This is a genomic window from uncultured Lentibacter sp. (assembly GCF_937123735.1).
In the GTDB taxonomy this organism is placed as follows: Bacteria; Pseudomonadota; Alphaproteobacteria; order Rhodobacterales; family Rhodobacteraceae; genus Lentibacter.
Genome location: NZ_CAKZKL010000026.1, coordinates 1 through 54,551 on the forward strand (window position 1 = coordinate 1; position 54,551 = coordinate 54,551).

Annotated in this window: 55 protein-coding genes and 1 pseudogene (1 of these 56 running past the window's edge); 22 read left to right on the forward strand and 34 right to left on the reverse strand. The window is 60.1% G+C overall.

All coding sequences use genetic code 11. The features are described from left to right. From Q0478_RS06470 to hemJ, 3 genes and pseudogenes are all read right to left on the reverse strand, one after another. Positions 1–224, reverse strand: a pseudogene (locus Q0478_RS06470) (tRNA uridine-5-carboxymethylaminomethyl(34) synthesis GTPase MnmE); the annotation flags it as partial. A gap of 28 nt (positions 225–252) precedes the next feature. After that, positions 253–1,533: a transcription termination factor Rho gene (rho, locus tag Q0478_RS06475; protein ID WP_298677338.1), complete on the reverse strand. Its 1,281-nt coding sequence runs from the start codon at positions 1,531–1,533 to the stop codon at positions 253–255. A 119-nt stretch (positions 1,534–1,652) separates the two neighbouring features. Continuing rightward, on the reverse strand, positions 1,653–2,102 hold the full coding sequence (hemJ, locus tag Q0478_RS06480; protein ID WP_298677339.1) for a protoporphyrinogen oxidase HemJ: 450 nt from the start codon (positions 2,100–2,102) through the stop codon (positions 1,653–1,655). Positions 2,103–2,503: 401 nt separating this feature from the next. Between hemJ and Q0478_RS06485 the strand changes: the two genes are divergently transcribed. The 4 genes from Q0478_RS06485 to dnaQ are packed head-to-tail and all read left to right on the forward strand — an operon-like array spanning position 2,504 to position 5,208. Then, the gene (locus tag Q0478_RS06485) at positions 2,504–3,103 is read left to right on the forward strand and encodes a Maf family nucleotide pyrophosphatase (RefSeq protein ID WP_298677341.1); all 600 of its coding nucleotides are present in this window, start codon (positions 2,504–2,506) and stop codon (positions 3,101–3,103) included. Then, a complete protein-coding gene (locus Q0478_RS06490) occupies positions 3,100–3,933 on the forward strand; it encodes a shikimate dehydrogenase (protein ID WP_298677342.1) in 834 nt (277 codons plus the stop codon). Before Q0478_RS06485 ends, Q0478_RS06490 begins: the two co-directional genes overlap by 4 nt. Continuing rightward, entirely contained in the window at positions 3,933–4,526 is a 594-nt protein-coding gene (coaE, locus tag Q0478_RS06495; RefSeq protein WP_298677344.1) for a dephospho-CoA kinase, read from the forward strand. The genes Q0478_RS06490 and coaE overlap by 1 nt, the downstream gene beginning before the upstream one ends. Next, a complete protein-coding gene (gene dnaQ / locus Q0478_RS06500) occupies positions 4,519–5,208 on the forward strand; it encodes a DNA polymerase III subunit epsilon (protein WP_298677346.1) in 690 nt (229 codons plus the stop codon). Before coaE ends, dnaQ begins: the two co-directional genes overlap by 8 nt. Before the next feature lie 3 nt (positions 5,209–5,211). On the opposite strand, the gene secB is transcribed toward dnaQ, so the two are convergent. Continuing rightward, a complete protein-coding gene (secB, locus tag Q0478_RS06505) occupies positions 5,212–5,709 on the reverse strand; it encodes a protein-export chaperone SecB (protein ID WP_298677348.1) in 498 nt (165 codons plus the stop codon). A 127-nt stretch (positions 5,710–5,836) separates the two neighbouring features. Then, positions 5,837–6,307, reverse strand: a complete 471-nt coding sequence (locus Q0478_RS06510; RefSeq protein ID WP_298677350.1) for an FxsA family protein — start codon at positions 6,305–6,307, stop codon at positions 5,837–5,839. Between the two features lie 105 nt (positions 6,308–6,412). Between Q0478_RS06510 and Q0478_RS06515 the strand changes: the two genes are divergently transcribed. Genes Q0478_RS06515 through Q0478_RS06525 form a run of 3 tightly spaced genes read left to right on the forward strand, consistent with a single transcriptional unit; the run spans position 6,413 to position 8,684 of the window. After that, the gene (locus Q0478_RS06515; protein ID WP_298677351.1) at positions 6,413–7,069 is read left to right on the forward strand and encodes a Tim44/TimA family putative adaptor protein; all 657 of its coding nucleotides are present in this window, start codon (positions 6,413–6,415) and stop codon (positions 7,067–7,069) included. Positions 7,070–7,107: 38 nt separating this feature from the next. Next, the gene (locus Q0478_RS06520) at positions 7,108–8,103 is read left to right on the forward strand and encodes a murein transglycosylase A (RefSeq protein WP_298677353.1); all 996 of its coding nucleotides are present in this window, start codon (positions 7,108–7,110) and stop codon (positions 8,101–8,103) included. Beyond that, the gene (locus Q0478_RS06525) at positions 8,100–8,684 is read left to right on the forward strand and encodes a Smr/MutS family protein (RefSeq protein WP_298677355.1); all 585 of its coding nucleotides are present in this window, start codon (positions 8,100–8,102) and stop codon (positions 8,682–8,684) included. Before Q0478_RS06520 ends, Q0478_RS06525 begins: the two co-directional genes overlap by 4 nt. 1 nt (position 8,685) lies before the next feature. Here the strand turns inward: Q0478_RS06525 and rfbA are convergent, their stop codons facing one another. The 8 genes from rfbA to Q0478_RS06565 all read right to left on the reverse strand — a co-directional run bounded on the left by rfbA (position 8,686) and on the right by Q0478_RS06565 (position 15,866). After that, a complete protein-coding gene (gene rfbA / locus Q0478_RS06530) occupies positions 8,686–9,558 on the reverse strand; it encodes a glucose-1-phosphate thymidylyltransferase RfbA (RefSeq protein ID WP_298677356.1) in 873 nt (290 codons plus the stop codon). Further along, the gene (gene rfbD / locus Q0478_RS06535; protein WP_298677359.1) at positions 9,555–10,388 is read right to left on the reverse strand and encodes a dTDP-4-dehydrorhamnose reductase; all 834 of its coding nucleotides are present in this window, start codon (positions 10,386–10,388) and stop codon (positions 9,555–9,557) included. The genes rfbA and rfbD overlap by 4 nt, the downstream gene beginning before the upstream one ends. Further along, on the reverse strand, positions 10,385–11,422 hold the full coding sequence (rfbB, locus tag Q0478_RS06540; protein WP_298677361.1) for a dTDP-glucose 4,6-dehydratase: 1,038 nt from the start codon (positions 11,420–11,422) through the stop codon (positions 10,385–10,387). Before rfbB ends, rfbD begins: the two co-directional genes overlap by 4 nt. Then, the gene (gene rfbC / locus Q0478_RS06545; protein WP_298677364.1) at positions 11,419–11,979 is read right to left on the reverse strand and encodes a dTDP-4-dehydrorhamnose 3,5-epimerase; all 561 of its coding nucleotides are present in this window, start codon (positions 11,977–11,979) and stop codon (positions 11,419–11,421) included. Before rfbC ends, rfbB begins: the two co-directional genes overlap by 4 nt. Before the next feature lie 3 nt (positions 11,980–11,982). Then, positions 11,983–12,807: a 3-deoxy-8-phosphooctulonate synthase gene (kdsA, locus tag Q0478_RS06550; RefSeq protein WP_298677366.1), complete on the reverse strand. Its 825-nt coding sequence runs from the start codon at positions 12,805–12,807 to the stop codon at positions 11,983–11,985. Continuing rightward, a complete protein-coding gene (locus Q0478_RS06555; RefSeq protein WP_298677369.1) occupies positions 12,804–13,595 on the reverse strand; it encodes a 3-deoxy-manno-octulosonate cytidylyltransferase in 792 nt (263 codons plus the stop codon). Before Q0478_RS06555 ends, kdsA begins: the two co-directional genes overlap by 4 nt. Further along, complete coding sequence (locus Q0478_RS06560; RefSeq protein WP_298677373.1) at positions 13,592–14,557, reverse strand: KpsF/GutQ family sugar-phosphate isomerase; 966 nt, start codon at positions 14,555–14,557, stop codon at positions 13,592–13,594. Before Q0478_RS06560 ends, Q0478_RS06555 begins: the two co-directional genes overlap by 4 nt. Before the next feature lie 85 nt (positions 14,558–14,642). Then, positions 14,643–15,866, reverse strand: coding sequence for an MFS transporter (locus tag Q0478_RS06565; RefSeq protein WP_298677375.1), 1,224 nt, complete (start codon positions 15,864–15,866; stop codon positions 14,643–14,645). Positions 15,867–16,334: 468 nt separating this feature from the next. On the opposite strand from Q0478_RS06565, the gene Q0478_RS06570 reads away from it, so the two are divergent. Then, entirely contained in the window at positions 16,335–17,378 is a 1,044-nt protein-coding gene (locus tag Q0478_RS06570) for a succinylglutamate desuccinylase/aspartoacylase family protein (protein ID WP_298677377.1), read from the forward strand. Positions 17,379–17,423: 45 nt separating this feature from the next. Here Q0478_RS06570 and Q0478_RS06575 read toward each other — a convergent pair whose 3' ends face one another. The 3 genes from Q0478_RS06575 to hslV all read right to left on the reverse strand — a co-directional run bounded on the left by Q0478_RS06575 (position 17,424) and on the right by hslV (position 21,169). Next, a complete protein-coding gene (locus Q0478_RS06575) occupies positions 17,424–19,046 on the reverse strand; it encodes a thiamine pyrophosphate-binding protein (RefSeq protein WP_298677379.1) in 1,623 nt (540 codons plus the stop codon). Positions 19,047–19,184: 138 nt separating this feature from the next. After that, on the reverse strand, positions 19,185–20,495 hold the full coding sequence (gene hslU, locus Q0478_RS06580) for an ATP-dependent protease ATPase subunit HslU (protein ID WP_298677381.1): 1,311 nt from the start codon (positions 20,493–20,495) through the stop codon (positions 19,185–19,187). A 116-nt stretch (positions 20,496–20,611) separates the two neighbouring features. Continuing rightward, entirely contained in the window at positions 20,612–21,169 is a 558-nt protein-coding gene (gene hslV / locus Q0478_RS06585; protein ID WP_298677384.1) for an ATP-dependent protease subunit HslV, read from the reverse strand. A gap of 98 nt (positions 21,170–21,267) precedes the next feature. Here hslV and Q0478_RS06590 point away from each other — a divergent pair, with 98 nt between their 5' ends. Then, the gene (locus tag Q0478_RS06590; protein WP_298677387.1) at positions 21,268–22,161 is read left to right on the forward strand and encodes a hypothetical protein; all 894 of its coding nucleotides are present in this window, start codon (positions 21,268–21,270) and stop codon (positions 22,159–22,161) included. Positions 22,162–22,208: 47 nt separating this feature from the next. On the opposite strand, the gene trxA is transcribed toward Q0478_RS06590, so the two are convergent. The 8 genes from trxA to regB form a co-directional block, all read right to left on the reverse strand. Then, the gene (gene trxA, locus Q0478_RS06595) at positions 22,209–22,529 is read right to left on the reverse strand and encodes a thioredoxin (protein ID WP_298677389.1); all 321 of its coding nucleotides are present in this window, start codon (positions 22,527–22,529) and stop codon (positions 22,209–22,211) included. 39 nt (positions 22,530–22,568) lie between these two features. Beyond that, a complete protein-coding gene (addA, locus tag Q0478_RS06600; protein WP_298677392.1) occupies positions 22,569–25,964 on the reverse strand; it encodes a double-strand break repair helicase AddA in 3,396 nt (1,131 codons plus the stop codon). Continuing rightward, the gene (gene addB / locus Q0478_RS06605) at positions 25,961–28,927 is read right to left on the reverse strand and encodes a double-strand break repair protein AddB (RefSeq protein WP_298677395.1); all 2,967 of its coding nucleotides are present in this window, start codon (positions 28,925–28,927) and stop codon (positions 25,961–25,963) included. The genes addA and addB overlap by 4 nt, the downstream gene beginning before the upstream one ends. Then, positions 28,911–29,600 (reverse strand): nucleotidyltransferase family protein, encoded by a 690-nt coding sequence (locus Q0478_RS06610; RefSeq protein WP_298677399.1) that lies wholly within the window; start codon positions 29,598–29,600, stop codon positions 28,911–28,913. The genes addB and Q0478_RS06610 overlap by 17 nt, the downstream gene beginning before the upstream one ends. Then, positions 29,576–30,598 carry a phosphotransferase gene (locus Q0478_RS06615; protein ID WP_298677402.1) on the reverse strand — a complete coding sequence of 341 codons (1,023 nt, stop codon included), beginning with the start codon at positions 30,596–30,598 and terminating at the stop codon, positions 29,576–29,578. The genes Q0478_RS06610 and Q0478_RS06615 overlap by 25 nt, the downstream gene beginning before the upstream one ends. Continuing rightward, positions 30,595–31,065, reverse strand: a complete 471-nt coding sequence (tsaE, locus tag Q0478_RS06620) for a tRNA (adenosine(37)-N6)-threonylcarbamoyltransferase complex ATPase subunit type 1 TsaE (protein WP_298677574.1) — start codon at positions 31,063–31,065, stop codon at positions 30,595–30,597. Before tsaE ends, Q0478_RS06615 begins: the two co-directional genes overlap by 4 nt. Positions 31,066–31,105: 40 nt before the next feature. After that, complete coding sequence (locus tag Q0478_RS06625; protein WP_298677404.1) at positions 31,106–32,653, reverse strand: PAS-domain containing protein; 1,548 nt, start codon at positions 32,651–32,653, stop codon at positions 31,106–31,108. 90 nt (positions 32,654–32,743) lie between these two features. Continuing rightward, the gene (regB, locus tag Q0478_RS06630; RefSeq protein ID WP_298677407.1) at positions 32,744–34,147 is read right to left on the reverse strand and encodes a sensor histidine kinase RegB; all 1,404 of its coding nucleotides are present in this window, start codon (positions 34,145–34,147) and stop codon (positions 32,744–32,746) included. Positions 34,148–34,218: 71 nt separating this feature from the next. On the opposite strand from regB, the gene Q0478_RS06635 reads away from it, so the two are divergent. From Q0478_RS06635 to Q0478_RS06645, 3 genes are all read left to right on the forward strand, one after another. Further along, positions 34,219–34,851 (forward strand): SCO family protein, encoded by a 633-nt coding sequence (locus Q0478_RS06635; RefSeq protein WP_298677410.1) that lies wholly within the window; start codon positions 34,219–34,221, stop codon positions 34,849–34,851. Between the two features lie 82 nt (positions 34,852–34,933). After that, complete coding sequence (locus tag Q0478_RS06640; RefSeq protein ID WP_298677413.1) at positions 34,934–35,485, forward strand: ActR/PrrA/RegA family redox response regulator transcription factor; 552 nt, start codon at positions 34,934–34,936, stop codon at positions 35,483–35,485. 54 nt (positions 35,486–35,539) lie between these two features. Beyond that, positions 35,540–36,547, forward strand: coding sequence for a glycosyltransferase 61 family protein (locus Q0478_RS06645; protein ID WP_298677416.1), 1,008 nt, complete (start codon positions 35,540–35,542; stop codon positions 36,545–36,547). Here Q0478_RS06645 and Q0478_RS06650 read toward each other — a convergent pair. Continuing rightward, a complete protein-coding gene (locus tag Q0478_RS06650) occupies positions 36,525–36,980 on the reverse strand; it encodes a GNAT family N-acetyltransferase (protein WP_298677419.1) in 456 nt (151 codons plus the stop codon). The genes Q0478_RS06645 and Q0478_RS06650 overlap by 23 nt on opposite strands. Further along, a complete protein-coding gene (locus tag Q0478_RS06655; RefSeq protein ID WP_298677422.1) occupies positions 36,980–37,588 on the reverse strand; it encodes an HD family hydrolase in 609 nt (202 codons plus the stop codon). The genes Q0478_RS06650 and Q0478_RS06655 overlap by 1 nt, the downstream gene beginning before the upstream one ends. Positions 37,589–37,743: 155 nt before the next feature. On the opposite strand from Q0478_RS06655, the gene Q0478_RS06660 reads away from it, so the two are divergent. The 3 genes from Q0478_RS06660 to Q0478_RS06670 all read left to right on the forward strand — a co-directional run bounded on the left by Q0478_RS06660 (position 37,744) and on the right by Q0478_RS06670 (position 40,100). After that, entirely contained in the window at positions 37,744–38,064 is a 321-nt protein-coding gene (locus tag Q0478_RS06660; protein WP_298677425.1) for a hypothetical protein, read from the forward strand. Between the two features lie 100 nt (positions 38,065–38,164). After that, a complete protein-coding gene (gene ahcY / locus Q0478_RS06665) occupies positions 38,165–39,553 on the forward strand; it encodes an adenosylhomocysteinase (RefSeq protein ID WP_298677427.1) in 1,389 nt (462 codons plus the stop codon). A 205-nt stretch (positions 39,554–39,758) separates the two neighbouring features. Then, the gene (locus tag Q0478_RS06670) at positions 39,759–40,100 is read left to right on the forward strand and encodes a DUF2853 family protein (protein WP_298677430.1); all 342 of its coding nucleotides are present in this window, start codon (positions 39,759–39,761) and stop codon (positions 40,098–40,100) included. A 252-nt stretch (positions 40,101–40,352) separates the two neighbouring features. Here Q0478_RS06670 and Q0478_RS06675 read toward each other — a convergent pair whose 3' ends face one another. Genes Q0478_RS06675 through tsaD form a run of 4 tightly spaced genes read right to left on the reverse strand, consistent with a single transcriptional unit; the run spans position 40,353 to position 43,092 of the window. Beyond that, a complete protein-coding gene (locus Q0478_RS06675; RefSeq protein ID WP_298677432.1) occupies positions 40,353–40,772 on the reverse strand; it encodes an EVE domain-containing protein in 420 nt (139 codons plus the stop codon). After that, positions 40,772–41,044 (reverse strand): YciI family protein, encoded by a 273-nt coding sequence (locus Q0478_RS06680; protein WP_298677436.1) that lies wholly within the window; start codon positions 41,042–41,044, stop codon positions 40,772–40,774. The genes Q0478_RS06675 and Q0478_RS06680 overlap by 1 nt, the downstream gene beginning before the upstream one ends. Further along, positions 41,045–42,001, reverse strand: a complete 957-nt coding sequence (locus Q0478_RS06685) for an NAD(P)H-dependent glycerol-3-phosphate dehydrogenase (RefSeq protein WP_298677438.1) — start codon at positions 41,999–42,001, stop codon at positions 41,045–41,047. Further along, on the reverse strand, positions 41,998–43,092 hold the full coding sequence (gene tsaD, locus Q0478_RS06690) for a tRNA (adenosine(37)-N6)-threonylcarbamoyltransferase complex transferase subunit TsaD (protein WP_298677441.1): 1,095 nt from the start codon (positions 43,090–43,092) through the stop codon (positions 41,998–42,000). Before tsaD ends, Q0478_RS06685 begins: the two co-directional genes overlap by 4 nt. A 119-nt stretch (positions 43,093–43,211) precedes the next feature. Here tsaD and Q0478_RS06695 point away from each other — a divergent pair, with 119 nt between their 5' ends. The 6 genes from Q0478_RS06695 to Q0478_RS06720 all read left to right on the forward strand — a co-directional run bounded on the left by Q0478_RS06695 (position 43,212) and on the right by Q0478_RS06720 (position 49,342). Further along, entirely contained in the window at positions 43,212–43,823 is a 612-nt protein-coding gene (locus tag Q0478_RS06695; RefSeq protein ID WP_298677442.1) for a uroporphyrinogen-III synthase, read from the forward strand. 76 nt (positions 43,824–43,899) lie between these two features. Beyond that, positions 43,900–45,054, forward strand: a complete 1,155-nt coding sequence (locus Q0478_RS06700) for a hypothetical protein (RefSeq protein ID WP_298677444.1) — start codon at positions 43,900–43,902, stop codon at positions 45,052–45,054. 10 nt (positions 45,055–45,064) lie between these two features. Continuing rightward, entirely contained in the window at positions 45,065–46,528 is a 1,464-nt protein-coding gene (locus Q0478_RS06705; protein ID WP_298677447.1) for a heme biosynthesis HemY N-terminal domain-containing protein, read from the forward strand. Between the two features lie 221 nt (positions 46,529–46,749). Then, positions 46,750–47,232 (forward strand): SsrA-binding protein SmpB, encoded by a 483-nt coding sequence (smpB, locus tag Q0478_RS06710; RefSeq protein ID WP_298677450.1) that lies wholly within the window; start codon positions 46,750–46,752, stop codon positions 47,230–47,232. Positions 47,233–47,285: 53 nt separating this feature from the next. Then, a complete protein-coding gene (gene sseA, locus Q0478_RS06715; protein ID WP_298677453.1) occupies positions 47,286–48,158 on the forward strand; it encodes a 3-mercaptopyruvate sulfurtransferase in 873 nt (290 codons plus the stop codon). Next, positions 48,158–49,342 carry an amino acid aminotransferase gene (locus Q0478_RS06720; RefSeq protein ID WP_298677455.1) on the forward strand — a complete coding sequence of 395 codons (1,185 nt, stop codon included), beginning with the start codon at positions 48,158–48,160 and terminating at the stop codon, positions 49,340–49,342. Before sseA ends, Q0478_RS06720 begins: the two co-directional genes overlap by 1 nt. Positions 49,343–49,472: 130 nt before the next feature. Here Q0478_RS06720 and Q0478_RS06725 read toward each other — a convergent pair whose 3' ends face one another. The 4 genes from Q0478_RS06725 to Q0478_RS06740 all read right to left on the reverse strand — a co-directional run bounded on the left by Q0478_RS06725 (position 49,473) and on the right by Q0478_RS06740 (position 53,926). Further along, on the reverse strand, positions 49,473–50,246 hold the full coding sequence (locus Q0478_RS06725) for a 3'(2'),5'-bisphosphate nucleotidase CysQ (protein ID WP_298677458.1): 774 nt from the start codon (positions 50,244–50,246) through the stop codon (positions 49,473–49,475). Beyond that, positions 50,233–51,579, reverse strand: coding sequence for a TldD/PmbA family protein (locus Q0478_RS06730; protein ID WP_298677461.1), 1,347 nt, complete (start codon positions 51,577–51,579; stop codon positions 50,233–50,235). Before Q0478_RS06730 ends, Q0478_RS06725 begins: the two co-directional genes overlap by 14 nt. A gap of 31 nt (positions 51,580–51,610) precedes the next feature. After that, positions 51,611–52,324, reverse strand: coding sequence for a hypothetical protein (locus Q0478_RS06735; protein WP_298677463.1), 714 nt, complete (start codon positions 52,322–52,324; stop codon positions 51,611–51,613). Positions 52,325–52,399: 75 nt separating this feature from the next. Next, positions 52,400–53,926: a DUF2125 domain-containing protein gene (locus tag Q0478_RS06740; RefSeq protein ID WP_298677464.1), complete on the reverse strand. Its 1,527-nt coding sequence runs from the start codon at positions 53,924–53,926 to the stop codon at positions 52,400–52,402. A 123-nt stretch (positions 53,927–54,049) separates the two neighbouring features. On the opposite strand from Q0478_RS06740, the gene Q0478_RS06745 reads away from it, so the two are divergent. Continuing rightward, on the forward strand, positions 54,050–54,551 hold the 5' portion of the coding sequence (locus tag Q0478_RS06745) for an SDR family oxidoreductase (RefSeq protein ID WP_298677466.1). Its footprint extends 251 nt past the window's final position; the window shows 502 of its 753 coding nt (coding positions 1–502); the start codon lies at positions 54,050–54,052; its stop codon lies off the right edge, out of view.

The window sequence follows — 54,551 nt, forward strand, 5'->3', positions numbered from 1 at the left end:
GTTTCTTCTCCGGTGAAGCTCGCTTTCTCGGGGAAACAGAGCACAAGCGCTTCGTCCAGTTTCTCACCAGCAGCGCTGTGCAACGCCCTGAGCCCGGCTTGCCTTGGCGCCGGCAAGGCTCCGCAAAGCGCCGATGCCGCCGAAAACGCTTGTGGCCCGGAAATCCGGACCACAGCCACGCCTGCCTTACCCGCTGCGGTGGCTTGGGCAAAAATCGTGCTCATTTTCATAACCCATTGTTTTAGAACATTTTTATGTGTTCATGGAGTCGAAGAATTCGCCATTTGTTTTGGTTTGCTTGAGCTTTCCAAGCAAGAATTCGATCGCATCTGTTGTGCCCATAGGGTTGAGAATCCGACGCAGAACGAAGGTTTTTTGCAGGTCTTTTGCCTCAACCAGCAGATCCTCTTTGCGGGTGCCAGATTTCAAAATATCCATAGCCGGGAAGACCCGCTTGTCTGCGACCTTGCGGTCAAGCACGATCTCAGAGTTGCCGGTGCCTTTGAATTCTTCAAAGATGACTTCATCCATGCGCGAGCCCGTATCAATCAGAGCGGTTGCGATGATTGTCAGAGAGCCGCCTTCTTCAATGTTGCGCGCGGCGCCAAAGAAGCGCTTGGGGCGCTGGAGCGCGTTGGCATCGACACCCCCTGTGAGAACCTTACCAGAAGATGGCACCGTGGTGTTGAAAGCGCGGCCAAGGCGGGTGATTGAATCCAGCAGAATGACCACATCACGCTTGTGCTCAACAAGGCGCTTGGCCTTCTCGATAACCATCTCGGAGACGGCGACGTGGCGTGTCGCTGGTTCGTCAAATGTGGAAGACACAACCTCGCCCTTCACAGAGCGCTGCATGTCTGTGACCTCCTCTGGGCGCTCATCTATCAGCAAGACGATGAGATAGCACTCAGGGTGGTTCTTTTCGATGCTGTGAGCGATATTCTGGAGCAAGACTGTTTTACCCGTGCGCGGCGGCGCAACGATAAGCGAGCGCTGGCCTTTGCCGATGGGGGCGACAAGATCAATGATCCGTGCAGATTTGTCTTTGATGGTGGGATCTTCGATCTCCATCTTCAACCGCTCGTCAGGGTAGAGTGGTGTCAGGTTATCAAAGGCAATTTTGTGACGCGCTTTTTCGGGCTCTTCAAAATTGATCTTGGTAACGTTTGTTAATGCAAAATAGCGCTCGTTGTCTTCGGGCTGTTTCAGGTGCCCTTCAATCGTATCGCCCGTGCGCAGCGAAAACTTGCGCAGAATTTCAGGAGAGACATAAATATCGTCAGGGCCGGGAAGATAATTGGCCTCGGGCGCGCGCAAGAAGCCAAATCCGTCTTGAAGCACTTCAAGCACCCCTTCACCGCCGATCATCCAACCTTCTTCGGCTCGCTCTTTGAGGATCGAGAACATGATCTCGCCCTTGCGCATGGTGGTCGCGTTTTCGATTTCCAGCTCTTCGGCCATTGTCACCAGTTCTTTTGGGTGCATGGCTTTCAGCTCGGCGAGGTGAAGCTGTTCTTGTGCGTCTTGTGTCATAGCATGGCCTTTACCCCCGATAACGGGAGATGTGTAAATTTTGAAATGGAAATACCTGTGGTCCCAGGACGGGCAGGCTTGCTGCTGGCATAGGCTGCGGGCTGCTCTGAGTCAATATTTTAGAATTTAACGACCACAGAAAGCACGATCACGATCATCAACACGGTGGGGAGCTCGTTCATCATCCGGTAGTGACGGCCAGAGGTTGTGTTGGTGCCATTGATGAAATCTTTACGTCTGTTTGCTAACCAATGGTGAAACCATGTCATAAGCAGCACGCTAGCGGCTTTTGTCCAGGGCCAGATCGAGGACCAATCAACAATACCTGGCGTGAACACAAGGAGAAGGCCAAATACCCATGTTGAAATCATTGCTGGGTTCATGATCAGCCGGAGCAGCTTGGCTTCCATCATTTGAAGAAGCACATCTTTCTCATCGCCGGGTGTGCTTTGCTCGGTGTGATGAACAAACAAACGTGGAAGATAAAACAGACCGGCCATCCAAGCCACGACAGACATGATATGGAAAGATTTGGTCCAAAGGTAAACTTCAGCGAGCAGGTCTGACATATCCACCATCCTTTCTCTCTCCCCTTATAAATAAATATAAAAGAAAGAAAGGTTGATGATGAAGTAGGCAAGGCCTTGCCTGTGGATTATCGAGTTATCCAAAGGGTTACTCAAGTGTTAACAAATAGCCGAAACACTGACTGAATCGGGCCCATAAGTTTAACAAGATATTGAAATTATGTATTTATTTACAAAATCATAGCCCGAGTCGCCTGTGGAGAATCTGTGTATGGATGAGCGACCTTTGTGTTTTGGCTGCTTTGAAGGTTACTCTTATCCCCTTGAGGTTTGTTTGATTGAAACCGCCTGAGAACCGGCAGTTTTCCTGAAATGGGGTGGCAGCGTTGATTGTGAGGGGATTTGTGCAGTAACTACTCCGAAAGATTAGCGGAGTTATCCACATGTCACGAGAAATCATTCTGGCTTCAGGCTCACATATCCGGGCCCAAATGCTCAAAAACGCTGGGATTGCCTTTGAGGTGGTCAAGCCACGCGTCGATGAAGACATGCTGAAAACCGCGCTGCAAGCAGAGGCCGCGAGCCCGCGCGACATCGCCGATGCACTGGCAGAGGCCAAAGCCCGGAAAATCGGTGGCAAGCATCTGGAAAAGCTTGTGATTGGATGTGACCAGGTTGTTGATTTTAATGGAAATATCTTATCAAAGCCTGAAAGCTTGGAAGAAGTTATTGCCCAGCTCCAAGCGCTGAAAGGCAAGCGCCATAGCCTGTTGTCTGCGGCGGTTATTTACCATGATGGTGCGCCGATCTGGCGGCATGTGGGGCAGGTTCGGCTTTATATGCGCGACATTTCGGACTCATTTCTGAAAGAATATGCGCAGCGCAACTGGCCGGACCTTCAAAGCTCTGTGGGTGGCTATAAATTGGAGAAAGAGGGCGTGCGCCTCTTCAGCAGGATCGAGGGAGATTATTTCACCGTTCTTGGCTTGCCGCTGTTGGAGATGATCAATTATTTAACCCTGTCAGGAGATCTGGACGGATGACGTTGGCAAAAATTCCTTTGGCGGGGGTTATCGGCTCTCCCATTGCGCATTCGAAATCACCGGCGTTGCACACCCATTGGTTGAAGTCTCTGGGGATCGCTGGACACTATGTGCCGCTGGATGTGGCGCAGGATGACCTTGAAAATGTGGTGAGAACACTCCCCAAAATGGGATTTGTAGGGGCCAATGTGACCGTGCCTTACAAAGAACAGGTCATGTCGATGGCGGATCTTGTGACAGATCGGGCGGCTTTGATTGGGTCGGCCAATACATTGATCTTCCGTAAAGACGGGAAGATCCATGCCGACAACACGGATGGCTATGGCTTTATTCAGAATTTGCGCCAGAAAGCGCCCGACTGGAACCCGAAAGCCGGGCCAGCGGCTGTTTTGGGGGCGGGCGGTGCGGCCCGCGCCGTTATTGCGGCGTTGTTGGATGCGGGCGTGCCAGAGATCTTGCTTTCAAACAGAACCAAGCCCCGGGCCGAGCAGCTGCGGGCTGATTTCGGGCAGCGCTTGACGGTGGTGGATTGGGTGCAGGCAGGCAACATGCTTGAAGAAGCCACAACCGTTGTGAACACAACATCGCTTGGGATGGTGGGTAAGCCAGCTTTGCGCGTGCCGTTGGACGGATTGCAAAAGGGCGCCTTGGTGACGGACCTTGTCTATGCGCCGCTCGTCACAGATTTCCTCAACACGGCCAATCAGGCGGGATGCATCACAGTGGACGGGCTTGGCATGTTGCTGCATCAGGCTGTGCCCGCTTTTGAGCGCTGGTTTGGTGTGCGCCCCGAGGTGACGAACGAAACACGCACTGCGGTGTTGCGGTAATGGCTGTTTGGTTGGGGCTGACCGGCTCGATTGGTATGGGAAAGTCGAGCACGGCCAAGCTGTTTGCGGCGGAGGGATGCGCTGTCTGGGACGCGGACGCGGCGGTGCATAGGCTTTATGCCAAAGGCGGTGCAGCTGTTGAGCCAATGGCGCAGGCTTTTCCTGCGGCGGTGGTGAACGGCGAAGTATCACGTCAGAAGCTTAAAGACATTCTGTCACAGAGGCCCGAGAGCCTGAAAAAGATAGAAGCGATCGTCCATCCGCTTGTGGCAAAAGACCGGTCCAGCTTTGCAGAACAGGCGCGCGCCGATATTATCGTGTTCGATATTCCCTTGCTGTTTGAGGGGGGCAATGCAGCGCAGATGGATGTTGTGGTTGTTGTGAGCGTTGATGCAGCCACGCAACGCGCCCGTGTGCTTGAGCGCGGCACCATGACAGAAGCGCAGTTTGACATGATCTTGGCAAAGCAGATGCCAGATGTGGAAAAACGCGCGCGCGCAGACTATGTTGTGCAAACAGATACGCCAGAAAGCGCTGCGGCACAGGTGAAGGCGATCCTACAGAAAATCAGGGCAGGTATGAGCAATGCGTGAGATCGTTCTCGATACGGAAACAACAGGCTTTGAGCCCATGCAGGGCGACCGGATTGTTGAGATCGGAGCGGTGGAGCTGATCAACCATATGCCCACGGGGCGCACCTATCATCAATATATCAACCCGGAACGCGGGATGCCTCAAGAAGCATTTGAGGTGCATGGGCTGGGAGACGAATTTCTGGCGGACAAGCCGAAATTTGCCCAAATCGGGCAGGCGTTTCTTGATTTTATTCAAGACTCTACGTTGGTTATCCATAATGCTGCCTTTGACATGAAATTTCTCAATGCAGAGCTCAAATGGATGAATGCCCCGCAGATTCCGATGAGTCAGGCGTTGGATACGCTCGATATTGCGCGCAAGAAATTTCCCGGTTCACCCGCCTCTCTGGACGCGCTTTGCCGACGGTTCAATATTGATAACTCGTCACGCACGCTTCATGGGGCTTTGCTGGATTCTGAAATTCTTGCGGAAGTTTATCTTGAGTTGATTGGCGGCAAACAACCAGATTTTGCGCTCTCCAGCCATGTTCAAAACGCGGTTGAAACCGGTGCCGTGAGCTGGCGTGCGCAGCCGCGCAAGGCGCCTCTGCCATCCAGGATTACCGAGCAGGAAGCCGCCGCCCATGACGCATTTGTCGAAAGTTTGGGCGACGGCGCTCTCTGGAAGAAACTGGGCTAGTTTTCAGGATACCAGATCGGGTTTTTCGGCGGCCTGACGGCGCAGAAGCTCTTGCCGATAAAGCGCCATGAAGTCGATTGTTTCGAGATTGAGAGGCGGGAAGCCGCCATCTCGCGTGACATCTGAAACAATGCGCCGCAGGAACGGGAAGAGCAGGCGTGGGCACTCGATCAGAAGGAAAGGGTGCAGCTGATCTTCTGGAACGCCCTCGATGTTGAAAATCCCGACATAGTCGATTTCCAAGAGAAACAGTTTCTCAGAGGTGTTTTCCTTGTTTACGGAGGTTACGATCAGCTTGATCGCCACCTCATACTGATGCTCGGGCGAGCGCTTTTTTGCGTCGAGGTTTACTTGCACGTTTACATCGGGTGTGACTTCGCCCTGAACGCCCTTCTGGGCCAGAATATTCTCAAAGGACAGGTCGCGGATAAACTGGTTGAGGACATTCATTTTAACTTGGGGTGCTTCAGAAGCTGTTTCAGCAGCGCCATTCTCGGCCATTTTTTTCTCCTAAAAATAATCTTGAAAGAGCCTTAGCAAGAAGGCGCGGTGGCCTCAATGCCCACTGGTGAAAAGCAAGGTGGGCTTGAGGCGGTTTGACGGGGGATGAACCTCACTCTGCTGGGCTTTAGTGTTTTGTCCAGCCAGAGGGCGCATGTGTTGGGCGTTTGACTTCGCGATATTCGGCGTCGATGATATCATCGTTTGTTGTGGGCCCCGTTTGGCTTTGGTGCGGGTTTTGAAATGTCTGAACCGTGACGCGCGCGCGCAGGTAGGCAAACACAGCCTGACGCACGGCGGGGATGAGCAGCGCAAAGCCCAGCGCATCGGTGAAGAACCCCGGTGTGAGCAACAGCGCACCGGAAAAGAGGATCATGGCGCCATGGGCCAGTGGCTCTGTCGGGTCTCGCAAATCACTGAAAGAGCTGCGCAGATTGTTGAGCGCCAGGGCGCCTTGGGTGCGCAGCAGGCGGGTTCCCAAAAAGGCGGTCAAGACAACAATCAGCAGGGTCGGCCAAAGCCCTATCGCTCCACCAACCTCAATAAAGAGCGCAATTTCGATGAGCGGCACGGCAATAAACGCGATTAACAGCCACATATTGTTGATCTCCTGCAATTCGGTGGGCGTAGTAGACTTGATCGCGCCCATAACCTACATAGGTGCAGATAGCGCCTTTTGCCACGCTCACTTAATGAGGTTTCCATGAATTCGCCTATTCTCCAGCTTGTTGTCCTTGCGGGGATCGCCATTTTTCTTATTTTGCGGCTGCGCAGCGTCTTGGGAACCCGCGAGGGTTATGAAACGCCACAAGTGCCGCCTGCCGGGCTTGAGAGGGGCCAGCGCAAATTCGAGGTGATCGAAGGGGGCCCGGATGAAGATATTCTCGACCACGCTGAAGAGGGCAGTGACATTGCCAAAGCGCTTTCGCGGATGAAACAGCGAGAGCCCTCTTTTGGGGTGGGCACCTTCTTGTCGGGGGCGCGTGGCGCTTATGAGATGATCCTGATGGGCTTTGAGCGGGGCGCTATGGATGAGATCAAACCCTTCCTGTCGGAGGAGGTTTTCGAGGCATTTTCAGAGGGCGTCGCGGCGCGCGCGGCGCAGGGTCTGACCGTCGAGGCAGAGTTTGTGGGCATTCGCGAACTTGCCATTCATGCAGCAGATTTTCATGAAGCCAGCGGGATAGCCGAGATTTCTGTGAAATTTGTTGGCGAGTTGACCTCGGTTGTGCGAGATACTGACGGCGAGATAGTTGAAGGTGAGGAAGGCAAGGTCAAAACCCAGAAAGATATCTGGACGTTCGAGCGCGAAATGGGCGTGAATGATCCGAACTGGATTTTGGTTGCCACGGGTGAATGAAGCGATTTCTTTTAGCGGCGATATTGGCTGGGCTTACCATGACCAGAGCAGCAGATGCCGCAGAAGAGATACGGCACCGTATAGTAGATTTTTCTGATCTGGATGGCTGGCATGAGGATGATCATGCTGCGGCGCTGAGCGTTTTTCTGAACACTTGCGCAGATATGAAAACCCTCGAATGGCGCAGCCTGTGTCGTGCCGCTGCCGAGCAGAAAAACGCCAAGGCGTTTTTTGAGCTCTTTTTCCGCCCGGTCGAGATCAGCGATGGGAAGCCCATGCTTTTTACCGGTTATTTCGAACCCGAGCTGAGCGGGGATATAAAACCGTCTGCACGCTACCGTTTCCCTGTTTATCGCCAACCCCCCGAAGCCCGCGACGGCCGGTTTCTCAGCCGGCGCGAGATTGAGGAAACAAATGTGCTGGCCGGCCGTGGCCTTGAGATTGCCTGGGTGGACGATGCTGTGGAGCTGTTCTTTTTGCAGGTGCAGGGCTCGGGCCGGATCAAGCTGCCGGACGGGCGCTTTATCCGTGTTGGTTATGGTGGCAAAAATGGCCATGAATACCGCTCTGTCGGGCGAGAGCTTGTGCGGCGCGGGGTTTACAACGTCCACCAAGTTTCGGCGCAGGTGATCAAGAATTGGGTGCGGCGCAACCCTGTTGAAGGGCTGGAGCTGTTGCGGCACAACCCGTCTTATGTCTTTTTTCGGGAGGTCAATGAGGTTCCAGCCGAGTTGGGGCCGCTGGGCGCCATGAACCGCTCAATCACCACATTGCGCTCTATTGCTGTTGATCCACGCTATACGCCCTTGGGCGCGCCGGTTTGGGTTGAAAAAGACGGGGAGAGCAAGATCCGCAGTCTGATGATTGCTCAGGACACAGGTTCGGCGATCAAGGGGGCGCAACGGGCTGATATTTTCTTTGGCACAGGGGATGCGGCGGGCCGTGAAGCAGGCCGCCTGAAAGACCCTGGCCGGATGGTTGTTTTGATGCCGATCCAGACGGCTTATGCGCATTTGCCCGTGGATGCGCAATGAGCCGCCGCAAGCTGCATAAGGACGAGCTGGAGCTTTGGGGGAAGGTTGCCGAAACGGCGGTGCCCATGCACCCCAAGCGCCGTAAGCCCCAAGAAGCGCTGCGCAACGCCATGCCTGTGGTTAAGCGGGCGCGAGAGCCAATTGCTCCGTTTGAAATGAGCACCAGTGCCAAAGAGTATCGGCCTGCAATTGATGTGCTGCCCGATATACGCGAGCGTGTGGCCAAAGCGCCTGTGCAGATGGACAAGAAAGCTCATGGCAGGCTCAAACAAGGCAAGCTGAAGCCCGAGGCAAAGATTGACTTGCACGGGATGACGCTGGATCAGGCGCATCCGCGGCTGACGGCGTTTATCATGAAAGCTTACCAGACCCAAAAACGGCTTGTGTTGGTTGTGACCGGGAAGGGAAAGCTGCGCGATGATGGGGGGCCCATTCCTGTGCGGTTCGGGGTGCTGCGCCATCAGGTTCCACAATGGTTGAGCACACCACCTTTGGCGCAACTTGTTTTGCAAGTAACAGAGGCCCATTTGCGCCATGGCGGTGGCGGGGCCTATTACGTTTACTTGCGCCGCCAGCGCTGAGCTATTTCAGCAGGTTGAGCAGATATTGTCCGTAGGAGTTTTTGGCGAAGCCCTCGGCGCGGCTGCGCAGCTCTTCGGCTGTGATCCAGCCTTTCGAGTAGGCGATTTCTTCGGGGCTACCCACTTGCAGGCCCTGCCGCTCGGAGAGCGTGCGCACAAAATTCCCTGCATCAAGCAGCGAACCATGTGTGCCCGTATCGAGCCAGGCATAGCCACGGCCCATTTGCTGCACGTTGAGCAAGCCTTCGGCCAGATAGCTTTCAAGCAGCGAGGTGATTTCCAGCTCGCCGCGCGCGGAGGGCTGCACGTTGGCGGCGCGCTCGGGGGCTGAGCCATCGAGAAAGTAGAGGCCTGTGACAGCATGGTTTGAGGGCGGGACCTCGGGCTTCTCGATGATTGATTTGACTGTGCCGTCTTGCGCAAAATCAACAACGCCATAGCGCTCAGGATCGGCAACGCGGTAACCAAAAACTGTGCCACCTGTTTCTATCGTGTCGGCGGCGGCGAGCACCTCTGGCAAGCCGTGGCCGAAAAAGATGTTATCGCCCAAAATCATTGCGCTGGGCGCCCCAGCGAGGAAGTCTTTTGCCAGCAGGTAGGCTTGGGCCAGCCCGTCTGGCGAAGGCTGGGTGATATAGGTGAGCGAGAGGCCCCATTGCGATCCGTTGCCAAGCGTACGCTGGAACTGATCCTGATCTTGTGGGGTTGTGATGATCGCGATCTCGCGGATTCCGCCGAACATGAGAACAGACAGCGGATAGTAGATCATCGGCTTATCGTAGATCGGTAAGAGCTGTTTTGAAACGCCCATTGTGATCGGATAGAGCCGTGTGCCCGATCCGCCTGCGAGGATAATCCCTTTGCGTGTGTTCATGTCAGCTTTCTAATTACCATGTTTAACTCGTTACGCCATTTGGGTTGACTAATCGTGAAATCTGACAGGAGTGAGGCACAATCCAGCCGAGAATTGAGCGGGCGTTTTGCTGGCGTGGGGAAGTCTGCTGTTGTAATCTCTTGGACTGTTACCGCGCGGCCCGCTTGGGCAAAGATCTCTCGGGCGAAACCGGCCCAGCTTGTCTCGGGTGCGCCAGAAAAATGGTAGGTTCCGCTTGTTGAGATATTTCTGGAGAGGTGAGCGCAGGCCTCTGCAATGGCGGAGGCGGGTGTTGGGCCGCCGATTTGGTCGGCCACGATGCTGAGCGTATCGCGCGTTTCTGAAAGGCGCAGCATGGTTTTGACGAAGTTGTTGCCATGCGCTGAAAACACCCATGAGGTGCGCAGGATTGCATGGAGCGCGCCGCTTGCGCGGATGGCTTCTTCGCCCGCAAGCTTGCTGCGGCCATAGGCATTGAGAGGTGCGGTGTCGGCATCTGGCGTGCGGGGCGTGTCACCGCTGCCGTCAAAGACATAATCTGTCGAGATGTGAATGAGTGCGATACCAAGGCTGGCGCAGGCGCGGGCCATGGCGGCGGGGGCCTGCGCGTTGATTGTGTGCGCCAGCGCCTCCTCCTCTTCGGCGCGGTCAACGGCTGTGTAGGCGGCAGCATTGATCACGGCGCGGGGCTTTGCGGCAAGGATGGCTGCGGCGCAGGTTTCGGGCTTGCTCAGATCGGCTTCGGCGCGGCTGAGGTAGGTATAGTTGGGGTGGATGCGTTGAAGCTCCATCGCGACTTGCCCGCTTTTGCCGAAGACGAGAACGCTCATCCTGTTCCGAGCCTTTCGCCCACGCCCTGCCGCGCCAGAAGAGGCTGCCACCACGCCTCGTTTTCCAGATACCAGCGCACGGTTTTTTCCAAGCCTTCTTCGACAGTCACCGAAGGCCGCCAGCCGAGCTCGTCGCGGATGCGTGACGGGTCAATCGCATAACGCAAGTCATGCCCGGGGCGGTCTGTGACAAATTCGATGAGTTCGGCATAGGGCTTGGAAGCGGGTTTGAGCCTATCGAGGATCGAGCAGATCGTCTGAACCAGAGCGAGATTGCTGCGCTCGTTTTCGCCGCCGATGTTGTAGCTGCGGCCCAACCGGCCCTTCTCAAGCACCAGCAAAAGCGCGTCGGCGTGATCTTCGACATAGAGCCAGTCGCGCACATTTTCGCCTTTGCCGTAGATCGGGATCGGACGGCCATGAAGCGCGTTGAGGATCACCACTGGAATGAGCTTTTCGGGGAAGTGGTAGGGGCCGTAATTGTTGGAGCAATTTGTGAGCACCACAGGCAGGCCGTAGGTTTCGGCCCAAGCGCGGACGAGGTGGTCACTGCTGGCTTTGGAGGCCGAATAGGGCGAGCGCGGGTCATAGGGGGTTTCTTCGGTAAACTGGCCGGTTGCGCCGAGCGAGCCGAAGACCTCATCTGTCGAGATATGATGAAAGCGGAAGCTGTCTGGTTTGCCTTGGCTCTCCCAGTGGCCGCGCGCGGCCTGGAGCATGTTATACGTGCCCATGACGTTGGTTTCGATGAAAGCCTGCGGGCCATCAATGCTGCGGTCAACATGGCTCTCGGCCGCGAGATGCATCACGGCATCGGGTTTATGTTGGGCAAAAACAGTCTCTAACTTGGCCAAATCGCGGATATCGGCATGTTCGAATGTATAGAGCGGGCTGTCAGCCACGCTGGCGACATTTTCAAGGCAGCCGGCATAGGTGAGCGCGTCGAGGTTGATGACCTCGTGGCCACGCGATACGGCGAGGCGCACCACGGCCGAGCCGATAAAGCCAGCGCCACCTGTGACGAGAAGCTTCATGCCGCACCCTCCCATGTGAAGGGGCTGCTAAACTTTGCAAAGGGGGTTGCTGCGGCGTCTTTGGCGCTCAACTCCGGTCTGCCGTCAAAGCCCCAATCAACCCCGCAGCTGCTCCACAAAATTGCGCCATCGGCCTCGGGCGAATAGTAGGCGTTGCACTTGTAGATGATCTCGGTGTCAGGCGTGCGGGTGATGAAGCCGTGGGCGAAGCCTTCGGGGATGAAGAGCTGTTTGCCATTGTCAAAGCTGAGCTCAACACCAACCCATTTCCCGTAGCTGGGAGAGCCTTTGCGGATATCGAGGGCCACGTCAAAGAGCGCCCCGCGCCCGCAGCGCACCAGCTTGGCCTGCGCATGAGGAGGAGCCTGAAAGTGCAGCCCACGCACCGTGCCAATGGCTGAAGACAGCGAGTGATTGTCTTGCACGAAATCCACGCTGATACCGTGTTTCTCCATGCGCGCCTTGTTCCAGCTTTCCGAGAAAAACCCGCGTGCGTCGCCGTGGCGGGCTGGCTCCAGAATGAGCACGTCGGGGAGGGCTGTTGGCGTCACCTTCATGCGCTAGGCTTCTTTGCTGATCGCATCATAGCGAGTGAGAGTGCCGATAAGAGCTTGCATCTGATCTATGGGGATCATGTTCGGGCCGTCGCTTGGGGCGTTGTCGGGGTCTTCATGCGTTTCGATGAAAAGCGCCGAAACACCGACCGCCACCGCCGCTCGGGCCAGCACAGGGGCAAACTCACGTTGGCCGCCCGATGTTGTGCCGTGGCCACCTGGCTGCTGGACAGAGTGGGTTGCATCAAACACCACGGGGTAGCCCGTGGCGGCCATTGTTGGCAGGCCCCGGAAATCTGACACAAGCGTGTTATAGCCAAAGCTTGTGCCGCGGTCGCAAAGCATGATCCGCGCGTTGCCTGTGCTGGCGATTTTTTCGGCGACATTGCCCATATCCCAAGGCGCGAGGAACTGGCCTTTTTTCACGTTGATCGCAGCGCCTGTTTCGCCCGCTGCAAGCAGCAGGTCTGTCTGGCGGCAGAGAAATGCGGGGATCTGGAGCACATCGACAGCCTCGGCAGCGGGCGCACAATGATCTGGCAGGTGCACATCGGTGAGCACAGGACAGCCGAACTCCTCGCGGATTTTGGACAGGATCGAGAGGCCCTCATCCATGCCGAGGCCCCGCTTTGTGCTGATGGAAGAGCGGTTGGCCTTGTCATAGCTAGCCTTGAAGATGAAGCCTGTGCCGGTGGGCGCGCAGGCCTCGGCAATACGTTCGGCCATCATGCGGGCATGATCGAGGCTTTCAAGCTGGCAGGGGCCGGTGATAAGCGCAAAGGGGGCGCTGCCACCGATCTTGATGCCTTGAATGTCGAGTGTCTTTGTCATTGCTCTGCCAATACCTTTTCTATGCGGGCCACGTCTTCGGGGTTGTTCAGCTCCCAGAAGAGCCGGCCACGCGCTTCTACCTCAACACATTTCACAGCAGTGCCATTGTATAAAAAGCGCAGTTGCTCCAGCCCTTCAAGCTTTTCCAACTGGCACTCGGGCCAAGAGATATAGGCTTTGAGCGCTTCGGGGCGGTAGGCGTAGACGCCAACATGATGATAAACGGGGATATTTTCGGAGGGCACTTTGCCTGCGTCGATATAGGGCAGCACCTCTTTTGAGAAATAGATCGCGCGGCCATTGGCGCCAAACACCGCTGTGGTTCCGCCGACACGGCCAGCGGCGCGGTCTTCCTTGAACATGGCGTAGGTCTGGGCATCACACTGCAAAACCGGCGTCGCCATTTGGGCTGTTGCATCGGCCTTCATCGCGGCGATCAGATCTTCCACAAACCACGGCGGTGTGAGGGGGGCATCGCCCTGAAAGTTGACAATCAGATCGGCGTCAAGCCCAGCCAATTCGACAGCCTCGGCCACACGGGCGGTTCCGTTCTCGCGCGCGGGGCTTGTCATGATCACCTGTGCGCCAAACTCCTCGGAAGCTTCGCGGATGCGCGCATCATCGGTCACAACGTAAACCTCGGCCACCCCAGCGATTTGCGAGGCCGCCTCATAGCTCATCTGGATCAGGGATTTCTCACTGCCGTCTTTTTGGCGAAGGGTTGCCAGCGGCTTGCCCGGATAGCGCGTCGAGGCGTAGCGAGCGGGGATGAGGACAACGGTTTTCATGCAACACCTGCGCGCAGAAGATCGTGAATATGAACAATGCCGATAGGGCGCTTGGCCTCGTCAACCACCATGAGCACAGAGATTTTGCGCGCGTTCAGAATGGCCAGCGCCTTGGCAGCAAAGAGATCGGGGGTGACTGTGACTGGGTCAATCGAGGCGATTTCTGCGGCGGTCTTTTCCATCAGGTTGCCCATATGGCGGCGTAAGTCCCCGTCGGAGATAACGCCGATAAGCGCGCCGTCTTTAACCACGCCGGTGATGCCAAAGCCCTTGGATGTCATTGAAAGAAGCACGTCAGGCATGGGTGTGTCTGCCCCGACGGTCGGAACTTTTTCTCCCTTGTGCATCAGCTCGGACACGCGCGAAAGCTGCGCACCAAGCTTGCCTCCAGGGTGGTTCTTGAGGAAGTCATCAGAGTCAAATCCGCGCGCTTCCATGACGGCAACCGCGAGCGCATCACCCATTGCCAGTGTGAGGGTTGTCGAGGTTGTCGGCGCCATGCCGATGGCGCAGGCCTCGGGCAGATCGGGCAGGGTCAGCTTGTAATCGGCCGATTGCAAAAGCGTGCTGTTGCCCTTTGAGGACATGCCAATCAACGGGATGTTGAAGCGGCGTGTGTGCAAGAGAATATCGCGCAATTCTTGCGTCTCGCCGGAATTGGAAATGAGAACAACGATGTCTTGGTCGGTGATCATACCAAGGTCGCCGTGGCTGGCTTCAGAGGCGTGAACAAAATAGGAGGGGGTGCCTGTGCTGGCGAGGGTTGCCGAGATTTTGCGCCCGATGTGGCCAGATTTTCCGACACCGGAAATGATGACACGGCCGGTTGTATTGAGGATGAGCTCAACAACGTCGCTGAAGCTTTCGGGAAGATGTTTGACCATTTCCAGAATGGCGTTTGCCTCTGTTGTCAGAACGCGCCGTGCCGAGAGGATTGCGGGGGTATCTTTCAGGTCGGTCATTGTCGTCCTTGGCTCTGTGGCGCAGCGCTGTGCAGGGCCGCTCTGACTAGGTTCTTAGCTGGCAAAAGCCTTAATAACAAGCGTTCTAGGCCCTGGGAGGCAGCAATGTTGCCGCCTTTCGAACTCCGAAAAACAAGAGCGCCGTTGCCCCGAGGAAGTAGACGGAGACAGCCGTATATTGGGCCTCAAGGCCGATGCCCGCGTCGATCGCCCAGCCTGTGAGGCCCGGCCCGATGGCCGAGCCAAGCACCATAACAGCGGCGGCCATGGCCTTGATCGCGCCGATAGAGCCGGTGCCATAAAACTCTGCCCAAAAGGCATTGGGGAGGGTTGCATTGGCACCGGATGTGAGGCCGAAAAGCACAAAGCCAAGCAGCAAGCCTCCTGTTCCCGTGCCAAGGCCGAAAACAAGGAAGGCTGCAACGGCTGGGAGATACATAAAGACGATGAGTCGGGGTGTGCCGAAGCGGTCAAGCGCCCAGCCGGAGAGCACCATAGAACAGGTTGTGACCGCCGTGTAGACAGGGAACATGGCAACGAACGTGAGGTGGGAGATGTCCTTGATTTCAGAGAAATGCACCTGATGAAACATGAGTGCTGTGCCGAATGCTGAGGGGCCGAGGATGCTCGGAACCATAACCCAGAAGAGCCAATGAGACATGGCCTGATTGCGCGTCCAGTGGCGTTTGTTCATTCCCAGAGATTGGGAGGATTTGGCCATGGATTGCGGTGTGCGCTCTTCGCGTAACAGGCTGATGAGAATAGGAATTCCGAGCAACGCAACGAGGCCTGCAGCGCCCCAGAGAAGCCGCCAGTCATACATCGTGAGGAGCGCCACAAAGAGCAGCGGCAGCACAGCTTCGCCCGCCGAAAAGCCGAGCGTGGCGATGGAGAGGGCGCGGCCGCGGGTTTGGGTGAACCAGCGGGCCATGGCGACGACGGCGATGTGGCTGCTCATCCCCTGACCTGTGAGGCGCAGGGCAAATATCACGGCGGGTAAAAGCCATGCGGCATGGTTGGTGGCCATGAAGGCGCAGGCCGACGCGAGCAAAACCAGCACAACGGGGCCAAGCGTGCGGACGCGAAAATGGTCGGTCAGCCCGCCGGCCCAGACCATGACAATGGCAGAAGCCAAAGTGCCAAGAGCATAAATTCCGCCCCATTCCCCGTGACTTAGCCCGAACTCGGCCCGAATTTCACCAGCGAAAATCGAGATAAAAAACGTCTGCCCGAAGCTCGACATAAAAGTGAGCAACGCGCCCGCTGCGAGCCAGCGGATGTTGAGCCGAAGAAAAGAAACCGTATCCATCCGCCAGACTTTGCCAATACGCACAGGAATGAAAACCCCAAATCGCCCGACCAGCGCACGGTGGGGTTAACGCCCGCCAAACCCGCCCGAAACAGAGGGGTGATATGCGTGCACAACCCGTGCACCCTGCGTGCACCGGGTAAAGGTTAATTTTTGGGGAGAAATTTGGTTAACGGGGCGTTCGGAGGGGGGGGTGGTATGGCTAAAGGTCCATTATCGATCTTCACAAACCAGAAGCGAACGGCAGCTTCGGGCTCGCATTGGACATCTATTTGACGCGTCGGGCCGGTTAACAGCCGCGCAGCGGCCCGGCCACCCTTTGCCTGACAGGTGATTTACAAAGCCACCAATGATCTATGCCGCGCCACATTCGGTGCGCAGTGAATGCGCACCCTACGGGGGTGCTCTGGGAATTGACTTCGGCTGCAAACCTGCGACAGCTTTGGCCGGAGTGTAGAGGGGCAGGGCATGAGCAAGCGGGACGGTTTTGAGATTGCGGGGGAGGTTGTGGCGGCGGGGGAGCGGCGGACGGTGCATATTCCTGTCAGCACCTTGTCAGACCACACGCCTGTGACCCTTTCGGCGCATGTGTTGCATGGGAAGAAAGACGGGCCGGTTGTTTTTGTGTCGGCGGGGATACATGGCGACGAGGTGATCGGGGTTGAGATTGTGCGGCGGTTGTTGCGCGCCAAGAACCTTGTGAAGCTGAGCGGCACGCTGATTGTTGTGCCGATTGTGAACACCTTCGGCTTTCTCAACCACTCGCGGTATTTGCCTGACAGGCGCGACCTGAACCGCTGTTTTCCCGGCTCGCCCAACGGCTCGCTCGCTTCGCGGCTGGCGGATATTTTCATGAGCGAGGTTGTGGCGCGCTGCTCTCTCGGGATTGATCTGCATTCGGCGGCTATTCACCGCGTGAACCTGCCGCAGGTGCGGGTCTCGGCAAAGAACCGCGAGACCATGCGGCTGGCCGAAGTGTTTGGCGCGCCGGTGATTTTAACCAGCGGTTTGCGCGAGGGGAGCCTGCGGCAGGAGGCGCAGAAACGCGGTGTTGATGTGTTGCTTTATGAGGCGGGCGAGGGGATGCGCTTTGACGAGATGTCGGTGCGGGCCGGGCTTGCGGGGATCTTGCGGGTTTTGAATGCAGTTGGGGTGCTTCCGTCTGCCGGGATTGCCAAGCCCAAGGCGCAGTCATTGCTATGTGCGGACAGCCATTGGCAGCGCGCTCCGGCGGGCGGGCTCTTGAGGGTGTTCAAGGGCGAGGGCGATGTTGTGCAGGCTGGTGAGGTTGTGGCGGCGATCTCTGATCCGTTTGGCGAGCGGGAGATTGAGGTGACGACAAAATACAGCGGCATTATCGTGGGCCGGGCTGTGATGCCGGTGGTGCATGAAGGGGACGCGCTGTTTCATATTGCGGCGGTGAAATCGACCGATCTGGCCGAGGCGGCCATGGACGATCTCACCACGCAGCTTGAAGAGGCGGCGCTGTTTGACGAGGATGAGATTATTTGAGCTACCAGCGGTGCGCAGTAAATGCGCACCCTACGGGGCGAGCCCTTAGATCCGCATTCGGGGGACATCGTGGGGGTCGAGCATAAGCTCGATGAGCAGGGGTTTGCTGCGCTGGGGAAGGGCGGCCAGCGCGGTTTCCAGCTCTTCGGCTGAGGTGACCTTATGGCCTTCGCCGCCCAGAGAGTTGGCAATATCGGCGAAAGAGGGCCAGTGAAACTCGGTGAGGGAGGGGTCCATTTTCTTGTCAAGGAACTGGATGTGCTCGGCGCCATAGGCGGAGTCATTGGCGACGATCACGATCAGGTCGAGGCCGAGGCGGACGGCTGTGTTGAACTCGTTTATGCCGCCCATCATGAAGCCGCCATCACCTGTGAAGAGCACGACAGGCCGCGAGGGCGCAGCGAGGCCCGCGCCGACGGCTTCTTGCAGGCCGATGCCGATGGAGCCGAAGTTGGTTGTTGCGACGAAGCTGGCGGGGCCCGCCACGGAGATGCGCACCCAGACCTCTGTCATGAAGCGGCCCCCGTCGGTGAGCAGGACCCGGTCTTTGGGCAGGGCCTCTTCCAGCCGCGTGAGGGCGTGGATGTAGTTGATGCAGCCCGGCGCGGTTTTGTTGGGGCCAAGGGGGTGCTCAGTGAGCTTTTCGATATCGAGATCGTTGGTGAAGCCGCTGGGGGGGATCTCGGCCTCGTTGAGCCAGTAGAGGATTGTTTCGGCGGTGAGAGCGGCATCGGCGACAAGGGCAGCGTCGGGGTGTAAGCCGCCGCCGATGGCTGTTGGCTCCACATCGATCTGGATGATGCGTTTGTCTTTCATCAGCTTGCCGCGGTCTGTGGTAAAATCATGCAGGCTTGTGCCAAAGCAGATGATGCAATCGGCGGCTGCGATCAGCTCGTAGGCGGCGGGGGTGCTCAGCGTGCCGAAAATGTCGATGTTATAGGGGTGATCGTTGAACAGCCCCTTGGCCTTCAGCGTTGTGGCGAGAGGCGCTTGCAGCCTGTCGGCCAGACGGATGAGCGCCTCGCGGGCCTTCACAGCGCCGGCCCCGGCCAGGATGAGCGGGCGGCGGGCAGAGGCGATCATACCGATGGCGTTGTCGAGAATTTCGCCTTCGGCCACCCCGCCCGGTGCGGTAAACACATCGAGCACGCGGGGTGTGTGCGCGGCCTCTTGCCACATGAAATCGGCGGGCATGTTGAGCACAATGGGCCGCCGCTCGACCTGTGCGCGGTAAAAGGCGCGGGCCACATCCATGGCCACGGTTTCGGGTGTGCGCATTTGCTCAAAGCCTGCGCCTGTGGCCTTGACCACCTCGCGTTGATCAACGCTTTGAAGGTGGCGCGGATTGGAAACCGGTGTGTCACCGGCGAGCAGGACCATGGGAATATGGCCGCGCGCGCCCTCTGTGAGGGCTGTCATGCAGTTGGTCAGCGCGGGGCCATGGGTGACGGTGGCCACGCCTACCTTGCCCGCGACATGGGTATAGGCCAGCGCCATGAGCACCGAGCTGCCCTCATGTGCGGCGGGCACGAAGCGGCCGGCGCGCTCGCGCACGAAGGCATCGACCATGAAGAGATTGGCATCGCCCATGAGGCCGAAGAGAGTTGTCACGCCATGATCGGCCAAGGCCTGGGCGATGTTTTGGTAGACGTGGCTTTGGGTTGGCATGGCCGGGCTCTCCTGTTGCGCTGGGCGCAAGGATAGCGCAGGTGGCCTGCGAAAAATGCGCATAATGAGGCATATAAGCGCGTTATTATGCGAAGAAATTACGAATTTTTAGGCAAAGGTGCGCAATGAATGCGCACCCTACAGGACGTAGCCGGAGAGATCGGAGGATTTCATCAGCGCGCCGAGGTGTTGCTCGACGAAGGCGGCATCGACGGTGACGCTGTCTCCCGAACGGTCGGGCGCTGTGAAGCTCAGCTCTTCAAAGACGCGCTCAAGCACGGTGTAGAGGCGGCGCGCGCCGATGTTTTCCACTGTGGCATTGACCTCGGCGGCGATCTTGGCAAGGGCCTTGATGCCCTCTTCGGTGAAGCTGACGGTGACCTCCTCTGTCGCCATGAGGGCGGTGTATTGCAGGGTGAGGGCGTTGTCTGTTTCGGTGAGAATGCGGACGAAATCCGCCTCGGTGAGCGCGCGCAGCTCGACGCGGATGGGCAGGCGGCCCTGAAGCTCTGGCAGAAGATCAGACGGTTTGGCAATGTGGAAGGCACCTGAGGCGATGAAGAGGATGTGATCGGTCTTCACCGCACCGTGCTTTGTGGAGACGGTTGTGCCTTCGATGAGCGGGAGCAGATCGCGCTGCACACCCTCGCGGGAGACATCTCCGCCGCGGGCGTCCTTGCGCGCGGCGACCTTGTCGATTTCGTCGATAAATACGATCCCGTTTTGCTCCACAGCTTCCAGCGCGACCTTGGTCACCTGTTCGTCATCCAGCAGCTTGTCGGCTTCCTCGGAGATGAGCACGGCGTAGCTCTCGGCCACTGTGAGCTTCTTGCGGGTGGTGCGCCCGCCCATGGCCTTGCCAAAGAGCTCGCCGAGATTCATCATACCCATCTGGCCACCCGGTTGGCCGGGGATGTCGAACATGCCGCCCATCGGGTTGGAGGTATCGGCGACATCAAGCTCGATCTCCGTATCATCAAGCTCGCCGGCCTTGAGCTTTTTGCGAAACATCTCGCGCGTGCCTTCGCGGGCATCTTCACCGGCAATGGCGGTGATGACGCGCTCTTGTGCGGCAGTGTGGGCGCGGGCTTTCACATCTTCGCGCATGTGCTCGCGGGTTTGCAGGATGGCGGCATCGACAAGGTCACGGATGATCTGCTCGACATCGCGGCCGACATAGCCGACTTCGGTGAACTTCGTTGCCTCGACCTTGAGGAAGGGCGCGCGCGCCAGCTTGGCGAGGCGGCGGGAGATTTCGGTTTTGCCGACACCTGTGGGGCCGATCATCAGGATATTCTTTGGGTAGACCTCATCGCGCAGATCTGAGGGCAAATGCTTGCGCCGCCAGCGCGAGCGCAGGGCCACGGCAACCGCGCGCTTGGCATCGGATTGGCCGATGATGAAACGGTCGAGCTCGGAGACGATTTCGCGGGGGGTGAGGTCTGTCATGGTTTGGTCTCGCTTCTTTGGAGGGGTTGCGCCGCCTTTGGCGCCGCGGTGGAGGGGGCGCTGCCCCCTCTGCCTTCGGCATTCACCCCCGGGGTATTTGAGGCAATAAGAAAGGGTTAACCTTTGATGGTTTCGACTGTCAGGTTTCCGTTGGTGTAGACGCAGATATCGGCGGCGATGGCCATGGCGGTGCGGGCCACGTCTTCGGCGGATTTAGGGGTGTCCATCTGGGCGCGGGCGGCGGCGAGGGCGAAGTTGCCGCCAGAGCCGATGGCGGCGACATTGTGCTCGGGCTCCAGCACATCGCCAGCGCCTGTGATGACGAAGAGTTCTTTTCCATCAGATACCAAAAGCATGGCTTCGAGCTTTTGCAGGTATTTGTCTGTGCGCCAGTCTTTTGCGAGCTCCACGCAGGCGCGGATGAGCTGGCCGGGGGTGGCTTCGAGCTTGGCTTCCAGGCGCTCAAGCAGGGTGAAGGCGTCAGCCGTGCTGCCCGCGAAGCCGACGAGGACATCATGCCCGCCTGGCGAGATGCGGCGGACCTTGCGGGCTGTGCCTTTGATCACGGTTTGGCCGAGGCTGACCTGACCATCGCCTGCGATGACGACTTCGCCGTCTTTTTTGACGGCGACGATCGTGGTTCCGTGCCATCCGGGGAAATCTGATTGGGACATGCGGGCCTCCTTGGACATGGGCGAATATATGGCGGCTGGGGCGGGGAAGCACAAGGTTTGGCTTGTTTGGCGGGGCGCGGAGGGCTAGCACTCTGGCCATGAGTGAGGCTGTGACGATTTATCTGGCGCCGGATATGAAGGCGAGCGCCGAGGCGGGAGAGCATAACTTTCTGGCCAAGGTGGCGGCTGTGTTGCGCGCTGGCGGGCTGGACCTGCGCTACGCGAAGGAGGCGGAGCGCGAGGGGCACGCGGGCGGGCGCGCGCTTGTGCATATGTGGCCGCCGATGAGCGCTGAGACGCTGGTGATGCGGCGGGTCTATGCCTATCCGTTCTGGGCGATTGAAGCGAGTGACAAGCGCTGGGAGTGGGATGTGGCGCGGGCCGATTTCGTGCCCGAGGCTGTGGAGGCCGGCAAGGCGGCGCGCTTTGTTGGCAACTGGCGCAAGCGGATGTTTGGCGCGGCGAAGGCCAGCCGCGAGGGCTATGTGTATGTGCCGCTGCAAGGGCGGATCGGGGAGCGGCGCTCGTTTCAGGCGCGCGCGCCACTGGAAATGATCGAGGCGCTGTTGGCAGCGGAGGCGCGGCGCGATGTGGTGATCGGGCTGCACCCGAAGGAGGCTTATTCGGCGCAGGACATGGCGGCGCTGGAGCGGCTCACGCAGCGCTTTTCGCGGGTGCGCGTTGTGATGGGGCAGATGGAGCGCTACCTGCCCGCCTGTGACTATGTTGTGAGCCAGAATTCGAGCGCGGCCTTCTTCGGGTATTTCTTTGCCAAGCCCGCGGCGCTTTTTGCGCAGATCGACTTTCATCATATTGCGGCGAATGCCCATGTGTTGGGCGTGGAGGAAGCGCTGCGGCGTGTGCCGGAGATGCGGCCTCCGTTTGAGCGCTACCTGTGGTGGTTCTGGCAGGCGCGGGCGATCAATGCGGGGCGGCCCGAAGCAGAGGCGCAGATTGCGGCGCGGTTTCGCAGGCACGGGTGGATCGCATAAAAAACCCCGCCGGAGGGCGGGGCTTTTCTTTGGCAGAGAGCTGCGGCTTAGAGCGCGTCTTCGATCCAGCTTTGAAGCTGTGCCTTGGGGCGCGCGCCAGAGAGGTTTGACACTGGCTCGCCGCCCTTGAAGACGAAAAGCGCAGGGATGCCGCGCACGCCCATGGCGGCGGCGGCGTTGGGGTTTGAGTCAACATCGACTTTGACGATTTTGACTTTGCCTTCCATCTCGGCGGAGAGCTCTTCGAGCGCCGGGCCGATCTGTTTGCAGGGGCCGCACCATTCGGCCCAGAAATCCACCACTACGGGGATATCTGAATTTTTGACTTCGGCGTCGAATGTGTCGTCTGTGACAGCAACAGTGGCCATGGGGTTCTCCTAAAGGGGTTTGATGTGCTTGCGCAGAACCTAGGAAGCTGGCGGCAGATCGTCAAGGTATCGAGTGTCTTGATAGGCCTTCCTCACGAGATCCTGAGGCAATGTCATGAGGTCAGCGGTTTTGGTCCAGAGAATGGCTGTCTGCACCTGGTGATCCGGATAGATCAGCGCGAGCGCCTCGCTATAGGCACCCATTTGGCGCAAGATGCCAAGTGGCGTGTCTTCGGGGCGGGGCGGCACGGCGGCGTTTGTCTTGAAATCAACAGCAAGAACATGACCTTCGCGCACCAGGAGCTTGTCGACGGTGCCGTGCAGGCGCTGGCCGAGTGTGGCGCTGGGGGCAGTCAGGGCGACTTCACTGAGAGTCTCTTTGGCAAAGAGCTGCGCGAGTTCGGGCCGGGCCAGAACAGTCTCTATTTCTGCCAAAACAGCGCTGTTTTCGGAGGGCGTATCAAAACTGGCAAGCAAGGTTTCCGCCAGATTTGCGCGCGCGGCGGGTGTGGCCTTGGGCAAATGTTCCAAAAGGAGGTGGACCTTGGTTCCGTAGCGCTTTGCGGCCTCTTTCTCTTGCCCTGTTTGGCTTGCGAGCGCCTTTGCGCCGGGCAAAGCGGAGGCTGATATGCACTTGGGCCGTGGCGCGCCTGGAGGGGCGGGACGATCACTTGTAAGGTAGGCGGGCAGGGTAAAGGGCTGATCGGTGACGGAAGCCGCTGGCGTGTGAGAGAGGGCTGACCAATCGCCTGTTTCGAGCCGCTGGATGATCTGATCTGGCGTGTTAACCGCGACAAAGGGCAGGGTTTGCGCTGCTGTGCTGATGGTGTGATACCAGCTGTCGGTGGTTTTTACCTCGCCCGCGGCGGCGATGATGAGCCATTTCTCGGCACGAGTCATGGCGACATAGAGCAGGCGCTCGCGCTCGGCCTGTTGGGCTGCAAGGGCTGTGCTGACGGCCGCCTGGATCAGGGGGGGCATGTCGTCTTTGCTGTGTTTGTAAGCAATTGTATCGTCCAGCGGCAGGATCTGGCCTTTGAACTCGTTTTTGCGGTCGGCCGTGTCGGGCATGATGACAACAGGGGCTTCGAGGCCCTTGGAGCCATGCACTGTCATCACCCGGATGCGCTGGCCGCCGGCTTCTATCTGGCGTTTGATTTCGGGGTCGTCGCTTTCAAGCCAGCTGAGAAAGCCGGTGAGCGAAGGCACTGCGCTGTGCTCGTATTTGAGCGCTTGGGTGAGAAAGGCATCGACAGCATCTTCGGCCTCATAGCCCAGCCGGGCGAGGATATTCTGGCGGCCCTTGTGCTTGGTGAGCAGGCGCTCGATCAGATCATAGGGGCGCAAGAAATCGGTGACGCGGCGCAGATCGTTGAGGATGGCCAGCGTTTCGCCGTGTGTCTCTGTTTCGGCGCGAAGCGCCTCCCAGAGGTAGCCTTTGCGCTTGCTGGCAAGGGTGAAAAGCTCTTGCTCTGACCAGCCAAAAAGCGGCGAGCGCAGGGCGGCGGCAAGCGAGAGGTCATCTTCCTGCGTGGCCAGAAACCTGAGCAGGGCAGTGATGTCTTTGACGGCAATTTGCTCGCCGATTTTGAGCCTATCGGCCCCTGCCACCTTGAGGCCCTCGGACTTGCAGGCGCGGATGATTTCGTGAAAGAGCGCGGAACGTCTTTGAAGCAGGATCAGGATATCGCCCTCATGGAGGGGTCGGGCCTGCCATTGACCGTTGGTTGTCTCGGTGGGAATGAGGGTGTTGGCGTCGATCATCTGACGCAGATTGCGGGCGATCTGCGCCGCCAGAATGGCCACAGGATCATCGGGGGTGAGAAGGTCGAGGGGCTCATACCAAGGCAGATCATCGGCCTTTGGGCCCTTTGGCACGGGCGGCCAGATATCGACTCGGCCCGGCATGGTGCGGTGAAAGGCGATGTGTTTTTCCTCGGGCGCAAAACCTGACTCACCACGTTGCTCGAAGACCGCATCAACCGTGTTGAGAATGGCCGGCGAAGAGCGGAAGGAATAGGCCAGATTGCGGTTGTGCAGCGGCTCTTCATGGAGCGAGAGCTTTTCCTGAAAGGCGGTTTGCATCCGATCGAACTCGGTCGCATTCGCGCCTTGAAACGAATAGATCGATTGCTTCTTATCGCCGACCACAAAGATTGTGCGGGGTTTTTCGCCCTGCGCGCCTTGGCCAGAGGTGATTTCGCGGGCCAGCTCCTCGATCACGGCCCATTGCGCGGGCGAGGTGTCTTGGGCTTCATCGACAAGGATATGATCGATCCCGCCATCAAGGCGATAAAGCACCCATTCGGCCACCTGTGGGTTGGTCAACAGGGCCAAGGTTTTTAGGATCAGGTCGTCAAAATCGAGCCACCCGCGCGCCTCTTTGGTTGCGGTATAGCGGGCGAGGAAGGCGCGCGCGAAGGCGTGCAGCGCGCAGGTGCTTTCGACAGTGGCCAGGGCGATACGGCGCGGGCGCGCCGCTTCGACACGCAAGATGAGCGCCTCGATTTGTGGTGCAAGATGGTCGAGCGCATTTCGGGTGTCTTGGCTGGCGTAATCGGAGAGCTTGGCGCGGAAGGGAGGCTTTGTGCCGCCGCCTGTGAGCAGGGCGGATTCCAGCCTTTTCAGGTTGGCAACATCGGTGCCGTCAATGCTTGCGAGCTTGGGGTAGAGCAGCTTGATGTCGTTTGGTTTGCCTTTGGCCACCACCGGGAGCATCTGGGCGATCAGTTCGGTTTCGCCACCGAGAAAAACCTCGGCCAGAAGGCTTTCGCGCGAGAAGTTGGCGGGAATTCCAAAACGCTCGCAAAGCTCTTCCCGCGTGAGCTCATTGGCAAATTTGGCCTTGTTAGAGACAATATTCGCGGTGAATTTCTCAAAATCATTGCCGCCAAGCCGCGCCAGAACATCCAGCATCAGCGTGGCTTCGTGAGACTCTGACATCTCGTCGACAATGCGCGCGCGCAATTGGGCCGAGGTGCGTTCATCCAGCTCGGTGAACTGGGGCGTGACACCGGCCTCCAGCGGGAAGCGGCGCAACAGCGACGCGCAGAAAGAGTGGATGGTCTGAATGCGCAGGCCGCCCGGTGTTTCGATGGCCTTGGCAAAGAGCCGGCGGGCGTTGCTGTAATAGCTTTCGGAAGCACCGGGAGAGCTGCCCAGCTCGGCCAGCTCGGTTTTCAGCGCGGCATCGGGCTTCATGGCCCAGGCGCCGAGGCGCTTGAGCAAGCGGTTTTGCATCTCGGAAGCGGCGGCCTTGGTATAGGTGAGGCAGAGGATATTCTGCGGATCCACCCCTTCCAGCAGGAGCCGGGCGACACGGTCTGTGAGAACGCGGGTCTTGCCCGAGCCGGCGTTGGCGGACAGCCAGGTGGACGCCTGCGGGCGGGCGGCATCTATCTGGGCAATTGTGGCCTCGTTGGGTGCGGTGCTCATGTCAGAACCTCCGGAGTGGGCGCATCGGCGCTGCTCCATTCGCCGTAGCGGGCGAGATGATCATAATCGCCCTCATACTCCTCGCTCTGGATGGCGCGGCGAGAAGGGTAGCCCTTGTCGGGCGCAAAGAAGGCGAGGATCAGCGCTTTGAACTCACTCAGAACGGTGGCCGTGTCGTATTCCTCGGGCGCAAGCATGTTTTCGCCTGCGCTTGAGCCAAGGCCGATATAGGCAAGCTTGCCAACAGGCTCTGCGGGCACGGCCTCAAATGCGCCTGCGCTGGCCATGAGGGCCGAAAGCGGGAGCTGCTTGTCAAAATACTTGCGCACCGCCTTGTTGGGGGGCGCGCCGGTTTTGTAATCATAGATCGCCAAGCTGCCATCTGAGAGGATATCGAACCTGTCGCCCTTGCCGGTGAGGGTAAAGCCGATGTCGGGGAGCTCGAGCGCGCCCTTGGCCTCGGCCCGCAGAAAGCGCGCGTCGTGGGCGCGCTTGGCTTCCTCGGTGAGAAAGCCGTCAATGACGCTTTCAAAGCGGGCCAGCCAGATCAGCCGCGCTGCGGGCCAGGGCACATCGCGTTTCAGAATGTCGCGGGCCAAAGCGCTCAGCTTGGCGCGGGTGCGCAGGGAGGGATCAGCGCTGGCGGTTTTGACAAACTCTTCCATAACGGTGTGCAGGGTGATGCCGCGCAAAAGCGCATCGGGCATTTTTTGCAGCGGGTTGAGCGGCTCCAACCGCAGGATATAGCGCGCATAGATGGCGTAGGGGTCGCGGATCAGTGTCTGGATCTTGGTGAGAGACAGGCTGCGCGGGCGTGTGGCCACAGGAGGACAAGGCGCAGGGCGCTGCGCGGGGAGTTTCTCTTGCTCGGGCGCGTCAATTTGCTTGGCATAGGCGAGCCATTCTGCCGCGCGCCCCTGCATGGTTTTGAGCGCGGCCTCTCCCCGGCCTTGGGGCAACCCTGCGAGCAGATTTGTGAGCCGGATCAGCCAACGGGAGGGGACTGTTTCGGCATCGTCGGATTTGCTGGCGCGCGTGAGCCAGACTTCCTTGGCGGCCACCGCTTGTTGGAAGTCATGGGCAGAGAGGCCAATCCGCCGCTCGGGCAGCAGAAGGCCCACCTCGCGGCGCATTTTCCGGTTGAGCCACGGGTCGGGCGCGGGGGCCTCGGGCCAGCTGCCCTCGTTGAGCCCGGCCAGGATCAGAAGATCAACACCCTGAACGCGGGCTTCCAGCGTGCCCCAGACGAGAACCCCCGAATGGGACGCCTCGCTGCGCCGCACCTCGCCCGACGAGAGAGAGGAGTCGATCAGGTTCGCATAGTCAAAATGGCTCATTTCGCCGCCCGAGGCTGCGCAGCCGAGCAGGGTTTGAAAAAGCTTTTGCGCCTCCTGGCCATCGTCTTTTTGCCAAAGCGGTGTTGGCCCGCCAAGCGGGCCGCAAGCCAACGCTTCGGCGGTTGCGATATGGGTTTGCAAGAAGGCTTCCAGCGGCGCTTCCGCAGCAAAGCCTTCGGTAAAAAAGCTGCCAGAAACCCAATCTGCCCAGAGGCGCGCGGCCTCGTCTTTATGCGCGGCCCCCCAAGCGGCAAGCGTGGCGGTATCGGGCATGGGAATGCCATTGGCACGGATATAGAGCTCCAGCTCGCGGGTATAGCGCAGATGCGTGCCGCGCTCGTCAAGGGCGTTGCAGAGCGGGTGCTTGAGCAGCGTGACAAGCGTTTCGGCGGTGAGAGGTTGGGGTGCGAACACCTCAAGCACATGCCGCAAGAAGCGCCCAGCGGGCGAGAGGTGCAGCGGCTCTCCGGCGCTGTCATCGGGGGTCAAACCCCAGCGGGCCAGCGCGGCTGTCACCTGGCGCGAGAGTGTGCGATCTGGTGTGATGAGCGCGGCTTTCTGGCCCTGTTCGGCGGCCTGGCGCAGGCGCAGCGCGATGGTCAGGGCTTCTTCGCGCTGGGAGTTGGCTTCCAGCAAGGTCATGTTTTCGGTGGCGTCCGCAGCGATCAGGGCCGTGGCCGGGCCTTCAGCGATCCATTGGTCGGTGACAGGCGCCGGGCGCAGCGCCAGCGAAACCAGCTTGTTGCGGGCCTCGGAGGGTGCGGCACCGGCGGGCCAGGGCTGCACATCCTGCGGGGCGAGGCCAAGGGCCGTGAGCAACGCGTGAAAGCGGTATTGCGGATGATCTTCAGAGAGCGCGCTTTCGGGGAGCTTGGGCCAAGCGCCATGGGCAAAGGCAAAGTCAAACCCCGGCAGCACGACAGCCCCGAGGGGCAGCCGGGACACCGCACGCATCAGCGCAGCGGTGAGGCCGCGCGAGCCGGTGGAGCCTGCAATGATGATCGGGTCTTTTGGCGGCGCGGCGTTCCAGCGGGCCATGAGCGCTTCGCTAATCAGGCGGTTGCGGGCGGCAGTGGTGAGGCCGGGGCGGCGGGCAGCATAGCCATGAACAATTTTCAAAAACGCCTGCGTGCGCTGCCAATGACCTGACTCATCGCTGATATCGAGCGCGGAGATGGTCTCGGGGGCAACGCCTTCCTCGTGCATTTCCGTCATCAGGGCGGTGAGGCTGTCTGCAAGGTCAAAGGCGGCTTCGCTTGGGGCTATGGCCGCATGGTCGGCGCGGTTTTTCTCGCTTTCGATCAGCTGGCGGATGATCACCGAGAGTTCCAGCTTGGTTTGAAGGGCTGGCTCGGCGGGTGGCAGGGGGCTGAGCGGATCAAGGGCGGCCAGATCGGAGATGAGCGAGATGCGCGGCAGGAGCAGCGCGCCGCCTTCATCAAACAGTTCGCTGACGCGCCGGGCCATGCGGCGGGTGTTGAGCACGAGCTGCACCCGGGCCAGCGCCTCGGGCGGCTCGTTTGCATAGGCCGTGCGCAAAGCCTCAACCAAGGCGCGGGGGAAATCTGCCCCCAGCGGCGTGCCGTAGAGTTGCGGTGTCTCAGAGCCGTTAAAGAGCGCTGGCATCAAGCATCCTTTCGGCGCGGGTGATGCCTTCGGGCGAGCCGACATCGCACCACTTGCCGCTGTAGGGCAGGCCATAGAGGCGACCTGAGGCGAGGAGCTTGTCCCACACGAGATTGAGCGAGAAGCTGCGCGCGGGGATGTCTTCTGTCAGCTCGGGTTTGATGATTTGTGCGCCGGAGAAGACGAGCCCCGCGCCGCGCGTAAGCTGGCCTGAGGGGGACATGAGAAAGTCGCCTGTGCCGGTGTGGCCCAGTGCATTTTCGCGCGGGATAAGCAGGAGGAGCGCGTCCATTTCCTCAGGGTTCCAGGCGGTGGCGAGGGCTTCAAGCGGGTTGGGGCCGCGCCAGAGCGCATCACAATTGAGCGTGAAGGCGGGGCCTTTGCCCAGCGCCGCACGGGCGTTGCGCAGCCCGCCGCCTGTTTCGAGAATATCGGGGGTTTCCGTGAGGGTGGTCACATCGCGCCCTGCAAGGTGTTTCTCAAGGAGATGCGGGAGGTAGTGCAGGTTGACCACTGTTTTGAGGCCCAGCGGCGCGGCGAGGGCCAGCGTGTGGTCGATCAGGGCTGTGCCAGCGACCTTGACCATCGGCTTGGGCTGATGCGCGGTGAGCGCGCCCATGCGGGTGCCAAAGCCCGCGGCGAAGATCATCAGGGAGTTTGGGCTGTTGCGCATTTGACTTTCAACTCTCTCAGGAGGGCATCGGACGGGGCGGGCAGATCGGCCAAAAGCTGCGCGCGCAGGGGCGCGAGGACGGGATGCGCCAGATCGCGCATGAGGTAGCCCCAGACGCGGGGGATGAGATCAATGTAATGAGGTTTGCCCGCAAGGAGCGAGAGGCGGGCGAAGACACCAAGAATGCGCAGATTGCGCTGGGCGCCGAGGAGGGCGTAGGCGGCTGTGAAACCTTCGCGGTCTTGCCCGCTGGCGCTGATGTAATGCGCGAGCATCGCCTGTTCGGTGGCGCGGGGCACATCGCGGCGGGCGTCTTGCAAAAGTGAGACGAGATCATAGGCAGGGTGGCCAAGCATGGCATCTTGAAAGTCAAGCAGACCGACACGGGCAGGGCCACTGCGCGCGGGCAGCCAGAGCAGGTTTTCGGCGTGATAATCCCGCTGGATGAGAACGGTCTGATCGGGGCATTCTGAAGCGAGCAGCGCCTCGAACCGATCTTTGAACGCGGCGGATTTCTTGGCGAGCCTTTGGGTGTCTTGCGCCCCATACCAGCGGTAGGCGAGGGCGGCCATCTCGGCCATCACCGTGGCGTCATAGCGGGCGAGCTGCTCTGGCGGGGGGCTGGCGTGCAGATGCAAGAGCACCTCTGTTGCAGCCGTGTAGAGTTCGGTTTCCTGGGCGGGCGCGGCTTTGACGACCCGGGCAAAGAGATCATCACCCAGATCTTCGAGCAGCAGGAAACCATGGGCCGTATCCGAGGCAAGGATTTGTGGCGCAGACAGGCCGAGGCTGGCCAGATAGGAGGCAATGGCCATGAAGGGGCGCACATCTTCGTCCTTCTCGGGCGGCGCATCCATCAGAACCGCGGGCAGGCCCTCGGCCGAAGTGAGCCGTTCGTAGCGCCGGTTGGACGCATCGCCGGCGAGCGGCGCGCGGGCGGCGTTGCCCCAGCCAGAGGCATCGAGAAAAGCGGTGAGAAGGGCGTTTCTTTCGGTCATGTGAGAGCCATATCGTTGAGGAAAGACCAGCGGGCGGAGCCGGACATATGCAGGCGTCTTTCGGTATCTTTTGCGCCGAGGTCAAGCCGCAGCGTGAGTGCGGATGCGGGCCGCAAGCTGCCGAGGCGGTCGGGCCATTCGATGAGGCAGATGGCCTCTTCAAAGGCCTCTGTCAGTCCGAGCTCTTCCAGCTCGGACGGGTCTGTGAGGCGGTAGAGATCGGCGTGCCAGAGTTCCACGGCGCCTGCGTCATAGGTTTGAACCAGTGTAAAGGTTGGCGAAGGGACATCCTCAGGCACGGGCAGGCGCGACTGGATGAGTGCGCGCGCAAGGTGAGTCTTGCCCGCACCGATGCCCCCTTCCAGCAAGAGGGTGTCGCCCGGGCCAAGCCTGCGCCCGAGCGCCGCCGCGAAGCGCGCAGTGGCGTCTTCGCTGGGTAAAAGAAGGGTAGAATTCAGCTGCGCCATGGGGTGAAGATGACGGTTTGACACCGCCGCTGCAAGCGCTTTAGGTGATTGGAGAGGGGCTTTTGGCTGGCGTGGGGGCCGTATCGGGAAGCTGTGAGCAGCGCAGGGTGATCACCGTGGCGTTGCCATCGTGCACACGCAGCTCAAAGCCCAGCTCGCGCCCATCGGCGAGGGTAAAGCTGCCTTCCTGTTCGCTGCCTGTGCGCAGGCGCGCGGAGAGCGTGTTGCGCACGGTTCCGGGGCTGAGCCTGTCTTTCCAAAGGCGCATGATCGAGGGGAGCGTATAATCCTTGGCGGAAGACCCTTGGGGCAGGCCGATAAAATCGAGGAACGCCCGGTTCCAGAAGGCGATGGAGCCGTCACTTTCAAAACAGACCACAGCGTCTCTCTGGGCTTGCAAGGCGGTGTCACGCAGCTCGACTTGGCCCTTGAAGCGCTTGGTCAGGGACATCTCGACGCTGATATCTTCGATCAGGATGGCGATGGCCCCATCGGGGTGGGGGCGGCCCACGATCCGGTAGGTGACGCCATTGGGGAGACGCCAGATTTCTTGATACCGCCCATCAGCCGACTGGACGACAAGATCAGCGATTTGCCGCCGCCAGGATGAATAATCCTTGGGCTCGGGCATGATCCTGTTGTCGCGCAGCCTGTCAAAGAAAGCCTGGATGTTGGGCTGTCCGGAGAGGAAATGGGCCGGCAGGGACGTGAGATCAACCAGGGCCGGGTTGAAGAGCACGAGCCGCCTGTCGCGGTCAAATATGGCCAGTCCGGTTGAAAGCTGCGCGAAGGTTTTGGCAAGCGTTTGCACAAACTTGCGCTGGGTGGTTTCCGCCGCGATCAGACCGTCAACATTGAAGGCGAAATGCAGCACGGTGTCTGTTGAAACCTGAACGCTGGAAATATCAAACCAATGCACCTCGCCATGGCCGAAGCCAACGGTCAGCGAGACCCGGGCTGTTGTTTCGCCCGGAGCCTTGAGTATGGCGGGATCAAAGATTTCAGAGGTGTCTTCGGTGGCTTTGCGGCGTTCTTTTTCCAGCGCCCTATAGGCCCTGTTTGTCCAGAAAATCCGGCCATTGCGTTTGGCCCACATGGGGTGTTCGAGCTTGTTCATGGCGTCATCGCGCAGATCAATATCGCGGCGGCGCAGAAAGCTCAGGTGTTTGTCGGCAAAGCTGATGGGGGCGGGATCTTCGAGGCTGATCAGGATATGCTGCCCCTCGCCCTCAAGGTGAACCATGGCAGAATCATCGGGAAAGCGGGAATGAAACGCATCACGGGTTGCAGGGCTGTGGTCATCCGGGAGGGTTTCGGGGAGGTCGGCAAAGCGTGGGGCCAAGAAGCTGCGCACCTTGGCCCAGGGCAGGTTATCACTGGTTTGCACATCAATGATCTCCAGCGCGGCCTTGCTTGCGCTGGTGCATTTGTTCTTGTCAAAGCGAAACCATGGGGCGTCAAAGGATGTCTTGTTGAGAGGCCGCTTTGGCGCCGTGCGCGCGGAAAAGAACATCAGCAGCAAGAAAACAACCGTGGCCGTTGCAAGCCCTGCGGTGAGGATGATCCATAGGTTTGAGTGATCTTCCATGATCCGCCCGTGCTCCTACTCTTACGCCCTCACCCCAACACAACCTTGGGGCGAATCTGGTTAACCAAGCCTTAACAATGTATCAGATAATTATGACGTTATCAGTATATTTTGGCCCAGCGGCGTGCGGCCCTCGCTTTTATCAACCGCAATATCGGCGATCGGCCAGCGCACAATCACCAGAGCCCCGGAGCGCTGCGGCCCGTCCCCGGGAAGGCGCGTGCGGGCGGGGCCATTGGCAAAGGCCAGTTCGGCCCCTGTGCGTTCGAGCAGGGTTTTGGCGATGAAGAGGCCAAGGCCCATCCCCTCGTAGGCAGTGTTTTTGGCGCGCAGCTTTGCGTTGCTGCGCCGGCGCATGAACGGGTCACCAATACGCCCGATCATACTGGGAGGGAATCCGCCTCCGTCATCTTGAATCCGGATGGTGACGGTTTCGGCGTTCCAGTGGGTTTCGACCCAGACATTGGCGCGCGAGAAATCGACTGCGTTTTGCACAAGGTTGCGCAGGCCGTGGATAATTTCCGGCTTGCGGTAGATTTCGGGTTGCTCGGTGCCGTCGTTGCTTTCTTGGAGGAAGTGGAGGGTCTTGCCGCGGTCAAGGTGGGGGCTGGCCGCATCTTGCACGACAGTAGTGACGGGGGCCTGGCGCAGGTAGAGATCATCTTTGCCGGCGCGGCCCATGGAGCGCAGAATATCGCGGCACCTGTCGGCCTGTGAAGCAATGAGCGCGATGTCTTCCCGGGCCTCGGACCCCTCGGGAAATTCGTCGATCAGCTCGGAGCTGACCAGCTTGATTGTGGCCAGAGGTGTGCCCAGTTCGTGCGCGGCGGCGGCCACGACGCCGCCAAGATCTGTGAGCTTCTGCTCGCGGCTCAGGGCGAGTTGGGCAGCCTGGAAGGCCTCGGACATGGCATTGGCATCCAGCGCGATGCGGCGCACATAGACGCCGAGAAATATTACGGCGATGGTGACTGCGGCCCATGTGCCAAAGACGAAGATTTCGGGGATCCGGAGAATATAGCCAAGCTCGGTGCGCAGCGGGTAATAGGCCTGTGTCAGCCCTGATGCGATGAGAACCGTGATCAGCCCCAACAAGATGGTGCTGCGGGTGGACAGCACAGCCGCCGACACCGCCACAGGCCCGACGATCAGGATGGAGAACGGATTGTTCAGCCCGCCCGCCAGAAACAGCAGCGCCCCCAGCTGCAAGAGATCAAATAAAACCATGAAGAAGTTTTCACGCTCCGACAGGCGGCGGTTTTCGGGGAAAACAAACATGGCGATCAGATTGGCCAGCACAGAGGCGCCTATGACCAGGTAGAAGAGCCCGACCTCAAGCCGCAGGTTATAGTAGCGCTCGGCAACAAACAGCGCAGTAAGCTGCCCGAACACAGCCGCCCAGCGCAGCCAGATAATCGTGCGCAGGCGGATATAATTGCTGCGGTGAAGCCCTTCGGGGAGCGGCGGGTGTTGAGACCTATTGTCCGATTGCATGTTGTGTCTTGACGCCTATGTGAAGAGGGTGCGCGAAAGAATGCGAAGAATGTAGCGAAAAAGGAAGCGTTATGTCTCAGAAACTTGCGATTGGTGCGGCGCTTGCCGCGGTTGTGGTGCTTGGTGGAACTTGGGGCGTGACGACGCTGACGGGCGGATCGGACGACCGTTTTGCCGCCTGTCGTGTGGGCAGCGTGGCTGGCGGTGGTGCTGATATTGGCGGACCCTTCGAGCTTGTGGACGAAACCGGCAAGACGGTGACAGACAAAGATGTGATCACCAAGCCGACACTGGTGTATTTCGGCTACACTTTTTGTCCGGATGTCTGCCCGCTGGATACCTCCCGAAATGGCGAGGCGGCCATGCTTCTGGAAGCACGCGGATATGACGTTGGCACCGCGTTCATCTCGATTGACCCGGAGCGCGACACGCCACAATCGCTCGCGGAGTTTACCGATATCATGCACCCCGAGATGCTGGGCCTGACCGGCACGCCCGAACAGGTAAAGGCGGCCAGCATGGCCTATCGCACCTACTACAAGAAGCAGGAGCCGGAACCCGGCGACGAGGAGTTCTATCTCGTGGACCACTCAACCTTCACTTACCTGATGGCGCCTGGGCAGGGCTTTCTTGATTTCTTCAAACGCGATGAGAGCCCTGAACAAATGGCAGAGCGGGTGCAGTGTTTTGTGGACAAGCTCTGAGCGGGTGCCGCGAGGTTTGTTTGACGCCCCGATCAGGGCAAGCTAAGACTTGTGACAAGCGCAAATGGGGGAGTGTCGACTGATGTCTGAAGAGTCTCTTGATCTTGGGGAAGACAGATCGCTTCTGCTTGTTGATGATGATGAGCCATTTTTGCGGCGTTTGGCAAAAGCCATGGAAAAACGCGGATTTGAAGTGGAAACAGCCGGCTCTGTCGTGGCTGGAAAGGCGATCGCCACAGCCCGCCCCCCGGCCTATGCCGTCTGTGATCTGAGGCTGGAAGACGGCAACGGGCTTGATGTGGTTGAAGTGATCCGCGAAAAGCGCCCGGACAGCCGGGTTGTCGTGCTTACCGGATATGGGGCTATTGCTACGGCGGTGGCGGCTGTGAAGATCGGGGCGATTGACTATCTCAGCAAGCCAGCCGATGCGCGCGACATCACCAATGCGCTCTTGGCAAGCGGAGGCGAGCTGCCCCCGCCGCCGGAAAACCCCATGAGCGCCGACCGTGTGCGTTGGGAGCATATCCAGCGGGTTTATGAGCTGTGTGACCGCAACGTGAGCGAGACGGCCCGCCGCCTCAACATGCACCGCCGCACCTTGCAGCGCATTCTGGCCAAACGCAGCCCGAAGTAAATGCGGCTGGACGCGACCCAGCCACCAAGCCCGAGGGGCGGGTGGTCGCAGGCCGTGATAGAGCTGGCTGACGCGCGGATTGTGCCCCCGCAACAGATTGATGGGCGGATCTTGCAAACGGCGGTTTTTGACCGGACCGGCAAAGATGTTGCGCAGGCCGCAACCTGGCGGCGCGAGGAGCGCATAACCCTGCCTCCTGAAAACCTGCCGCAAGCGGCGGGCGAATTGGCCGGAAAATGGCTCTGGGGGGGTGTGCTTTACCACCATTTCGGACATTTCCAGATGCAAAGTCTGGCCCGGCTCTGGGCGCTCAACCGGTTTGAAAAAGGCGCTCTTGAGGGGGTCTTGTTTGTCACCCGGGGCCAGCCGGAGCTGTTGGGCTTTGAGGCGGAGTATTTGCGCCTGCTCGGGGTTGATTTGCCTGTGAAAGTGCTCACGCAGGTGTGTGATGTGGCGCATCTTGTGGTGCCGGGCCAAGGCTTTGGGCTGGGCGAGATCGCTCGGGGAACACGGGTGTTCCGCCGGTTTATTGCGAACAACTTTGCACAGGAAATTGAGCCGGAAGGGCCGGAAAAGCTGTTTATTTCGCGGGCCTTGCAGCCGCTCGACAAGGGCGGTTTTGTCGGCGAGGAGCTTTTGGACGCGCGCATGGAAGAGGCCGGGTATTGTGTTTTTTGGCCGGAGCAGCACAGTTTGAGCGTTCAGATTGCCCGGTATAAGGCGGCCAAGCGGGTTGTGGCGCTTGATGGGTCTGCGCTGCATCTTTTTGCGATGGTGGCCAGGCCGGAGCAGAAGGCGGCCATGATCTTGCGGCGCGCGCGCGTGGCGAGCCGCGCGCTGCGCTGGCATATGACAAGTTTCATGAAGGCCAAGCCGCTGGCGATCAATGCGCTGGCCGAGGATGCTGACACGGTTGTGGGCAAGAAACGCGAGATCAGCGAGCTGGATTTCGAGCTGATCGGGCGGCTCTTGAAGCGGCATGGCTATATTGAACGTTCACAAGATTGGGGCTCGCTGAGCGCAGCAGAGCTTGCCTTGATCAGCGCAGATCATGGCGCATGAAGAGGCGCTCCGGCGTGCGGGTGTAAGGCTCAAACCCGCGGGACTTGTAGTAGATCAGCCCACCTTCATTTTGCAAAAGCACCGTGGCGTTGATCCAGCGATAGCCAAATGCCTTGGCCGCCTTGCGGCTGTGCTGAAAAAGGGCAGAGCCGATCCCAAGCTGGGTTTTGCCACGGCGTGTGAACGTGGCAATGTCACAGGTGTCTGACGGCAGGCCTTCATGGGGTGCGATTGACTGAAAGCCAAGCGCAGTGCCGTTGTCATCTTCGGCCATGAAAACGGCGCTTTGGGCAGGGTTAGAGCCTATCCAGCTGCTCATTTCGGTGCGCGAGACCAGCTCTGTCATGGCGGTTGTGCCGCCTTTGACGATGATCGCGTTGAGCAGCTCGGCCAGAGCGCGGGCATCGGCTTTTGTGGCGCGGCGCAGGTGCATCAGCCGATCTCGGCCAGAAGCGCGTTGTGACGGGCTGTGAACTCTTCGCGCACGGCAAGCGGCGGGCGCAGCGAGATTGCCAACCCGTCAAGTAAGGCCGGGTCTGGCGCGCCAAAGAACTTGTCGGACTCGGCCACGGAGAAGCCGGCGATTTGCGTGGCCTCCAGCCAGGCTGAGAGCTTGTCGGCCTTCTTGATCTGTTTCTTGATCAGCGGCGGCGTTTTGGCGGGAAGGCCAAAGCGAATGTGAATTGCAGCTGTCAGGCGCTCGTCGAGCGCCTCGTAGCCGGGGCCGACTGCGTTTTTGACCGGCGAGATCATATCGCCAATCACATATTCAGGCGCGTCATGCAGCAGGGCCGCGAGGCGCCATTTGGGCTCGGCCTTGGGCATAAGGCGGCCAAAGAGGGTTTCGACAAGCAGCGAGTGCTCGGCGACGGAATAGGCATAATCGCCCTGCGTCTGGCCGTTCCAGCGGGCCACAAAGGCGAGGCCGTGGGCGATGTCCTCGATTTCAACATCCATGGGGGTCGGGTCGAGCAGGTCGAGCCGCCGGCCTGAAAGCATCCTTTGCCACGCGCGGGCTTGTTTGGGGGAAGTTCTGGACATGTTTAAGGCCTGTCTGAGGATATGCCCTTTTCTTGCCATAATTAATTCGTATTGTAAGGGTGTGGATCAGAAAATCTGACCACTGGATCAGAAAATCTGACCAAAAAGGGCCAGCCAATAGGCCCATACTTGAGAGCAGAATCGAGGAGCTTGACATGATCGAGCGTATAAACACCAAGCGCATTTTCGCGCTTTCACTGGGCTTCATGGCTATTTTGACATCTTTGCCAGCCTATGCAGACGGCTGTGTGGCCCGCGAGATAATGGTCGAGCGGCTCAAAACCACCTATCAGGAAGCGCTTTCGGGCGGCGGCCTGCATGGTGCTTCTGCGGTTGTCGAGGTCTGGACCTCGCCTGAGACCGGCACCTTCACTGTGATCAGCACGGACACGGCGGGGCAGGCCTGTATTTTGGCGACAGGCACAGACTGGCAGGGCCAGAGCCTGTTGCGCCGCACATCCGGCCAGACAAGCTGAGCTCAGCGGCCCTTATCTGCCGTGGCGCGGGGGCAGTTGATTGCGCAGCGCCGGTTAAGATGATACCGCCCAGCCAAACGGGTTGAACATAGGTATCATCATGCCATCTGACTATATTGTAAAAGACATCTCGCTTGCGGAGTTTGGCCGCAAGGAGCTTGATATTGCCGAAACGGAAATGCCGGGCCTCATGGCTCTGCGCAAGGAATATGGAGAAGAGCAGCCGCTCAAGGGCGCGCGCATTGTCGGCTCTTTGCATATGACCATTCAGACCGCTGTTTTGATTGAAACTCTGGTTGAGCTTGGGGCCGATGTGCGCTGGGCCTCGTGCAACATTTTCTCCACGCAAGACCACGCTGCGGCTGCAATTGCAGCGGGCGGGACGCCGGTGTTTGCCATCAAGGGCCAGACGCTGGAAGAGCATTGGGATTATCTGGACCGCTCGTTCATGTTTCCGGATGGGGCGAACATGATCCTCGATGATGGCGGCGACGCAACGCTTTATGTGCTGCTCGGCGCGCGGATGGAAGCGGGCGAGGATGTGCTGGCTGTTCCGACATCGGAAGAAGAAGAGGTGATCAAGAAGCAGATCCAGAAGCGTATGGCCGAAACGCCTGGCTGGTTTGCCAAGACGCGGGACGCGATTCTTGGTGTTTCCGAAGAGACAACAACCGGCGTGCACCGCCTTTATGAGCTGCACAAGCAAGGCCAGCTGCCCTTCCCTGCGATCAACGTGAACGACTCTGTGACCAAGTCGAAGTTTGATAACAAATATGGCTGTAAAGAGAGCCTTGTGGACGGTATTCGCCGCGCCACCGACACGATGATGGCAGGCAAGGTGGCTGTTGTGATGGGCTATGGCGATGTGGGCAAGGGCTCTGCGGCGTCGCTTGCGGGCGCGGGTGCGCGTGTGAAGGTGACAGAAGTTGACCCGATCTGCGCGCTACAGGCGGCCATGGACGGATTTGAAGTGGTGCTGCTGGAAGATGTGGTCAGCACGGCGGATATCTTCATCACCACCACCGGCAACAAGGACGTGATCCGCATCGAGCATATGCGCGAGATGAAGGATATGGCGATTGTTGGCAACATCGGCCATTTTGACAATGAAATTCAGGTTGCGAATTTGCGCAACCACAAATGGACGAACATCAAAGAACAGGTTGATATGATCGAGATGCCGAACGGCAACCGCTTGATCCTGTTGTCCGAAGGCCGTTTGCTGAACCTTGGCAACGCCACGGGCCACCCCAGCTTTGTGATGTCAGCTTCTTTCACCAACCAGGTTCTGGCGCAGATCGAGCTGTTTAAGAATGGCGATCAGTATGACAATCAGGTCTATATCCTGCCCAAGCATCTGGATGAAAAGGTTGCGCGGCTGCATCTTGACCGTATCGGTGTGAAGCTCACCAAGATGGACCCCGAGCAGGCGGCCTATATTGGCGTATCGCCTGAGGGGCCCTTCAAGCCGGAGCACTACCGCTACTAGAGCCTGCGCCATTTGGCCAAGTGATCCGCCCCGCAAAGCCCCGTGCCTTGCGGGGTTTTTTGCGCGCTAAGCCATTGGCGCGGCTGGGCTGTGACGAAAAATCCCAATTTTTCCCTTTGTCTTGGGCCGAAGTGCCAGTAGGCTTTGGCTACGTTTTAACGGGTTTTGTATCAGGCTGAACCACCTCAGTATCGGGAGTAAGAGTATGGGAAAACGGGACGATCTCATTGCGCAATATGCGGAAGATCTCATCAACAAATGTGGCATGACGCCAGATATGGCACTTTTGACCAAAGTGACGATCGGCTGTGGCCCTGCAATATACAACGCAGACGCCTCCACGGTTGCGGCCACGCAGGCCAGCGAACTTGAGACAGTGAAAGAAAACTTCCTCAAGAAGAAGCTGGGCCTTGCAGAGGGCCCCGAGCTCATGGACGCGATCAATGCGGTGATCGAAACCTACGGGCGTTCGGAGCGCAACAAGTATCGCGCGGTGGTTTATTACATGTTGACCAAACATTTTGGCAAAGAAGCCGTCTACGGCTGAGCCGGAAACGCATGTCTGAGGCGCCCGTCTGTTCAGGCGGGCGTTTTCTATTTGAGCTATGTTTTAAGCAGTTGGCGTTTGGCCTGCGCAGCAAGCTGCGCTAGGGTAATCTTGCCCGAGTCAGTATGGCCGGACCCAGATTAGAATTCATGTGTGGTGGTTAGGGAGCACATGGGGAGAAAGAGGGTTCAGCCAGATGTATCAGGCCGGACCCTCTTTGTCTTTTAGGCCACCATGTTTAGGCCAGTGTGTTTAGGCCATAGTGTTTCCCAAAGCACAGATAATCTGCCAGGCCTGAGCGCTCACAGGTTGCACAGACAGCCGGGGGCTTTTGACAAGCGGCATCTCGGCAAGGCGAGGGTCAGCCTTGATTTGCGCCAATGTCACAGGGGTTTCAAAGGGGCGCAGTGCTTTTATGTCAACACAGTCCCAGCGTGGGTCTTGGGTGCTGCTGTCAGGGTGGGCCTCGGCGATCACCTGAACAATGCCGACAACGGCTTTTTCGCTCTGGCTGTGATAGAAAAACCCAAGATCACCGGTCTTCATGGCGCGCATGAAGTTGCGCGCCTGGTAGTTGCGCACGCCATCCCATTCCTCGCCGCTGTCGCCTTTGGCGAGCTGGTCTTGCCAGCTCCAGGTGTCGGGTTCTGATTTGAACAGCCAGTGCTGCATCAGCCGATCACCTTTTTCCAGGGCTGGATGCGCACATCTGAAAACAGGCCGGCCTTTGCATAGGGGTCATTTGCGGCCCAGCTTTCTGCGGCGGCCTTGTCTTCAACATCAAGGATGACAAGCGACCCGGCCATCTCTGCGGCGTCGTTCAGCAAGGGGCCGGCCATCGCGACAACGCCGGTCTCGGCGATATATGCAAGATGCGCATCGCGGTTAGATTTGCGGGTTTCAAGGGCATTGGCCTTGTCGGTGCAGATAAGGGCGATATACATTTATTCTTCCTTTAGGGGGCGTGAGAGGAGGGTATGAAGGGCATCTGAAACGCTATACTGCCCGCGGCTAAGCGCGGCAACAGCCGTGCAGATTGGCATATCAACACCCAGCTCTTCGGCCCAGGCAACTACCGCATTGGCCGTCGCAACCCCCTCTACGGTCAAGGCGCTGTCAAAGGGTGTGTTGCGCCCAAGGGCAAGGCCGTAGCGATAGTTGCGCGACAGTTCGGAGGTGCAGGTCAGAGCCAGATCTCCAAAGCCGGACAGCCCGGTGAGTGTTTCCGGGCGGGCCCCCCTGCGCAGGGCAAGCCGCTGCATTTCGGCAAAGCCGCGGGTGATGAGGGCCGCACGGGCACTGTCACCCATGTTTTTGCCGATACAGGCGCCACAGGCGATGGCAATCACGTTTTTCAAGGCGCCCCCAAGCTCGGCGCCCGTGGTGTCTGTCGTGCGATAGAGGCGCAAGTTGGGCGTTGTCAGAGCCTGTTGCAGAGCCTTGCCAACCGCCGGATCTGCGCAGGCCAAGGTGAGCGCTGTCGGCAGGCCCTGCGCGATATCAGCTGCAAAGCTGGGCCCTGTGAGCAGGGCAGCTTGGGCATCGGGCAGCAGGGTTTGAAGGGTTTGAACAGGGCCAAGGTGGGTTGTCAGGTCGAGCCCCTTACAGGCGGCCACAAGGGTGCGGCCACCGAGGATGGTGGCGTTGTCCTGCAAAAAGCCACGCAGCTCTTGCATGGGAACCGCAAGGATCATCGGGCCATCGGCTGGCAGCGCGTTCAGGGCCTCTGTCACCAAAAGGCTTTCGGGGAAAGGGGCATCGGGCAACCGACGCAGGTTGAGGCGGCGGGCCTGCATGTCTTTTGCGCCGCGCCGCGCCCAGAGGGTTACCGGCTGTCCGGCATGGGCCAGTGAAATTGCCAGGGATGTGCCAAAAGCGCCTGCGCCCAACACTGTGATCATGCTTTTGCTCCCTTTTTGCCTGAGCCGAGCATGGCAGGGCTGGCGCTGTCAAGCGGCCAGCGGGGGCGGGCGACCAGCGTCAGATCATCCTGCTGACCCGCCTCAAAAAGCTCCAACCCCGCATAGGCGATCATGGCGGCATTGTCGGTGCACAGGTCCAATGGAGGGGTGAGGCATTGTGCCCCGAACTCGGCAGAAACAGTCTCTAAGCAGGCGCGAATAGCCTGATTTGCGGCCACGCCCCCGGCCACAGCCAGGGTCGGCGTTTGGGGGGCGCTTTCCATATACAGCGCCATGGCGCGACGGGCTTTCTCGGCCAGAACATCAGCAACAGCGGCTTGAAACCCGGCGCAAAGATCGGCTCGGTCCTGACGGGTGAGGCCGCCCTTTTCGGCAACGAGGTTATCCCGTGTGCGCAGCAACGCGGTTTTTAAGCCGGAAAAAGAGAGGTCACACCCAGCCCGATCAAGCAGCGGGCGGGGCAAGCGAAAGCGGCTTGCAAGGCCCGTGGCCGCTTCAGCCTCAACGCTGGGCCCACCGGGCTGCGGCAGGCCAAGCAGGCGGGCGGTCTTGTCAAAGGCTTCGCCCGGCGCATCGTCGATTGTGCCGCCGAGGCGGGTAAAATCAGCCGGTCCACGCACCAGCAGAAACTGGCAATGCCCACCCGAGACCAGCAGCATGAGATAGGGGAATTGCGCCCCGTCGGTGAGCCGTGGGGTGAGCGCATGACCGGCGAGATGATTGACGCCAATCAGCGGTTTTCCCGATCCGGCAGAGAGGCCTTTGGCCAGCGCGACCCCCGACATGACCCCACCAATCAGCCCGGGCCCGGCGGTGACAGCGATGGCGTCAAGGTCCGGCAGCGTGAGTCCGGCTTGGGCGAGCGCCTGTTTGACGCAGCCGTCCAGCCGTTCGGCATGGGCGCGCGCGGCAATTTCTGGCACGACGCCGCCAAAGGCCGCGTGCAGGCTGGTTTGCCCCTCGACAACCGATGACAGCACATCTGCTGCGCCAGAGGTGCCGCGCAAGACAGCCGCCGCCGAATCGTCGCAGCTGCTTTCTATGCCGAGAATTGTGAGCGAGTGTGTCATGGGGCTTTTCATTGCAAGGAGCTATGGCGGCAGGTAACACCTAAGCCATGTCTAAAACAAGTTTACCTCTGCTTCTTATCACACGCCCAACCGAGGCCGCTCATAGGTTTGCAGCCCAGATGCAAGCGCTTCGGCCCGAGCTTGAAACCTTGATCAGCCCGGTGATCGAGATTGCTTTTGTCGCCCCTCAGGTGCTGCCGGAAGCGGAGACAATGCTGTTTACCTCGGCGCATGGTGTTCGCGGCTATCTCGCCGCCGGAGGGCAAGCTGGGCTGGCTTACTGCGTGGGGCGCGCAACTGCGCGTGTTGCGCAGGATGCCGGGTTTGAGGTTTTGGATGTTGCGCCCGATGCGGCCACCTTATGGCCAAGGCTGGCCCGCGAGACCCGTGGGGTTTTGCACGCGCGCGGGGCGCATGTGGCGGTTGATTTTGCGACATTACCGATGATTGACTCTGTGGTTGTCTATGAGCAGCCGCTCGTGGCCTTGAGCGGATTGGCGCTGGCCGCCCTGCAAGGGCCCCGGCCCGTTTTGGCCCCCCTTTTTTCGCCGCGCACGGCCCGGACTTTTGCGGCGCAAGCACAGGGTGCAGAGGCGCTTTGGGCCATATTTATCAGCCAAAAAGCCAAAGAGGCGGCGCAAGGCCTTGTAACCGAGCGCAGCTGTGTTGCGCAAACCCCTGACACGGCGGGGATGGTGAAGGCCTGCCTGCGGCTGATTGACAGCCTATGATTGCTTGAGGCTTTGCCAAGGGGCGTCTAAGCTTCATGCGGTATTGGAATGGTGAGATTCGGGAGGGCTGCGCGCCGTGGCACGCAAGACAGAAAAGACCAAGACAGACGCAGATCTCACACCGCCTGAAACCGAAGAGCTGGTGCATGATCGCGAGGCCCCACAAACGGCTGATGCGCCCGAGGAACCAGGCGATGAGGAACCAGGCGATACAGAGGGGCTGTCAGAAGAGGCTGAAACGCAGCCGGCGGGCACCGATTTCACCCAAGACGCCCCCACATTGGGCGAGCCAGATATGCCGCCGGCGCGGGCCCGGAGCGTCTTCTGGCCATTGGTTTTTGGCGGCGGTCTGTCTGCAGCGGTGGGTTTTGGGGCGGCGCTCTATTTGCTCCCCAATTTGCCGCAGAGCTGGCTTCCGGAGCCACAGGAGCCCAAGATAGAGGTTCTGTTGGATCGCCTGGAGGCTCAGGCGGCAGATATCGCCGCTGTCAAAGCGGTTCTGGAAAACAATAGTGCCGAAAATCTGCTAGATGCGCGCCTTCTGGAGCTGAGCGACAGGGTTGAAACCCTGGCAGAAGATTTGGCAGAGCAACAAGCGGCCATGGGCCAGTTTGGAACCCTTCAGGAGCGGTTGAGCGCCCTGGAAAAAGCGCCTGTTGAGGCGGCCTCTCCAGCCGCCATAGAAGCCTATGAACGCGAGTTGGCGGCGTTGCAGGAGGTGGTGGTGGCGCAGAGGGGGGATATGCAGGCGCAGGAGGCGTTGCGGCGCTCTGCGATGAGCCAGATATTAACCTCTTTGGAGACCGGATCCAGCTTCGAATCGGCTTTGAACAACCTGCGCGAGGCCGGGGTCGAGGTGCCTGCCGCGCTGCAAGCGCGGGCGGGCGGTGTTGCTTCGGAAGCGGCGTTGTCGCAGGCCTTTCCCGAGGCCGCGCGGGCCGCGCTTGCCGCCGCGCGTCAGGGTGCGGGCAGCGGCGGTATTGGCGCCTTCCTGAAAACCCAGCTCAACGCGCGCTCGCTCTCCCCCCGCGCCGGCAGTGACCCTGACGCGGTTCTCTCGCGGATGGAGGCCGCGGCGCGCGAGGGACGTCTGGGGGATGTTCTGGCCGAAGCCGAGGGGCTGCCGGAAGCCGCGCTGACCCCGCTTCAAGCCTGGCTGGAAACGGCCCGGGCAAGGCTTGCGGCCCTGGACGCGGCCACTGCGCTGAGCCAGCAGATCAACAACAACTGAGGGTGAAAAGATGCTTTGGCCATTGATAAAGATTTTCCTGTTTTTCGCCCTGATTGCCGCGGCCAGCTTTGGCGCTCTGGAACTGCTGGCGCTTGAGGGCGGGCTGCGGATTGCCCTAGCGGGGCAGGAGTATAGCCTGACACCGCTGCAAGCGGTGATCGGGCTGCTGCTGCTGGTGGCCGCTGTTTGGGTGTTCCTGAAAATCATGGGCCTTCTGGCGGCAACCTTTCACTTTCTCAATGGCGATGAAACGGCGATTTCCCGCTATTTTGACCGCAACAGAGAGCGCAAGGGCTTTCAGGCTCTGGCTGATGGAATGCTGGCGCTGGCCTCAGGCGAGGGCCGCCTTGCCCTGGCCAAGGCGGCGCGGGCCAACCGCTATCTGGACCGGCCCGACCTGACCAATCTTCTCACCGCGCAGGCGGCGGAAATGGCGGGCGATCAGGCCCGTGCCGAAGCTGCTTACAAGAGCCTGCTGACAGAGGAGCGGACCCGTTTTGTGGGGGTGCGTGGTATCTTGAAACAAAGGCTCGCAGCGGGCGAAACCGACAAGGCGCTGGCACTCGCCAAAACGGCCTTTGCCCTCAAGCCCGCGCATGAGGAAACGCAAGACCTGCTGCTGAAATTACAGGCCGAAGGCGCCGACTGGACAGGCGCGCGCGCCACGCTGAATGCCCAGCTCAAACACGGGGCCCTGCCACGCGATCTGCACAGGCGGCGCGATGCCGTTCTGGCGCTGAGCGAGGCCAAAGACGTGCTTGACGAGGACGACGGCATTGCGGCGCAGGAGCGCGCGATCGAGGCCAACAAGCTCTCGCCTGATCTTATTCCGGCGGCCGTTATGGCAGCGCGCAGCTACATCAAACAAGGCAAGGCGAGATATGCGACGCGCGTTGTTTCAAAGGCCTGGGCGGCGCGCCCGCACCCTGACCTTGCCGGTGCGTTTGCCGAGATTGTGCCAGAGGAAACCCCGGAGAAGCGCCTGAAACGCTTCCGCAAGCTGACCGCTGTAAACCCCGAGAATGCAGAGACCAAACTGCTGCTCGCGGAACTGAATATTGCGGCCGAAGATTTCCCCGAGGCGCGCCGTAGCCTTGGCGACCTTGTCGAGACAGATCCGGATGCGCGTGCGCTGACCATCATGGCCGCGATCGAGCGTGGCGAGGGCGCTTCGGACACGGTTGTCAAAGGCTGGCTGGCGCGGGCTTTGAGCGCGCCGCGCGGGCCACAGTGGGTTTGTGACAAGTGTCAGCACATCCACGGAGACTGGACCCCCACCTGTGACCACTGCGGGGCGCTGGACACGCTGAGCTGGAAGCGCCCGCCGGAGGGCGCGGGGCCGGCGGTTTCGAGCGTGGCCATGCTGCCGTTGATTGTGGGGTTGCCGGAGGCTGATGCGCCGACAGAGGCTGCGGAGATTGATGACGCGGAGGTCGTAGAGGTTAACGATGCGCCCGCCGGGGTTAACGGCTGATTTCGGGGGGGTGACATGCGTGCACACCCCGTGCACAGGGCGTGCACCGGCTGACTCGGGTTTGCGGGCCAATTAACCTTTGAAAATTTCTGTTAATCATTTGGTAACGGTGCGCAGGGCGTGCGCGGGCAGGCTTGGATGGTGCGCAGTAAATGCGCACCCTACGGCGGGGGTGGCACAGGCCCCTCGACTTTCAGGGTAAGCGGGATTATCTGGCAGGCATGGCACACGGTAAGACAAAATCAGACCCGAACTACAAGGTGATCGCCGAGAACCGGCGCGCGCGCTATGATTATGCTATTGAGGATGATCTGGAGTGCGGGATCATGCTGGAGGGGTCTGAAGTCAAATCCTTGCGCGACGGCGGTTCCAACATTGCCGAAAGCTATGCGACAGTGGAAGATGGCGAGCTTTGGCTGGTGAACAGTTATATCGCGCCTTACAAGCAGGCGCGGCAGTTCAAGCATGAAGAGCGCCGCCGCCGCAAGCTGTTGGCCAGCCGCAAGGAGCTGGGCAACCTCTGGAGTGCAACCAACCGCAAAGGGATGACTCTTGTGCCTTTGGTGATGTATTTCAACCACCGTGGGATGGTGAAGCTCAAGATCGGGATTGCCAAGGGCAAGAAGAACCACGACAAGCGCGCCTCTGACGCCAAACGGGACTGGGGCCGCCAGAAGCAGCGTTTGCTGCGCCATGGAGATTGATCGGGCGCAGGCTTGCCCCGTTGGCGACGCCGCGCTAGAGAAATAGGCAACAGATGATGGGGGCGATGATGGCCGGGGATGATCCGAAGACGCTGGTGAGCACAGAGTGGCTGGCCCAGCATTTGAAAAACCCAGATTTGAGGATCTTGGATGCGACATGGGTTTTGCCCCATGTCGAGCTTGACCCTGTGGCCGGTTACAACGCCGCGCATATTCCGGGCGCGCGTTTTTTTGACATTGACGAGATAAGCGACCACCGCTCCGAGCTGCCGCATATGGCGCCGCCGGTGGAGAAATTCATGAGCCGGATGCGCAAGATGGGCGTGGGCGACGGGCATCAGGTGGTTGTTTATGACCAGCTTGGACTGAACTCGGCGGCGCGGGTCTGGTGGCTTTTCAAGCTGATGGGGCAGGAGAGTGTTGCTGTGTTGGACGGCGGTTTGCCAAAGTGGCTGGCTGAAGGGCGCATGACCGAAGATCTGCCCCCTATCGTGCGCGACCGCCATATGACCGTGCGGGTGCAAAACCACCTTGTGAAAGATGTCACACAGGTTTCGGCGGCCAGCAAGCTGGGGGATTACGAGATTGTGGATGCGCGCGCAGCCGGGCGCTTTGCGGGCACCGAGCCTGAGCCGCGCGCAGGGCTGCGCGGCGGGCATATTCCGAACTCCAAGAATGTGCCCTTTGGCGCGTTGATAACAGCCGAGGGCACACTGAAAGCGCCAGAGGCGCTGCGCGCCGTGTTTGAAGGCGCGGGCGTGGACCTTGGCAAGCCTGTGATCACCACCTGCGGATCGGGGATCACGGCGGCGATCCTGTCGCTGGCTTTGGAGCGGATCGGCAAGACCGACCACGCGGTATATGACGGCTCTTGGGCCGAATGGGGCGCGTTTGCGACGCTGCCTGTTGCAACGGGAGACGCCTGATGTTTGGGAATTTGAAGAACCAGCCTGTGGACAAGATCATGCAGGTGATGGGCAAGTATAGAGCCGATCCTCGGCCCAACAAGATTGACCTTGGTGTGGGTGTTTACAAGAACGCCGAGGGCGTGACGCCTGTGATGCGCGCCATCAAGGCGGCCGAGCACAAGCTGTGGGAAGAGCAGGACACCAAGGCCTATGTCGGCCTTGTGGGCGACCCGGCTTATGCGGATGCCATGATCAAGCTCGTGCTGGGCGAGGCTGTGGCGCGCGAGAACATTGGCGCGGCGGCGACACCCGGCGGCACCGGGGCTGTGCGGCAGGCGTTTGAGATGATCCGCATGGCCACGCCCGAGGCGCGGGTGTTTGTGAGCAACCCGACCTGGCCCAACCACATCAGCATTCTGGAGTATGTCGGGCTGGAGTGTGTGCAATACCGCTACTTTGATGCGGCCACACGGAGCGTGGATTTTGACGGGATGCTGGCCGACCTTGAGGGCTTGCGCGCGGGCGATGTTGTGCTGCTGCACGGCTGTTGCCACAACCCGACGGGGGCGAACCTGACGCTGGAGCAATTCCGGCAGGTGATTGATGTGATGAACGCCAAGGGCGCGATCCCGATGGTGGACATTGCCTACCAAGGCTTTGGCGACGGGCTGGAGGAAGATGCGGCGGCGACGCGGCTTGTGGCTTCAAGCGTGCCCGAGTGCCTGATTGCGGCGAGCTGCTCGAAGAATTTCGGCATTTACCGCGAGCGCACGGGGCTTTTGATGTGTGTCAGCCAAGACGCCAGCAAGACCGCGCTGACGCAAGAGAACCTCGCCTTTCTCAACCGTCAGAACTACAGCTTCCCGCCTGATCACGGCGCGCGGCTGGTGACGATGATTTTGACCGATGACGCGCTGCGCGCCGATTGGATCGCGGAGCTGGAAGAGGTGCGCCTCGGGATGCTGGGGCTGCGCGAACAGCTGGCGGGGGAGCTCGCGCGGCTGACGAACTCGGACCGTTTCAACTTTTTGCGCGAGCATCGCGGGATGTTTTCGCTGCTTGGCACGGGGGCTGACATGGTGGAGCGGATGCGCGAGGCGAACGGGATTTACATGATCCCGGACAGCCGGATGAACATTGCCGGGTTGAACCGCGAGACTGTGCCGCTGTTGGCGAAAGCGATTGTGGACGCGGGGATCTGAGCGGTTTCGAATTGTGCTGCGCACAATCCGACCAACTGGGGGAGCTTTGCTCCCCCTGATTCAAAAGCTTTGCTTTTGAATCCCCCCCCTCAAGGTATTTTTGACCAGAAGAAGCGATCAGAGTGCTCCCTTAGGCGAGGGCGCTGAGGAGCCTTGCGTGCATCGCGGGGCTGGCGGCGAGCACGCCTTGGGAGGCGGGGTCTGCTTTGTTGAAAGTGAGCGGCACGCCGAGGCGGTCGGTGACGCGGGCGCCGGCCTCAGAAAGCAGGAGCGCGCCGGCGGCGATGTCCCATTCCCAGGAGCGGCGCAGGGTGATCATGGCGTCAAAGCGGCCTTCGGCGACCAGCGCGAGACGGTAGGCCAGCGAGGGGCGGTGGGCGCGTTTGAGGTTAGGTGTGCCGGCTTTCCAGTGTTTGGCATCGAACACCGGTTTGGTGGCGAGGACTTCGAGGCTGGCGAAATCGGCCTGGGGCGAGATGGTGAGGGGCGCGCCATTGAGGGTTGCGCCCTGGCCGCGGGCGGCGGCGTAGAGCTTTTGGCGCAGGGGCAGGTAGACCACGGCGGCGACGGGCGCGCCCTCTTCCACGATGGCGAAGCTGTGGGCCCATGTTGTGGAGCCTTCTATGAAGCTGCGGGTGCCGTCGATCGGATCAATAACAAAAGCGCGGGGCTTGCCAAGGCGGGTGCTGGTGTCTTCGGTTTCTTCGGAGAGCCAGCCATAGTCGGGGCGGGCGCTGCGCAATGTGTCTTCGAGGTAGGCATTGACGGCCAGATCGGCTTCGGTGACGGGGCCTGCGCCGTCTTCCTTGTCCCATTTCTTGAGGCGGTCCATGGCGAAGCCAGTGGCGATTTCGCCCGACTTTTGCGCGGCTTTGATGAGCAGGGCGAGGTCAGGATCCTGCAAGGGTCAGACCTTCGATGAGCAAGGAGGGCACCACGCGGGAGAGATGTGTGCGGGCATCATTGGCCGGGGTGAGACCCAGCAGCATTTCGCGTAGGTTGCCTGCGATGGTGACTTCGTTCACCGCGTGGGTGATCTCGCCGTTTTCAACCCAGAAGCCGGAGGCGCCGCGCGAATAATCGCCTGTGTTGGGGTTGATCGTGGAGCCGATGAGCGCGGTGACAAGGAAGCCTGTGCCCATTTCGCGCAGCAGCTCGGCCTGGCTGTGGCGGCCTTGGGTGAGCGCGATGTTCCAGACGCTGGGCGCGGGGGCGCTGCCTGTGCCGCGCGCGGCGTTGGCTGTGCTCTGCATGTCGAGTTTGCGGGCGTTGGCGAGATCGAGCGTCCAGCTCTGCAACACGCCGTTCTGCACGATGTGGCGCGGCTGTGTGGGCAGGCCCTCGGCATCAAACGGGCGCGAGCCGGAGGTGCGGGGGCGGTGCGGGTCTTCGACGATGGAGAGATGCGCGGGCAGAACCTGCTCGCCCAGAGCGTCGCGCAGCCATGAGGAGCCGCGCGCGACCATCGCGCCGTTGACGGCGGAAAGGAGGTGGCCAACCAGCGTGCTGGAGATGCGCTCGTCAAACATCACCGGGTAATGGCCTGTTTTGGGCTTTTTCGGATTGAGCCGCGCCACGGCGCGGGCGGCGGCCTGAGCGCCGATCTCTTCCGCGCTGCGCAGATCGGACTGGAAGATGCGGCCGTCGCCGTCATAATCGCGCTCCATGCCAAGGCCCGTGCCTGCGATGGCCACGCAGGAGAGCGCGCGCGAGGAGCGCATATAGCCGCCGGAAAAGCCTGTGCTTGTGGCGAGGTGCACGGCGGTTTGCGAATAGCTCGCGCTGGCGGATTGCACTTGGCTCACGCCTATATTAGCGAGCGCGGCGGCCTCGGCGCGGCGGGCGTCGTCCTGAAGGGTCTCCGGAGAAGGCTCGGGGGTGTCGTCATAGAGCTCGTAGGCGGTGATATCCCAGCTTTGCGCGAGCTGCTCGGGTGAAGCGAGGCCGATGTAGGGGTCTTCCGGCGCTTCATGGGCCATGGCGACGGCGCGCGCGGCAACTTGCAGCAGGGCCTCGAGGCGGGTGTCGGAGGAAGAGACCATCGCCTGCCGCTGGCCGACCATGACACGCAGGCCGAGGTCTGTGCCTTCGGCGCGCTCGGCCTGCTCAAGCTTGCCCTCGCGGATATCGAGAGAGACGGAGCGGCCCTCGAGCGTGATGACATCGGCAGCATCGGCGCCGGCTTTGAGCGCGGCTTCAATGGCGGTGTGGGCGAGCGTTTCGAGCGTGTTTTTCATGGCTTTGTTGTGGGCTATTAGCGGCGCGCGTTCAAGTCACGACTGCGCCAAGCCACGCCTCATCGAGCGCATCGAGCCTGGCGGGGGAGATATTTTTGCGGCTGGCCCAGTAGCGGCCAGAGGGCACGACGTAGTCCAGCGCCTTTTCCTGGGCCTTGATTTCGGCGAATTGGGCTGTGTTAGAGACTATTTTGACCGAGCGCAGGCGGGGCAGATCGGCCTCGGTGAGAGAGGGGAAGACAAGACGGCTCTCGCCCGTGCTGGCGCGCAGGCAGGCGCAGTTTTGCTCGGCGGCATGAAGCAGGAGGCGGGCGGACTTGGCCTCAAGGTTGCGCAGGGTGATGTCATCGCGCAAGGGGTCGGCTGTGCCTGTGCCGTAGAAATGTGTGCTGCCACCTTTGGGGTAGACCATATCGCAGCCCGCAAAGACCAGCGCCGAGGGGGCCAGCGCGGCCAGCGCCCAGTAGCCCGCCGTGAAGGCCATTGTGCCGCCAGCGTAGAGTATGCCGCCATAGGCGTTGTTGGCGGGGACATACTCGGCCGAGGTGACACGCTGCTGACCGGCACGCAGGCTTTGGGGGCCACGGGCGGCGGGGAAGTCATCGGGGGCGATGTGATAGTCCCAGTCTTCGCGGATTTGCCAGGCGTTGTTGATGGCGACGATGGCGGAAAACTGTGATTTGGGCCAGCTTTGCACCGCGCACACGGAGGGCGCGCTGCCGAGGATCAGGACGGGTTTTGTCATGGGGGCCTTCAAGTTCTTTCAGTGTCGTTTGACGCTATACGCTTGTGGCGAGGCGGTGGGTCAAAGTTTTCTGGTTTAGCGCAGGCGTTGGCCGTTGGCGCGCAGGTGGCCATCCTTGGTGACTTCGACTTTGGAGGTGAGCCTGTCTTCGCCCGCGGCGGGCACAGCAAAAAGCGCCAGCATCATGCGGGCCCCTGTGGCTTGCGCCTCGTCCAACAGGCCCATGCTGACGAGTTTGTCCATGAGGGTGGTGGCTCCCGCCAGCTCAAGGTCAACCGCGCCTGTGGGGCGGGGTATGCCGGGGATTGTCTCCATGTCGCTGTTGTCAAAGGTGAAGGCGCCTGTGCCTGTGAGGGCCGCGCCGGCGAGGCTGAGTTTGAGCGTGTTGAGATCAAGCGTATGCAGCTCGGCGGGCTTTGTGGCGCCTGTCTCCAGCGCGGTGAGGCCTGCGGGGTCGAGGATGTCAGAGAGCAGCTTGGCCTTGCCGGACAGCTCAAGGTGTAGTGTGGCGGGGTCGCGCGGGAGCTGGGCTGTCGGGTCGATCAGGCTCCAGAGCTTTTCGGAGGTTGTGAGCGCGCTCAGCTCGATGGTGAGGCCGTAAGTTTGCGTTTCTGGCGATGGGACAATGGGCATGGCGAGGGCAAACGCGCTTTTGGCGGCGTTGAGCTCGACGGGGAAGGGGGTTTGGCTGCTTGTCATCGTTGATGTGAGGCCCTGCACCGCGCCACTGTAGCTGAGGCCGCTCGCGCCCAGCGCCATTTTGAGCAGGCCGCTGTCGGAGGAAAAAGTGCCGATGGTTTGCTGGCCATTCTCTGTGATGTCGATGTGGGTGTTGCCGCCGGTGTGGCCAAAGCTGCCCTCAAAGGTGAAGCCTGCTTTGAGCATGGAGGAGGTGTTTGCGACATCAAACCCGCCAGTGGGGTAAGCGCCTGTGCCGAGGAATGTGAAGGCGTTGAGCGTGCCTGACAGTGCGAAGCGGTCTTCTGCGCGGGTGCTTTCGGGGGGCTGGATATCGACGGTGTAGGCGAGTGTATCGGCGGTGAAATCCTGCACGATGTCGCGCAGGCTGCCGACCTTCATGGTGGTGCTGCCGGCGATGTTGGACAGGGACATTCCGAGTGTGCCGATGTCGACGGGCTTGCCCTCGATGACCAGCTCGCTCAGGGTCATATCGAGCGCGCTGGCGGTGTAGCTGTAGCGCATATTGCTGGCGCTGCCCGAAACTCTCATGGAGAGGTCGGTGGTGTCATAGGTGAGGGCACCGGAGACATCGGCCTCGCCCTCGTCTGAAATGCTGAAGGCGATGGGCAGGGTTTTGGGGAGGCTGATCTCAACCGTGCCGTTGGAGAGGTTGGTCAGAGACATTTCGCCCATGTTGATCTCGATCTGGACGTCCTCCTCGGGGAGGGGCATCGACATGACGAGACCGGTGATTGTGAGCGTGTCGCCAGAGGTGGCCTCGCTGCCCTGCACCGAATAGCCGAAGCCTTGCATGGCGCTCTTCCATTCGCTCCAGACCTCTTGCGCGGTGATATCGGCGAGGGCGGGGGCGCTGGTGAGCGCAAGCAAAGAGCTGCTGAGAAGGAGTTTACGGGCGAACATGGGAAACCTTTCTGAACTGCGGCCTGCCGGCAATGTTTGTTTTGCTGCAAAGCAGATCAAGGGTGATCTGTCTGGACGTTAGCTTAGCAGAGCTTTACCACTGTTGAAAAACAGGAGGATGACATGGCGGATGTAACCGGCAAAACTGTGCTTATCACCGGCGCGAGCCGCGGGATTGGCGAGGCCACGGCCCGGCTGTTTGCCCAAAAGGGCGCGCATGTGGTTTTGACGGCGCGCAGCGCAGCGGTGATTGACGAGATCGCGCGCGACATTGGCGAGAACGCCATGGCGGTTGCCTGTGATGTGGCGAATTACGGCGATATGCGCAACGCTGTGGAGCACGCTGTGGGCCGCTTTGGCGGGATCGACATCCTGATTGGCAATGCAGGCGTGATCGAGCCTGTGGCGATGCTCGCCGAGAGCGACCCAGCCGCCTGGGGCCAGGCCATCGATATCAACCTGAAGGGGGTTTACCACGGAATGCGCGCTGTGATGCCGCATATGCTTGAGCAGGGGCACGGCACGATCATCACCATCAGCTCTGGCGCGGCGCACAACGCGCTGGAAGGCTGGAGCCATTATTGCGCCTCCAAGGCGGGTGCGGCCATGATGACCAAGGCGGCGC

Bases quoted from the DNA above. Each gene is read 5' to 3' on its own strand.
- rho (WP_298677338.1), bottom strand. From the start codon at position 1,533: ATGACACAAGACGCACAAGAACAGCTTCACCTCGCCGAGCTGAAAGCC.
- hemJ (WP_298677339.1), bottom strand. From the start codon at position 2,102: ATGTCAGACCTGCTCGCTGAAGTTTACCTTTGGACCAAATCTTTCCAT.
- Q0478_RS06485 (WP_298677341.1), top strand. From the start codon at position 2,504: ATGTCACGAGAAATCATTCTGGCTTCAGGCTCACATATCCGGGCCCAA.
- Q0478_RS06490 (WP_298677342.1), top strand. From the start codon at position 3,100: ATGACGTTGGCAAAAATTCCTTTGGCGGGGGTTATCGGCTCTCCCATT.
- coaE (WP_298677344.1), top strand. From the start codon at position 3,933: ATGGCTGTTTGGTTGGGGCTGACCGGCTCGATTGGTATGGGAAAGTCG.
- dnaQ (WP_298677346.1), top strand. From the start codon at position 4,519: ATGCGTGAGATCGTTCTCGATACGGAAACAACAGGCTTTGAGCCCATG.
- secB (WP_298677348.1), bottom strand. From the start codon at position 5,709: ATGGCCGAGAATGGCGCTGCTGAAACAGCTTCTGAAGCACCCCAAGTT.
- Q0478_RS06510 (WP_298677350.1), bottom strand. From the start codon at position 6,307: ATGTGGCTGTTAATCGCGTTTATTGCCGTGCCGCTCATCGAAATTGCG.
- Q0478_RS06515 (WP_298677351.1), top strand. From the start codon at position 6,413: ATGAATTCGCCTATTCTCCAGCTTGTTGTCCTTGCGGGGATCGCCATT.
- Q0478_RS06520 (WP_298677353.1), top strand. From the start codon at position 7,108: ATGACCAGAGCAGCAGATGCCGCAGAAGAGATACGGCACCGTATAGTA.
- Q0478_RS06525 (WP_298677355.1), top strand. From the start codon at position 8,100: ATGAGCCGCCGCAAGCTGCATAAGGACGAGCTGGAGCTTTGGGGGAAG.
- rfbA (WP_298677356.1), bottom strand. From the start codon at position 9,558: ATGAACACACGCAAAGGGATTATCCTCGCAGGCGGATCGGGCACACGG.
- rfbD (WP_298677359.1), bottom strand. From the start codon at position 10,388: ATGAGCGTTCTCGTCTTCGGCAAAAGCGGGCAAGTCGCGATGGAGCTT.
- rfbB (WP_298677361.1), bottom strand. From the start codon at position 11,422: ATGAAGCTTCTCGTCACAGGTGGCGCTGGCTTTATCGGCTCGGCCGTG.
- rfbC (WP_298677364.1), bottom strand. From the start codon at position 11,979: ATGAAGGTGACGCCAACAGCCCTCCCCGACGTGCTCATTCTGGAGCCA.
- kdsA (WP_298677366.1), bottom strand. From the start codon at position 12,807: ATGACAAAGACACTCGACATTCAAGGCATCAAGATCGGTGGCAGCGCC.
- Q0478_RS06555 (WP_298677369.1), bottom strand. From the start codon at position 13,595: ATGAAAACCGTTGTCCTCATCCCCGCTCGCTACGCCTCGACGCGCTAT.
- Q0478_RS06560 (WP_298677373.1), bottom strand. From the start codon at position 14,557: ATGACCGACCTGAAAGATACCCCCGCAATCCTCTCGGCACGGCGCGTT.
- Q0478_RS06565 (WP_298677375.1), bottom strand. From the start codon at position 15,866: ATGGATACGGTTTCTTTTCTTCGGCTCAACATCCGCTGGCTCGCAGCG.
- Q0478_RS06570 (WP_298677377.1), top strand. From the start codon at position 16,335: ATGAGCAAGCGGGACGGTTTTGAGATTGCGGGGGAGGTTGTGGCGGCG.
- Q0478_RS06575 (WP_298677379.1), bottom strand. From the start codon at position 19,046: ATGCCAACCCAAAGCCACGTCTACCAAAACATCGCCCAGGCCTTGGCC.
- hslU (WP_298677381.1), bottom strand. From the start codon at position 20,495: ATGACAGACCTCACCCCCCGCGAAATCGTCTCCGAGCTCGACCGTTTC.
- hslV (WP_298677384.1), bottom strand. From the start codon at position 21,169: ATGTCCCAATCAGATTTCCCCGGATGGCACGGAACCACGATCGTCGCC.
- Q0478_RS06590 (WP_298677387.1), top strand. From the start codon at position 21,268: ATGAGTGAGGCTGTGACGATTTATCTGGCGCCGGATATGAAGGCGAGC.
- trxA (WP_298677389.1), bottom strand. From the start codon at position 22,529: ATGGCCACTGTTGCTGTCACAGACGACACATTCGACGCCGAAGTCAAA.
- addA (WP_298677392.1), bottom strand. From the start codon at position 25,964: ATGAGCACCGCACCCAACGAGGCCACAATTGCCCAGATAGATGCCGCC.
- addB (WP_298677395.1), bottom strand. From the start codon at position 28,927: ATGCCAGCGCTCTTTAACGGCTCTGAGACACCGCAACTCTACGGCACG.
- Q0478_RS06610 (WP_298677399.1), bottom strand. From the start codon at position 29,600: ATGCGCAACAGCCCAAACTCCCTGATGATCTTCGCCGCGGGCTTTGGC.
- Q0478_RS06615 (WP_298677402.1), bottom strand. From the start codon at position 30,598: ATGACCGAAAGAAACGCCCTTCTCACCGCTTTTCTCGATGCCTCTGGC.
- tsaE (WP_298677574.1), bottom strand. From the start codon at position 31,065: ATGGCGCAGCTGAATTCTACCCTTCTTTTACCCAGCGAAGACGCCACT.
- Q0478_RS06625 (WP_298677404.1), bottom strand. From the start codon at position 32,653: ATGGAAGATCACTCAAACCTATGGATCATCCTCACCGCAGGGCTTGCA.
- regB (WP_298677407.1), bottom strand. From the start codon at position 34,147: ATGCAATCGGACAATAGGTCTCAACACCCGCCGCTCCCCGAAGGGCTT.
- Q0478_RS06635 (WP_298677410.1), top strand. From the start codon at position 34,219: ATGTCTCAGAAACTTGCGATTGGTGCGGCGCTTGCCGCGGTTGTGGTG.
- Q0478_RS06640 (WP_298677413.1), top strand. From the start codon at position 34,934: ATGTCTGAAGAGTCTCTTGATCTTGGGGAAGACAGATCGCTTCTGCTT.
- Q0478_RS06650 (WP_298677419.1), bottom strand. From the start codon at position 36,980: ATGCACCTGCGCCGCGCCACAAAAGCCGATGCCCGCGCTCTGGCCGAG.
- Q0478_RS06655 (WP_298677422.1), bottom strand. From the start codon at position 37,588: ATGTCCAGAACTTCCCCCAAACAAGCCCGCGCGTGGCAAAGGATGCTT.
- Q0478_RS06660 (WP_298677425.1), top strand. From the start codon at position 37,744: ATGATCGAGCGTATAAACACCAAGCGCATTTTCGCGCTTTCACTGGGC.
- ahcY (WP_298677427.1), top strand. From the start codon at position 38,165: ATGCCATCTGACTATATTGTAAAAGACATCTCGCTTGCGGAGTTTGGC.
- Q0478_RS06670 (WP_298677430.1), top strand. From the start codon at position 39,759: ATGGGAAAACGGGACGATCTCATTGCGCAATATGCGGAAGATCTCATC.
- Q0478_RS06675 (WP_298677432.1), bottom strand. From the start codon at position 40,772: ATGCAGCACTGGCTGTTCAAATCAGAACCCGACACCTGGAGCTGGCAA.
- Q0478_RS06680 (WP_298677436.1), bottom strand. From the start codon at position 41,044: ATGTATATCGCCCTTATCTGCACCGACAAGGCCAATGCCCTTGAAACC.
- Q0478_RS06685 (WP_298677438.1), bottom strand. From the start codon at position 42,001: ATGATCACAGTGTTGGGCGCAGGCGCTTTTGGCACATCCCTGGCAATT.
- tsaD (WP_298677441.1), bottom strand. From the start codon at position 43,092: ATGACACACTCGCTCACAATTCTCGGCATAGAAAGCAGCTGCGACGAT.
- Q0478_RS06695 (WP_298677442.1), top strand. From the start codon at position 43,212: ATGCAAGCGCTTCGGCCCGAGCTTGAAACCTTGATCAGCCCGGTGATC.
- Q0478_RS06705 (WP_298677447.1), top strand. From the start codon at position 45,065: ATGCTTTGGCCATTGATAAAGATTTTCCTGTTTTTCGCCCTGATTGCC.
- smpB (WP_298677450.1), top strand. From the start codon at position 46,750: ATGGCACACGGTAAGACAAAATCAGACCCGAACTACAAGGTGATCGCC.
- sseA (WP_298677453.1), top strand. From the start codon at position 47,286: ATGATGGGGGCGATGATGGCCGGGGATGATCCGAAGACGCTGGTGAGC.
- Q0478_RS06720 (WP_298677455.1), top strand. From the start codon at position 48,158: ATGTTTGGGAATTTGAAGAACCAGCCTGTGGACAAGATCATGCAGGTG.
- Q0478_RS06730 (WP_298677461.1), bottom strand. From the start codon at position 51,579: ATGAAAAACACGCTCGAAACGCTCGCCCACACCGCCATTGAAGCCGCG.
- Q0478_RS06735 (WP_298677463.1), bottom strand. From the start codon at position 52,324: ATGACAAAACCCGTCCTGATCCTCGGCAGCGCGCCCTCCGTGTGCGCG.
- Q0478_RS06740 (WP_298677464.1), bottom strand. From the start codon at position 53,926: ATGTTCGCCCGTAAACTCCTTCTCAGCAGCTCTTTGCTTGCGCTCACC.